General features: G+C 54.7%; 39 protein-coding genes and 1 pseudogene (1 of these 40 running past the window's edge). 21 read left to right on the top strand and 19 right to left on the bottom strand.

The features are described from left to right. The first annotated feature begins 108 nt into the window (after window positions 1-108). From HDF14_RS13165 to HDF14_RS13155, 3 genes are all read left to right on the top strand, one after another. A complete protein-coding gene (locus HDF14_RS13165) occupies window positions 109-2,742 on the top strand; it encodes a hypothetical protein (protein ID WP_183977354.1) in 2,634 nt (877 codons plus the stop codon). A 646-nt stretch (window positions 2,743-3,388) separates the two neighbouring features. Continuing rightward, entirely contained in the window at window positions 3,389-4,684 is a 1,296-nt protein-coding gene (locus HDF14_RS13160) for a cupin domain-containing protein (RefSeq protein ID WP_183977352.1), read from the top strand. Between the two features lie 131 nt (window positions 4,685-4,815). Next, window positions 4,816-5,568 carry a DinB family protein gene (locus tag HDF14_RS13155; RefSeq protein WP_260698224.1) on the top strand — a complete coding sequence of 251 codons (753 nt, stop codon included), beginning with the start codon at window positions 4,816-4,818 and terminating at the stop codon, window positions 5,566-5,568. A 23-nt stretch (window positions 5,569-5,591) separates the two neighbouring features. Here HDF14_RS13155 and HDF14_RS13150 read toward each other — a convergent pair whose 3' ends face one another. Then, on the bottom strand, window positions 5,592-6,134 hold the full coding sequence (locus HDF14_RS13150) for a PEP-CTERM sorting domain-containing protein (protein ID WP_183977350.1): 543 nt from the start codon (window positions 6,132-6,134) through the stop codon (window positions 5,592-5,594). A 215-nt stretch (window positions 6,135-6,349) separates the two neighbouring features. On the opposite strand from HDF14_RS13150, the gene HDF14_RS13145 reads away from it, so the two are divergent. The 3 genes from HDF14_RS13145 to HDF14_RS13135 all read left to right on the top strand — a co-directional run bounded on the left by HDF14_RS13145 (window position 6,350) and on the right by HDF14_RS13135 (window position 9,726). Then, on the top strand, window positions 6,350-6,685 hold the full coding sequence (locus HDF14_RS13145) for a bactofilin family protein (RefSeq protein WP_183977341.1): 336 nt from the start codon (window positions 6,350-6,352) through the stop codon (window positions 6,683-6,685). 171 nt (window positions 6,686-6,856) lie between these two features. Then, window positions 6,857-7,234, top strand: coding sequence for a response regulator (locus HDF14_RS13140; protein WP_183977339.1), 378 nt, complete (start codon window positions 6,857-6,859; stop codon window positions 7,232-7,234). A 218-nt stretch (window positions 7,235-7,452) separates the two neighbouring features. Then, on the top strand, window positions 7,453-9,726 hold the full coding sequence (locus tag HDF14_RS13135) for an MMPL family transporter (protein WP_183977337.1): 2,274 nt from the start codon (window positions 7,453-7,455) through the stop codon (window positions 9,724-9,726). Window positions 9,727-9,775: 49 nt separating this feature from the next. Here HDF14_RS13135 and HDF14_RS13130 read toward each other — a convergent pair whose 3' ends face one another. The 6 genes from HDF14_RS13130 to HDF14_RS13105 form a co-directional block, all read right to left on the bottom strand. Further along, window positions 9,776-10,576, bottom strand: coding sequence for an outer membrane lipoprotein-sorting protein (locus HDF14_RS13130; protein ID WP_183977335.1), 801 nt, complete (start codon window positions 10,574-10,576; stop codon window positions 9,776-9,778). A gap of 288 nt (window positions 10,577-10,864) precedes the next feature. Next, window positions 10,865-12,133 carry a tagaturonate epimerase family protein gene (locus HDF14_RS13125; protein WP_183977333.1) on the bottom strand — a complete coding sequence of 423 codons (1,269 nt, stop codon included), beginning with the start codon at window positions 12,131-12,133 and terminating at the stop codon, window positions 10,865-10,867. 146 nt (window positions 12,134-12,279) lie between these two features. Beyond that, entirely contained in the window at window positions 12,280-15,633 is a 3,354-nt protein-coding gene (locus HDF14_RS13120; RefSeq protein ID WP_183977331.1) for a TonB-dependent receptor, read from the bottom strand. A gap of 790 nt (window positions 15,634-16,423) precedes the next feature. Continuing rightward, complete coding sequence (locus HDF14_RS13115; RefSeq protein ID WP_183977330.1) at window positions 16,424-17,779, bottom strand: APC family permease; 1,356 nt, start codon at window positions 17,777-17,779, stop codon at window positions 16,424-16,426. Window positions 17,780-17,795: 16 nt separating this feature from the next. Then, window positions 17,796-20,228, bottom strand: coding sequence for a D-tagatose-bisphosphate aldolase, class II, non-catalytic subunit (locus HDF14_RS26585; RefSeq protein ID WP_183977328.1), 2,433 nt, complete (start codon window positions 20,226-20,228; stop codon window positions 17,796-17,798). A 142-nt stretch (window positions 20,229-20,370) separates the two neighbouring features. Then, window positions 20,371-22,803, bottom strand: a complete 2,433-nt coding sequence (locus tag HDF14_RS13105; protein ID WP_183977326.1) for a PKD domain-containing protein — start codon at window positions 22,801-22,803, stop codon at window positions 20,371-20,373. Between the two features lie 768 nt (window positions 22,804-23,571). Here HDF14_RS13105 and HDF14_RS13100 point away from each other — a divergent pair. Continuing rightward, window positions 23,572-24,690: an SIS domain-containing protein gene (locus HDF14_RS13100; RefSeq protein ID WP_183977324.1), complete on the top strand. Its 1,119-nt coding sequence runs from the start codon at window positions 23,572-23,574 to the stop codon at window positions 24,688-24,690. 403 nt (window positions 24,691-25,093) lie between these two features. Continuing rightward, window positions 25,094-25,894 (top strand): glucosamine-6-phosphate deaminase, encoded by an 801-nt coding sequence (locus HDF14_RS13095; RefSeq protein ID WP_183977322.1) that lies wholly within the window; start codon window positions 25,094-25,096, stop codon window positions 25,892-25,894. A 70-nt stretch (window positions 25,895-25,964) separates the two neighbouring features. On the opposite strand, the gene HDF14_RS13090 is transcribed toward HDF14_RS13095, so the two are convergent. Further along, window positions 25,965-27,041, bottom strand: a complete 1,077-nt coding sequence (locus HDF14_RS13090) for a LacI family DNA-binding transcriptional regulator (RefSeq protein ID WP_183977320.1) — start codon at window positions 27,039-27,041, stop codon at window positions 25,965-25,967. 484 nt (window positions 27,042-27,525) lie between these two features. Between HDF14_RS13090 and HDF14_RS13085 the strand changes: the two genes are divergently transcribed. The 3 genes from HDF14_RS13085 to HDF14_RS13075 all read left to right on the top strand — a co-directional run bounded on the left by HDF14_RS13085 (window position 27,526) and on the right by HDF14_RS13075 (window position 32,361). Next, window positions 27,526-28,968 (top strand): Gfo/Idh/MocA family protein, encoded by a 1,443-nt coding sequence (locus tag HDF14_RS13085; RefSeq protein ID WP_183977318.1) that lies wholly within the window; start codon window positions 27,526-27,528, stop codon window positions 28,966-28,968. 78 nt (window positions 28,969-29,046) lie between these two features. Continuing rightward, on the top strand, window positions 29,047-30,369 hold the full coding sequence (locus tag HDF14_RS13080) for an MFS transporter (RefSeq protein ID WP_183977316.1): 1,323 nt from the start codon (window positions 29,047-29,049) through the stop codon (window positions 30,367-30,369). 147 nt (window positions 30,370-30,516) lie between these two features. After that, entirely contained in the window at window positions 30,517-32,361 is a 1,845-nt protein-coding gene (locus HDF14_RS13075) for a hypothetical protein (RefSeq protein ID WP_183977314.1), read from the top strand. A gap of 37 nt (window positions 32,362-32,398) precedes the next feature. Here HDF14_RS13075 and HDF14_RS13070 read toward each other — a convergent pair whose 3' ends face one another. Then, window positions 32,399-33,769: a Gfo/Idh/MocA family protein gene (locus HDF14_RS13070; protein WP_183977312.1), complete on the bottom strand. Its 1,371-nt coding sequence runs from the start codon at window positions 33,767-33,769 to the stop codon at window positions 32,399-32,401. Between the two features lie 587 nt (window positions 33,770-34,356). Here HDF14_RS13070 and HDF14_RS13065 point away from each other — a divergent pair. Further along, window positions 34,357-35,556, top strand: a complete 1,200-nt coding sequence (locus HDF14_RS13065) for an acyltransferase family protein (RefSeq protein WP_183977310.1) — start codon at window positions 34,357-34,359, stop codon at window positions 35,554-35,556. Window positions 35,557-35,679: 123 nt separating this feature from the next. Here the strand turns inward: HDF14_RS13065 and agaR (HDF14_RS13060) are convergent, their stop codons facing one another. Together agaR (HDF14_RS13060) and HDF14_RS13055 are read right to left on the bottom strand one after the other, a co-directional pair. Beyond that, window positions 35,680-36,537 (bottom strand): transcriptional repressor AgaR, encoded by an 858-nt coding sequence (gene agaR, locus HDF14_RS13060; protein ID WP_260698223.1) that lies wholly within the window; start codon window positions 36,535-36,537, stop codon window positions 35,680-35,682. A 359-nt stretch (window positions 36,538-36,896) separates the two neighbouring features. Further along, window positions 36,897-37,136 (bottom strand): annotated as a pseudogene (locus HDF14_RS13055) (IS481 family transposase); the annotation flags it as partial. Between the two features lie 78 nt (window positions 37,137-37,214). On the opposite strand from HDF14_RS13055, the gene HDF14_RS13050 reads away from it, so the two are divergent. Beyond that, entirely contained in the window at window positions 37,215-38,348 is a 1,134-nt protein-coding gene (locus tag HDF14_RS13050) for an amidohydrolase family protein (protein ID WP_313899562.1), read from the top strand. A 107-nt stretch (window positions 38,349-38,455) separates the two neighbouring features. Here the strand turns inward: HDF14_RS13050 and HDF14_RS13045 are convergent, their stop codons facing one another. Then, on the bottom strand, window positions 38,456-40,609 hold the full coding sequence (locus HDF14_RS13045) for a choice-of-anchor Q domain-containing protein (protein ID WP_183977305.1): 2,154 nt from the start codon (window positions 40,607-40,609) through the stop codon (window positions 38,456-38,458). A gap of 132 nt (window positions 40,610-40,741) precedes the next feature. Between HDF14_RS13045 and HDF14_RS27545 the strand changes: the two genes are divergently transcribed. After that, window positions 40,742-41,077, top strand: a complete 336-nt coding sequence (locus HDF14_RS27545; protein WP_406707214.1) for a class II D-tagatose-bisphosphate aldolase non-catalytic subunit — start codon at window positions 40,742-40,744, stop codon at window positions 41,075-41,077. A gap of 259 nt (window positions 41,078-41,336) precedes the next feature. Continuing rightward, window positions 41,337-42,098, top strand: coding sequence for a transcriptional repressor AgaR (gene agaR, locus HDF14_RS13035; RefSeq protein ID WP_183977302.1), 762 nt, complete (start codon window positions 41,337-41,339; stop codon window positions 42,096-42,098). 71 nt (window positions 42,099-42,169) lie between these two features. Here agaR (HDF14_RS13035) and HDF14_RS13030 read toward each other — a convergent pair whose 3' ends face one another. Next, window positions 42,170-43,912: an enterotoxin gene (locus HDF14_RS13030; RefSeq protein ID WP_406707219.1), complete on the bottom strand. Its 1,743-nt coding sequence runs from the start codon at window positions 43,910-43,912 to the stop codon at window positions 42,170-42,172. Window positions 43,913-44,384: 472 nt separating this feature from the next. On the opposite strand from HDF14_RS13030, the gene HDF14_RS13025 reads away from it, so the two are divergent. After that, entirely contained in the window at window positions 44,385-45,446 is a 1,062-nt protein-coding gene (locus HDF14_RS13025; RefSeq protein WP_183977298.1) for an amidohydrolase family protein, read from the top strand. Window positions 45,447-45,500: 54 nt separating this feature from the next. Next, window positions 45,501-47,303, top strand: a complete 1,803-nt coding sequence (locus HDF14_RS13020; protein ID WP_183977290.1) for an MFS transporter — start codon at window positions 45,501-45,503, stop codon at window positions 47,301-47,303. Between the two features lie 50 nt (window positions 47,304-47,353). Here the strand turns inward: HDF14_RS13020 and HDF14_RS13015 are convergent, their stop codons facing one another. Together HDF14_RS13015 and HDF14_RS13010 are read right to left on the bottom strand one after the other, a co-directional pair. Then, the gene (locus tag HDF14_RS13015; RefSeq protein WP_183977288.1) at window positions 47,354-47,560 is read right to left on the bottom strand and encodes a hypothetical protein; all 207 of its coding nucleotides are present in this window, start codon (window positions 47,558-47,560) and stop codon (window positions 47,354-47,356) included. Between the two features lie 375 nt (window positions 47,561-47,935). Next, on the bottom strand, window positions 47,936-48,565 hold the full coding sequence (locus HDF14_RS13010; RefSeq protein WP_183977287.1) for a PEP-CTERM sorting domain-containing protein: 630 nt from the start codon (window positions 48,563-48,565) through the stop codon (window positions 47,936-47,938). A 251-nt stretch (window positions 48,566-48,816) separates the two neighbouring features. Between HDF14_RS13010 and HDF14_RS13005 the strand changes: the two genes are divergently transcribed. Further along, window positions 48,817-49,194, top strand: a complete 378-nt coding sequence (locus HDF14_RS13005; protein ID WP_183977284.1) for a tautomerase family protein — start codon at window positions 48,817-48,819, stop codon at window positions 49,192-49,194. Window positions 49,195-49,257: 63 nt separating this feature from the next. On the opposite strand, the gene HDF14_RS13000 is transcribed toward HDF14_RS13005, so the two are convergent. Continuing rightward, the gene (locus HDF14_RS13000; RefSeq protein WP_183977282.1) at window positions 49,258-49,704 is read right to left on the bottom strand and encodes a VOC family protein; all 447 of its coding nucleotides are present in this window, start codon (window positions 49,702-49,704) and stop codon (window positions 49,258-49,260) included. 212 nt (window positions 49,705-49,916) lie between these two features. Beyond that, window positions 49,917-50,336, bottom strand: coding sequence for an energy transducer TonB (locus HDF14_RS12995; RefSeq protein WP_183977280.1), 420 nt, complete (start codon window positions 50,334-50,336; stop codon window positions 49,917-49,919). Window positions 50,337-50,810: 474 nt separating this feature from the next. Here HDF14_RS12995 and HDF14_RS12990 point away from each other — a divergent pair, with 474 nt between their 5' ends. Next, entirely contained in the window at window positions 50,811-51,893 is a 1,083-nt protein-coding gene (locus HDF14_RS12990; protein WP_260698222.1) for an acyltransferase, read from the top strand. Between the two features lie 544 nt (window positions 51,894-52,437). On the opposite strand, the gene HDF14_RS12985 is transcribed toward HDF14_RS12990, so the two are convergent. Then, the gene (locus HDF14_RS12985; protein ID WP_183977278.1) at window positions 52,438-55,830 is read right to left on the bottom strand and encodes a carboxypeptidase regulatory-like domain-containing protein; all 3,393 of its coding nucleotides are present in this window, start codon (window positions 55,828-55,830) and stop codon (window positions 52,438-52,440) included. A gap of 310 nt (window positions 55,831-56,140) precedes the next feature. Beyond that, entirely contained in the window at window positions 56,141-56,203 is a 63-nt protein-coding gene (locus HDF14_RS26045) for a hypothetical protein (RefSeq protein WP_313899568.1), read from the bottom strand. Window positions 56,204-56,281: 78 nt separating this feature from the next. Here HDF14_RS26045 and HDF14_RS12975 point away from each other — a divergent pair, with 78 nt between their 5' ends. Continuing rightward, complete coding sequence (locus HDF14_RS12975) at window positions 56,282-56,635, top strand: SDR family NAD(P)-dependent oxidoreductase (RefSeq protein WP_221304669.1); 354 nt, start codon at window positions 56,282-56,284, stop codon at window positions 56,633-56,635. 738 nt (window positions 56,636-57,373) lie between these two features. Then, on the top strand, window positions 57,374-57,671 hold the 5' portion of the coding sequence (locus HDF14_RS12970; RefSeq protein ID WP_313899561.1) for an alpha-galactosidase D. The gene runs 1,805 nt beyond the window's last position; 298 of the gene's 2,103 nt are visible here — the first part of the coding sequence; it begins with the start codon at window positions 57,374-57,376; its stop codon lies off the right edge, out of view.

The raw sequence follows: 57,671 nt of genomic DNA, 5'->3' as shown, positions 1-57,671 counted from the left end.
TATGGCATCTGAAATGCTGGCGGCCTAAATCAGGCTATAAGCTCTTCCAATTGTCTTTGGTTCATTGCTACCGCAACCCGGTCTTGCCTCCTTCGCATCAACAAATAGATGAACATTCTGAAAGTCGCTGCATGCCTTTTTGTCATTTTCTTTGCAGCTGCTCTTCGAGCGGACGACAAAGCACGCTTCGACCTGGCCGGTCCTACGATCGACATTCGAGTTACACGCGGGACTTCGACGCTCCCCATCGCCCAGGTTCCCAATCTTCAGCCGGGCGACAGGATATGGATCAAAGCTGACCTCCCGCCGAGCCAGTCCAATCACCTGATACTGATCGTTGCATTTCTTCGCGGCACAACGAATGAACCTCCCGACGATTGGTTCACCGAGATCGATACCTGGAACAAGAAAACAGCTGAGGGGACGACCGTCACCGTTCCCAATGGGGCTGAGGATGCCCTTCTGTTTGTGGCGCCTGAAACGGGGGGCGACTTCAAAACGCTTCGCTCCGCTGTCAAAGGCAAGCCCGGTCTGTTTATTCGCGCTGACGCCGATTTAAATGAAGCATCCTTCGAGCAGCAGCGCATCGAACGTTACCTCTCAGCGATGAAGACCTTGCCGCAGGACGATCAGAAGGCTATTGAGGACCACTCGGCAAAGTTAGCAACCACGCTCGCGCTCAAACCGAACGCTGACTGCTTCAAGCAGCCCGTCGATCAACAGGTTATTTGCCTCACCCAGTCCAGTGCCCCTGTGCTCCTAGATGATGGACATGGGCAAAGCATTGCCGAAGCGATCTCCACTGGGCCTTCCTCTGATTTTATCAATGCTGCTTCCTATACACAGCCCGTCGGAGCGGGCCTTTACTCGGCTTACGTCGGGGCAGTTGTTGATCTCGTTCACCTTGTCGGCATGCTACGCACGGCGCAATATCAGTACATTCCCGGTCTAAGCTTTCCGCAAGGATCCGCGCTCAGTCTGAGGCTCAATGCACCGCCTTCCTTTCACAAACCCGAATCGGTCATCGTCATCGGTTTGCCTGCCATTCAAAAGGCCAAGCTACCGCCGCTTCATCCTCATGATCCCAACCAGGTCGCTTGTTTGTTGCAACCAAAGATGACTATCCCTCTGGAAGGCGCACCTCTGGTTTTCTCGAGCAGCTTCGCGCACGGTCTCGTTCTACACCTTAACCGGACCGGCACGCCTACGGATCTGCCATTGACTCCCGATGCGTTCGAAGGCGGACTCGTCGTGACTAAAGAGGAGAAAAGTGATCCGCTGCACGACGCAAACCCTGGAGGCGATAAAGCGCTATCGGTAAAGCCTGACACAAAGATCGGCGCGACGACCGATTTGACCATCACGGGAACGATCCGCGGCTATTGGGGCTTCGATTCCTTTGAAGGCCCGACAATTACGCTCCAGCAGATCAAAGGCAAGGATTGGAAGATCGTCGACAACGCCCAGTTGCTCGCGGGACAGGACAATCACCTAACGACTAAAGCTGACGGAAGTGCGTGCGTCGAGCACATTGCTCTCGCAAGCGATAAGGCGAAAGATGTAGATGTCTCCTTCAAGCCTGCCACAGGCAAGGACGCGAAAGACACGCTTGCTCTAGAGGTCTCGCTAAAAACCGTTCAGCCCGGCGGTTATTCGCTGGCTATCCAACAGTACGGCGACTCGGATAGAGATACCGTTCCGCTTACGGCGTACACCGCCGGTATTCACCTCGATGCTGTCAAAATCCACAGTGGCGATAAGACGGCGGTACTCACTGGCGGCGGTCTTAAGGATGTAGTCTCCGTCGAGATCGATAAACAGATCTTCACTCCAGGAGGCGAAGACAACGACGAGAATACGATGCATCTTCAGGCTGACGCTGGTGTTTCTCCCAGCGACGGTTCCGAAGCCAAAGCCAAGCTGAAGGACGGCCGCACGATGTCGGTCAAGATATCAACCGCAGCCGCGCGTCCAGGGCTGAAGCTGCTTTCATTCAAGGCCGCATCAGCTCCGAAGGATGGCACGTTGCCTGTCAGTTTTGGCAACAAGGATGACATCCTGCTCGAGGGTAAACTCACCTTCGTGGTGCAAACTACTGGCACCTTTCCACGCACACAGACCATCGAAGTCGCTACCGTCGACGGCTCGGTGCACACTACGCTCTCCCTTGCAACGAACAACCTCGTACTACAGGACGACCATACGGCCGTTGCTACGCTAGAGCCCTTGAAAGCGTTCGGTCAATCGGCATTTGGCAAATTACAGATGCGTCCGGTTGCGGAAGACGGTACGCCCGGGAACTGGACGCCTCTTGGTGTTCTTGTCCGCGCGCCGCAGATCACGGCGATCCACTGCACCACTGCAGACGCCCCAACCTGTACTGTAGACGGGAGTAATTTGTTCCTTGTGCAGTCCTTTGACGCAACAAAGGATTTTGCCAAGCCTACCGACGTACCCACTGGCTTCGCGGAAAATAACCTCACTGTTCCGACGCCGGCTGACGGAGCAACGCTTTACTTCAAACTGCGCGATGATCCAACCTCGGTCGCTACTGTCACGCTCCCCACACCCGTACAGAAACCAACCTCTTCTATCACGTCACCTTCTCAGGCTGGGGTACCAGGATCTGAGGCACCCGCGGCTCAGGATGAAACAACGCCACCTTCATCCGAACCTGCGCCCGCGCCCAAACCTAGTCCGTCGACAACTTCTCAGCCAACGACCGGTCCGCCTCAAATCTGAGGGTCAGTGAGGCTCGCTTTCGGTGAAATGGTCCTGGGAAAAAGCGTGGGATTGCAGATATTTTTTCTGGTGGGGATCTGTGGCGTTTTGTTGGGGGTTTTTGCGAAAAGCGGGTGTTTGATCGCGGTTTTTTGGTGGTGTAGATGTGGTGGTTCGGTGGTGAAACGTGGTGTTTTGGCAGTCGCTTTTTGGGCGGCGAAAAATGCGCCACGGTTTGTGACTTTATTTTTGGGGTGCCCGTTTTGGGAAGGCGGAGACTGCTCTCCTGCCGAGTTTGCAGGAATGGGATACCCAATTTAGTTGTGGGTACGTCCCCCTCGAAAGGATGATTGGTTCGCATCTCCTGGGGGGGATGTGGGATCGCGTGTTCTGCGGGACACTGCGGTTGCCGTCGCAAGGGCCATTGGCGCAAAGAAAACCAGATTTGTTAGAGACGAGTTTCACGTTCTATGGACTTGTTTTTGACATCGGAGCAAACTCGTTCGCGCAAGCAGCGAGGACATGGTTTTGTTAGCGCAGAAGTGACGGCCGGCCTGAGTACCACTCAACAAAGGACATATGTTTCGCAGATTTCAATAGATTTCGGAGCTTGCGATGCTCGCTCGTTATCGCCCCTTCACTCGATCACGAAACCCAAGGAGAAGAGATGAACCCAAAGACCGAACTCATTCCAGACGACTCACACGCCTCAACTGAGAACACCTTTGACTCCATCGCACACGTATCGCGGCGTGCCTTTATGACAACCGCGGCTTTAGCGGGAGCAGGGGTGGCAACACTGACGGCCACAGCGCAGACGCGTGAGGAACTACTGGCAGGGCGTCAGGGCGATTACGCCAGTGACGCCGGTCCGGCAAATCAGCCACTGATAGACGAGAACCCCAACTCCCACATGCCACCCTTTACCGACCACGGGAATATGGGCCCGATATGGTATTCCTTCGACCTCGCTTCGCGCCGGGTACAAAACGGTGGCTGGACGGATCAGGTGACGGTTCGTGAGTTGCCTACGAGCAAGAGTATTGCCGGGGTGAGTATGCGCCTCACTGCGAATTCGATTCGTGAGCTGCACTGGCACACGTCGGATGAATGGGCGATCGTACTTACCGGGACGACCCGCATCACCATTCTGCAACCGGACGGCAAGATGTATATCGATGACGTTGGGCCGGGTGATCTTTGGTACTTCCCTGCCGGATTTCCGCATTCGCTGCAGGGGATCGGGCCGCAGGGCACAGAGTTTCTGCTGGTGTTCAACGACGGCGCATTCTCGGAGGCGGATACTTTTCTCATCTCGGAGTCTCTGGTTCACCTTCCGCCGGAGGTGATTCAGAAGAACATGGGCTGGTCGCGCGAGAGCTTCAACATGCTGCCGCAGACGCAACTTTATATCTTTGAGGGTATCCAACCGCCGTCGCTGGAAGAGCAGAAGCGAGCTTTGGGCGATAAGCTCGAGACGGTCAACAAATATACGTACAAGCTGAGTGAGCAGCGCCCGGATCCTGTGAGGGCCGGAGGTAGTGTAAAGATCATCGATGTCGATAAGTTTCCGGTAGCCAAGAAGCTGTGCGCTGCGCAGGTGACGCTGAAGCCGGGTGGCATGCGGGAGGTTCATTGGCATCCCCACTCTGATGAGTGGCAGTACTACATTCATGGCAAAGGGCGCATGACGATTGCCACCACTGGAGCTGCTGCGCGGACGATGGATTTTTCTGCGAACGACGTGGGTTTCGTGCCGATTATGGCTACGCATTACATTGAGAATACGGGGACAGAAGATCTCGTCTTTCTTGAGATGTTAGCTGCCCCTCACTTCATTGATGTCTCGATGAACGCGTGGATCGCTGGCCTTCCGGACAACTTGGCTACAGCTCATACCAAACTACCGTTGAACGTCATACGGTCCGCTCCTCAAACAGCCCTTACAATTCTTCCGAAGTAGTTCTGTGTTTCAAGATGGCTGCTGATTCATTCGGATTGGCGGCCACTTTGTGTGGGTTCGAGGATCGGATTGAGTTTATATATGGCCATCCGCCGTGTAAGCTTGGTGTCTCGTAAAAACAGGAGGTTTCGATGCACTATGCTTCGACGCGCCGGACGTTTCTTGCCAACTCGGCTCTAGGTGCCCTTGCAGCAGGCGTGCCGCTGTTTGGGCAGACTGCTCAACCTGCGGCACCGCAGTCTACAACCACAACCCAATCGCCTGCTCCGACTCCTCCGCCAGCCAAGAGCTCGCCGATGCCGCGAATGGCTCCGCCGTACGATAAGGCGACGATCAACATGATCGGGCGACCGATCTCCGGGTATACGCCACAGATCGGGACGATGGTTTCGATGCTGACGTGGATGGAGACTGCCGTGTTGAGGCCGACTCGCGATCTTACGCAGGAGCAGCTTGATTATCTGTTCGATAAGAATGCCAATACGATTGGTGCGCTGATGCTTCATCTGGCGGCTACTGAGGTTCTCTACCAGAGGATTACGTTTGGAAATGAGAACTTCGATAAGCTTCCGGCGGATTATGAGGCTAAGTGGGGGGCGGCGATGAATCTTGGTGCGGCCGGACGCGCGCAGATCAAGGGGCATGATGTTGCTTACTATCAGGATGCGATTCGTGAGGCGCGGGAAAAGACGTTAGTCGAGTTTGCGAAGAAGGATGATGCGTGGTTCACTACTGCTCTAAAGGAGCCTGGGTGGGGTGGCGGGCCGATAAATAACTTTTGTCTGTGGTTTCACGTTTGCGAGCATATCTCGCACCACGCCGGACAAATTGACTTTTTGATCAAGCGTCTGCCTGGTGCGAAGAATGATGATTCGGCGGGCTGATCTGGGATTGTGAAGTAGAAGGTTCAGGAGGTGGGCGGGGTGACGCGGCTAGCGAGCAGAAGAGCCAGTGCGCCCGTGCTGAGAAGGAGGACGGTTGGGGGCTCGGGGACGGCGGGAGGAGTTGGCGGGGTTGTCTCTGGGGTGATGGTGAGGTAGTAGTAGTCGGGGCCTTTGATGGAGTTAGCGAAGTCGATCAGACGGTAGGAGCCGGTGTCGATGGCGGCGGTGTCGTAGGCGCCGGTGGATGAGACGAAGGAGATGAGTGTGGGACCGGCGAGGTTACCTACTGTGCCGAATTTCAGGCTCTCGCCTGTGCCGCCGATGCCGGTGTAGAAATCGACATCGAAGGTCTGGCCGCCGACTCCGTTGATGGTTCCAGTGGTGCGGGGAGCGGCAACGGTGACGAGGTGGTTTTCTACAGGAAAAGTGAACTCTTGCGGAAGGGTGAAGGTGTAGATGTTGGAGTCGCCGGTGAGGGTGAAGAGATCGGTGGTGTCGGCGCGGGCGGTGCGGGGGAGGATGAGGGCAGAGGCGAGGAGCGGGAGTGCGAAGAGAGCTTTGCGCATGGAGGGGTTCCCTTCTCGGATTGGTGTGAGGTAAGGGTGCGCTCGCTTTGGGGGGGCGTCAAGTGAATTTTGGGTTCGAGCTTGATTCGAATGTCCACTCATGCTTCGCGAACACGAAAGTGTTATGTCCAGCTGAATTTAGTCCGGATACTGTGGAGATCACTGGCGGTTCAGACACCAGAATCCAATCTCACCATTCGGGAAGGCAAATAGGCATGATGGAAGCAAATGTAAATCGCACCTTGATTGGCAAGTCTCTAATCATCAAAGGAGAGGTTACGGGACTGGAGGCTATGCACATCGAAGGCCGCGTTGAAGGTTCAATTGCTCTCCCCGGTCAGACAATTACCGTGGGACGAAACGGCCACACGGCAGCCATGCTGATAGCCAATGAAATTGTGGTGCTTGGACAGGTTTTCGGGAGCTGCGAGGCCAGCGATCACCTTGACATTCGGAGCGAGGGTTCGATGAGTGGGGATGCAATCGTAGCCAGGATCTCGATCGCGGATGGAGCCTTCGTCAAAGGAAATATCGACGTTCGCCGGTCTTGAAGACCTACAAACCAGGAGCCTGGACTATGGCCGCTTCATAGTGATCTGTCTTCTAACCTGATGTAGAGGACTGTTTTAGCGCGCCTTCCCATTCGATTGAGAGGGTCGAATTACTACCGCCTTTCGAGCGCGAGCAGCCGATCTCGCAGATCTGCATCATAGTGGGAAGCAATGGAGAATGCATTCGAAGAACAGCCCTGTGTCTTCGTAGTTGACGACGAAGAGGAGATCGCCAAGATGTTTGCGGTCGTTCTACAGATGAATCTATTCAACGCTATCGCATACTCCGACCCACGAGTGGCGTTCGAGGCGGCGAAGCAGAAGGCACCAGATTATTTGCTGACGGATGTCATGATGCCTGGGATGAATGGAGTGGAGCTTGCGATTGAGGTCAAGGCCGTTGCACCCAATTGTAAAATGTTGATCTTCTCGGGCCAGGAAGATTCAGAGAAGTTGATTGACAAAGCAAAGGAACGGGGGCACGATCTTACTCTCGTGTTAAAGCCAATCCATCCTACGAAGATGGTTGAGCTCATCCGTGGACTATAGTCGTGAAATCGGCGTATACGGGTTGTCCATGAAAAATATTCAAACGTTATCCAGTTGGCGATACACGACCTCTACGCCGGAGTCCGATAGTGGTCAGTGTGCTGGACTTGGATCGAGCTCCAGTGAAGAAATGGCTACCATCGCAGGTATCATGGGATTTGCCCGATCACGGAGTCGTATCATTGCTCGCGCACGACTAGGGATTGAGTAGTTCTTCTATGGAAACTCCAAGCAGGAAGATTGGCCGTGGTGCCGCTCGACGCCGATTCTGGCTGGCGATGGTGGGGTTTGCCATGGCGTTTGTTTTGCTGCCTTTTTCCTACAAAGTTGAGCGGCGGCTAGAGACTACGGTTCACATCGAGGGTGCAGAATCCCAAAAAGTCGAACGGGAACTGGCTCAGCGTTTCCAATCTCCGTATGCCAATCGCTTGGTTCTGGTGATTAGCGGTCTCCCCGATCCCGATTCCGCAAAGAGTGCGGAAGCCCTTGATTTCTTAACCACTTCATTGCGAAGTGTGGCCGGAGTGTCGGGTGCGGTCTCGAGTGTGGATTGGCCAGACCCTCTATTTACCGGAAACAATGGCGGGGCCTTGATCCTTGTGGGGTTGGACCCGCACGGTGAAACTGTCGAAGCGCTAGTTCCGAAGCTTAGGGCGAAGGCAGATTGGATGGAAGGTCAGCTTCGGTCACAGTATCCCGGTCTGAAGCTTCAGATTACGGGTGAGACGCCTATCAATTTCGATCTGCGCAAGGTGAGTGCAGATGACGTGAAGCATGCCGAAGAACGTGCGATGCCAGTGACTCTGCTGCTGCTGTTATTGGCCTTCGGCAGCATCGTGGCGGCGTTCTTGCCTCTGGGAGTTGGCCTTCTCTCTATTTCGATGGCACTAGGTGCGGCTGCGCTGATGGCGCCCCATTGGCACCTATCGATCCTGGTGCAGAATTTGGCGACGATGCTTGGTCTCGGCCTGGGTATCGATTATGCCTTGCTAATGGTGAGCCGGTTTCGCGAGGCATTGTGCGATGGATGTGATCCCGGCTGCGCCGCCGATATTGCCGCATGGCAGGCAGGATGCACATTGGCTATTTCGGCCACGACGGTTGCGATTGGATTTTCAGCGCTCCTCATGGTGCCGATCAGCGAGTTGCGATCGATTGGGATAGCCGGCCTACTCGTGACGGTTTTGAGTGTAATGCTGTGCACGTTCGTGCTGCCGTGGGTGCTTGGCCTGGTGGGGCATCGTATCAATTCAGCCAAGGTATGTCTTCCCTCCAGAGGGCGCAAGGTGTCTAAGGACGTCGCCGCGGCGGATGAGCGATGGGTGCGATGGGGCAGCATGGTAACGCGACGGCCGTGGACGGCTCTGCTTATCGCTGGGATTCCACTATTGATGCTTGCATTCCACGCGCGAAAAATCTCTACCGGGCTTCCAGACCATGACTCGTTCCCTGAGGCGGCCGAGTCGGTACAGGCTCTGCATACGCTGCAGCACATGGGCCGGTCGGGTATCGTGCAATCGCTGCGTGTGATCGTGGAGTTGCCACCGCAGACTCAGCCGATGTCTCCAACTGGGTGGCTTGCCATCAGCCGGTTGACGGCGCACTTCCAAAGCGATCCCAGGGCGCAGGAGGTTTTATCGCTTCCGTCGCTCTCAGGAATGGCTGAAACCGCGGATGCGGTTGAGCAGGTGCCGGAGCCCATCCGCAAGAGTTTTCTGCGCAGCGATGGTCACGCTACCTTGCTTGAGCTACTCCCGAAGGCCGATGTTACGCCCTCGGAGCAGATCCGGTGGGTGCGCGAGGTTCGTTCTTCTGATGTGGCGGCGATCACGGGTGTGCCGGGTGCCGTGTTGCGGGTTGGCGGCGTTCCCGGCCTCGATGCGGACTACGACTCCGTTGTGAAAGAGCGTCTGCCGAAGGTAGTGCTTAGCGTAGTGGTGGGAAGTCTGTTGGCTCTGCTGATCGGACTGCGATCTTTGTTCGCGGCAGTCAAAGCGATTCTGCTGAATTTACTCTCGGTGGGCGCGTCGTTCGGGATGTTGGTCCTTGTCTTTCAGGAGGGCCACGGCAGCAGACTCTTTGGACTGCATGGGCCGACCGGCACCGTGTTCCCGATCGTGCCGATTCTCGCGTTTGCCATCGTCTTCGGATTGAGCATGGATTATGAAGTTTTTCTGGTTGCACGCGTGCTTGAAGAGCGTCGGCGCGGCTTGTCTGAGCAGGCAGCCGTAGTCGAGGGGTTGGCGCGGACGGCTGGGCTGATCACGAGCGCCGGGGCGATCATGATTGCCGTCTTCACCGCGTTCACCATAGGGAGTTTTCTGGTGGTGCAGATGCTGGGCTTTACGCTTGCGGCGGCGGTGTTGATAGACGCTACCGTGGTGCGGATGGTGGTCGGGCCCGCACTGTTGCAGCTGGCCGGCGACTGGAACTGGTGGCCGCTAGGCTTGCATGGCGCTCAAGCTGTGGCTGAAAAGGAGCTTGTCCCCTGAGGGTGCAACATCTCACCCGCTAACTTGGCCTTGTTAGGTTCTGCTCCTGTTATTGAGCTGCGGGTGCCGGACTGGCCGACTGACCAAGATCGAAATCTTTGCTTTTGAGATTTGCCTTTCCTGTTCCCCCTTCGATGACCATCGTCGAAGAACCGGGCTTGCCCTGCAGTTTTGCCTCGACCTGCGACGCAGACCAAACACCGCCGACTTTCCGCAGGCCGAAGTAAGTGAACTCCTTCTGCTGTCCTGTCCCGCGAAGCGTCTTTGTGACGTGTACCGGGTACATGATGGTGCGGTCGATCCAGGACGTCATTGAACCGTAGTAGCTCCGGTCTTGAGGACCGGCGGTGCTCTTAAGGACGAAGCAGTCGCGTGCGCCGTACTTCTCGGCTGGCAAGAGTTCCTGATTCTTCCAGAAGAACTGGTTCTCTACCATGTCTTCATAGGTGAAGTCTGATCCCACGAGTGGGTCGTTCCAATGTTCGAAAGGCACCACGCTCGCGGATTTCTGGCCTGGAAGGAGTGCCTCAACGGTCATGTGCCCGTTCACTGTCATGTGCACAAGAAGGATCGTCTTCGCTGAAGCGGGCCCGGAGATCTCGCATAGCAGGCGCAGCCCATCGGGGAACCAGTGAGCTTTGGCGACAAATTTGTAATTCGTGCGTGTGCCATCGGCGCCCACCTTTGTGATTCGGCCGCTCACGCGGTAGTCCATTGTCTCAACACGCTGACGCGAAGCATTCAGCACCGTTTCCAGATCAGGATTCGCTCCGAAGGCCCGCGACGGATACGCTAAGGACAACAGTGCTAACAAAACTATGGATAGCTGAAAGCGGCGGAGGAAGGTCATGTCTATGTATACAACAAGGTTCCTATAGCGCCCCATCCGTTGCAGGAGCTTCAGCTGACCTTTGGGAAGCAGGAGGTGAGGAAGTCCTCTCTCTGCGCAGGACGTTCAAGGTCCGTTCCAATTCGGCCAACTTGTGTAAACAGTTAGTGATCGTTGAATCGAGCAGTTCGATTCTGCCCTCGATTCGCTCGCACGATAAACAGTCACCAACCCACGCATACAGGACAACCAAGTCTTTTAGACAAAGCGGTTGGAGAACGGCTATTGTCCATCAAAATCAAACCGGCCTTACGATGATTGCTGGCCGAGAAAGACTGGTGCGATGTGGCGCTTATACAGGTTTTCAGTCACGTTCCTGGCGACAACTGCTTCGTTGCTCTCCAATAGGTCGAGGTAACGAGTTCCCATCTTGGCCGCGACCTTGAAACCCACATGCAAAAGCTGACGAAAGCTGCTGTTGTATTGCGACTCGCTGGGGTTGTGACGGAGTGCCATGGTGTATTGCAGCGAGGTCCATCCATTCACTTCGACGGGAGAAGGCAATTTTGCCGGATCGATGTCGATCACCGATGCGTAGGGCGCGCATAGTTCCTCACGGTGGCCGTAAGCTTCGGCATAGACTTCCTTCGCGAGTGCGAGCCCATCGCCATCGGCTTCTGCGAGCCCGATCAGCTCTTCGAGCCAGGTGGTGCCAGCGGTCTTCAGGTGTACGCCTGCATTGAAGCGCTTCATCGTTGCATGGATGGCGGGATAGATCGAGAATTTATCGCTGCCGGAGTGTATGCTCGGCTTGAGATTCACGGGCAGGCGAAAGTGCTCGATGGCATAAGCGATGGCTGCGAAGTCGAGCGCGATCTCTCTCTCAAACTGCTCAACGTTTCCGACGTAATCTACGCCTTTGTTGAAGCGACCGCTGAACTTCGGAGCGATGGTCTGAATCGGAATCTGCTCGTCAGCTATCGCGGCGAGGATAATAAGTAGTTCGACCGGCGTTTGCGCGGAATCGGTCTCATCCATAGAGACTTCCGGGATGAAGTTGTCTGCCCCTTTTGCTTGCGCGATCTTGCGGTAGACCTCGCCGGCTTTTTTTACAGCGGAAAGAAATTTGCTTGCCGTGTTTCGAAGGAGATCCTGCGTAACTTCGAATGTCTCGTCGACGCCTTTCAGGCTAACCGTCCCCAGAAGGTCTGCGTGACGTTTCGCAAAATCTTCCGTGTCGGCGGCTGACGCTGGTTTGCCGATCTCGTCTGCCACGTCGATAGTGTAGAAGTCACACGGGGTGAGGAAACGATCTACAGTTTGAAGAGTGATGTGGTCGGCGTCGCAAAAATAGGGCTTGTCCCAATGGAGCGCCTTCACTGCGGCATCGGCAGCTGCGCGGGTCGCCGTCGGGTCTGAACCAATGATGGTGTGTTCGCGATTCGATTTGTTCCACACCGGAACTATCGCGACCCCGTGATGCGACGCCAAGATGCAGGCCTGCAGCTGCGCCTTTGCCTGGTGCGCAAAGCGGTCGCCCATACCAATCGAATATGGATCCAGCACTTGTCTTTTCATTGGCCTGTCTTACACTTCTTTATGTTACCGCCCACAGCCGACTTGTAAGTGGCTCAAAAGCCGCATGCAAGAAGGTGCCTGAGGAAATGCAGGAGTCATTGTCGCCAACCCACATTCTCTCAGACACCTGTTTCGTCAGAGGTTTGTTAGAACTTCAGTTTGAGCGCCATCTGCAGAATCCGAGGATCGCCAGCAGAGGAGATCTGACCGAAATTGCTGTCTGTTAGTCCGAAATCGGGATTCCCAAAATTCACATTGTTGAAAACGTTGTAGAACTCCGCTCGAAATTCGTAGTTGATCCGTTCCCCTACCTTTCCGGTTTTGAGCAGTGCTAAGTCCGTGGTGAAAAGTCTCGGACCGCGCATAGAATTCTTGCCTATATTTCCGTAGGAGCCGATGGCATTGGGGACAAAATCCGCAGTGTTGAACCACTCGTTGATCAACGCAGCATGGGAGCGCGTGGTACTCAACTTGGTCTGCGAAATGTTTGCCACGGTGATGTCAGGACGATCATTGCCCATGGCACTGAAGGAATTATCATCCTCTGCGAATGAGGTGAACGGAAAACCTGATTGCCAGTTTGTGATGAAGGTCAGGTTCCATCCGTTAACCACCTGGTTCGTGATGCCATTGACTGGAACATGGTGAAAGGCATAAATTCCCGACAATCTAAAGACGTTGCTAGCGTCACCGGCGTCTGGGCCGTAGTCAAGAGAACGGCCGCAGCCGCATGTATTGATGCCGCCGATCCCAAACAAATACTCCTGTCCATTGGGACCGAAGTTATTCAGTGCGTGCGACCACGTATAGTTGGTCTGGAATGAGAGGCCATAGCTCAAGCGCTTCTCCACTTCAATCTGGCCGGCATTGTAGTTACTGATCACTCCGGAGTTGATTGAACCGATAAAGCCAAAGTTCGGATAGAGACGACGTTGCTGAATATTATCCTCCGTCGACTGGCCTGGAATGTAGACCGAGGGATTCAGTTGCAGCAGCCCTGACTCCTGATCTCCGGTACCACCCAGATGAGTTCCTTTGTTTCCCACATATTCCATACGCATGAACCAGTTGGAGGCAAACTGACGTTCGAGCGTGAGGTTATACGAGAGGATCTGCGGAAGCCGGAAGTGCCGATCGAAGATCTCCGTGAAGGAGATGCCCTGAGGGAATGTTGCCGACGGGCCTGGATTGATTGGTCCGAATGATCCTGGAAAAGGATTTGCTATACCCGAGGCGGAGTAAGGATTCGTAAAATTCGTGTTGGTGATATTCACGATTGGCGCAAAAGGAGGAATGCCAACCACATCTTCAAAGGCTACGCCGTTCGGGGCCTGATAGTAATACCCTATTCCACCACGGAGACTGGTCTTGGCATCGGACGTCAACTGATAGGCAAAGCCAAATCGGGGGCCTACATTGCCGAAGTTGTTGTAGATCGAAGATTCCGGGCAGCCAGGATCGTGATTGCTTCCGCCGAAGATCAGACCTGCGGGTGAGTTGGGATAGCGCGACGATTGCGCTCCAGGGACGAAACATCCTACGCGTCCCTCGCTATCGGTGTAAGGAGAGAACGGATCCCAGCGAATACCGGCGCTCACGGTAAGCCGTGAAGTCGCATGCCAGGTGTCCTGAAAGAAGGCACTCCACTCGTTTCCACTGAAGTCCAAATACAGCCCGCCTGCCTGCGTAAAGCTGGATGCAGCTCCAAGCATAAAATCTGAAAGATTGTTTCCGCTCAGATTGCCACCAAAGCTGTAATTGCCGTCCGCCTGGTAGCTATTTCCCATGGGCATGTGAATATGCGACCATTCGCCGCCAACCTGGATCTCATTTTTGCCCCTGACGAAGCTGACGATTTCACGATCGGAAATCTGGCTGCTGTCCCACGTTCCTGTGGCGGGTTGATCTCCCACGATGAACCCGCCAGATACATCGACGTTGAGCGTTGCCGGGAAATTGGTGGGTTGGGCAATATTCGCACCCGCATCCGCAATGCTGAAAGGCGCGGCCGACTGGGTCAGACCGGTCTTGCTGCTCCATCCGAAATAGCTATTGAGAACAAGTGTGGGGGAGATCGTGTAGATGTCGACAACGCTGACGTTCTTCAGTCCCAGCTTCTGCGGGGTTTCTGAATTGCCTTCAAGAATGTTGCTTGTCGGCGGAAGGATGATGGGGATGTTGTAGTTGAGTTGAAAATAGTGTCCGCTGAGATGATGCTTGCCAATGTTGAAGTCGATTTTGGCAAGGTACTCGTCGGTATTCTGGATGGACGGGGCACCGTTGTAAACCAAAAAGTTCGGACCCAACTGCGGGGCGTTGGGAAGAGGAATGTGATTCAGCAAATAGAGCGCCGTCGGATCAAATGCCGCCGGATTGATCTGGTTGTTGCTGTTGAATTGGTAAGGCGAATTCGGGTTGGGGTTCGTCAACACCGTGCCCGGGAGAAGTGCCGAGAAGTCTCCGTTACGCTCAGCCTGGGTTGGTACCTGCGAATTGAGGCCATTGATCGCAGTGTTTTGGCGTGTGCCTTGATAGGAACCAAAATAAAATAGCTTCCCTTTCAAGATAGGTCCGCCGATGGTTCCTCCAAATTGATTTTGCTTCAACGGATTGGGAGAGTCCGCAAAGTAGTTCCTGGCATCCATTGCGTAATTGCGCAGGTACTCAAAGACATCGCCGTGAATCTGATCGGTTCCAGATTTGGTAACAACATTGGCAACTCCGCCGGTGGCGTTTCCGTAGGCGGCGCTCATGTTATCGGTTTGCACATTGAATTCCTGCAGCGCATCCGGACTGGGGAAGGGCAAATTGGCATTGATGTAAAAGTCGTTGTAGTCCACGCCGTCCAACAGGTAGTAAACGCCGTTGGCACCGCCACCATTGACCTTTGCATATTGCTCGCCGGGAAGAATGCCCCCTTCACAACCAACGCCGCAGTTCTGCCCTGTGACATCCACTGCGCCGGGAACAAGAAAGACAAGCTGCTGGGCCTGGCGACCATTCATCGGCAAGCTCTCTATGCTCTTCTGGCCGATAACCTGCGTGATCGCCGCATCGTCCGTGGTCACCTGATTGGAGTTGGCCTCCACAGTGACTTGCTGGGTTATCGCCCCAACCGTGAGGATCACCTTCTGGCTGGCGGCCTGCCCCACAGTCAAGCCAATTCCCTTTTGCACGTAGGTGTTGAAACCAGCAACGCTAACGGTCAACTGGTAATCGCCAATGGGCAAACTCGGAAATAGGTACTCTCCTGCGTCTCCAGTTTTCACTTGCTGCTGATATCCAGTTCCTGTTTGTTCCACAGTCACCGATGCCCCTGGGACTGCCGCGCCGGAGTTGTCCTGAACCGTGCCGCTCAGACGCGCCGTAGTGTATTGGCCAAAGGCCGTAGTGGCCGCTAGCAAAAGAAAGAATAGCGAAGAAAACAGAACAGCTGGTTTGAACCGCACGTCGTTAAAGAGTCGACGCCCTGTATTCGGGCTTTCATCAATGGGTCTCATCCCTGCTGTCCCTCACTCATCTGAAATATTTGGCCTGGTAAGAATGCTAACTAATGCTCGCCCTTGCGAGGATCTAGCCACACAATCTTTGTTTTCATTAGATTGTGAAATGTTTCGATCATGTCTGTTCTTTTACGTTTGATCGGCTGTTAATGTCAAGAAGAAAAACACATTAATCTCGGGTGATCCGTTCAGGGTATGATGCGTTGCCAATTACCCCTTTGTTTCGGCGCGGTGGAGAAGAAGCTGTCCCCCCTTACTTATTTGGCTGAGAGTAGCGCTGCTTAATCCTCCCGACAGCGGCAATGTACCTGCTGAGAAGTAGCGGGCATGCAGGCTTAGCGGTGGCTCCCCCATCCACACCTCCTACTCACGACAACGATATTTTCTGTATGTATTTCGTTTTGTTGCGCATACGTTGATTACTCCTTTGCATCCTCGAAAATGGAGCAATTCGAAAACATGCATCGTACGCTGCAACTTGAAGAGCATTCAATGAGCCTCAACGTTGCACGATGCACGCAAGCTCATTCGGCGCTTCGCGGGAACCTGAGGCAGCAGATCCAGGACTTGGCCCGAACAAATAACTTGGCAATTCCGCCAGGCGAGATGAAACGCCAGCACAGCAGGTGCTTCAGCGCTTCTGAAGGGACCATCGCGTGCGAGCTGAGAGACGCTCAGCGTGGGAGCTCCGTGGTCGAGAATCGTTCCCGGCGGGCCCGTTTTTGGACTGGGGTCGGTGAACGCGTGCCAGGACTGCTGAATCATGTGGCGCGCTGGTTAGTCGGAATTAGCTGGGATCCGACCATTCCACCGCTGCCAGCGGCTTGTTTCCCTTCATCACGAAGTAGAGAAGCAGCCCGACTCCAACCCATGCGGCTCCCAGGAGTTTGGCGTCAAGATTGAGATTCAGCCAAATGAACGTGCAAACAACAAGACCGCAGAGCGGCGACAATGCCGCGAAAGCTACCTTTTCGTGGGAGCGGAACTTGTAGTGAATAAGCGCCGCCGCGTTTACACCAATGAACGCGATGAATGCTCCGAAGTTAAGCAGTTCCGCGCCCTTTTCAAAGGTCAACAGAAACGTACCGACCAGCGTGATGGCGCCCAACAGCAGCACGTTGTTGCGCGGGATTCTCGTCTTCGCATCTAGTACGCCGAAGAATCGCTTTGGCAGCGCATCGGTGCGTCCCATTCCATAAAGCAGACGCGCGGCGCCGAATTGCGCAGCGATACCTGAGCCCATATTGGCGATCAAGAGCGTCGCATTCAGTAATTGGAAAAGAAACTTGCCACCGACGCGAAGGGCGACCTGCACGTAAGCGGTGTCGACCATGGAGGCCGGGAATGGAATGCGTGCCGGCCAAGCCAGCTGCGCAAGGTACACTTCGATCGCGGACAGGACGCCAATCGCGAAGCAGGTGATGACCGTGGCCAGCAAGATGTTACGCCGCGGGTTCTCGACTTCCTCTGACATCGTGGAGATACCATCGAAGCCGATGTAGGTCAGCACCGCAATCGATGCGCCATGAAACAGGAGCCCGGGAGCGAAGGTAGCTGGATCGTAAAACGGCAGCAGCCATTGCCCACCCACGGGACGCGCCACCAGCGCAATGTAGCGTATGGCATACGCGATGAAGACCACGACGACAATGCTCATGCCCAATGCCAGCAGAGCATTCACGCGGCTCGACGTTTGCACGCCACGCAGGTTCAGTCCGGTGAAGACAAGAACAAATGCGACGGCCCAGGCAGCATAAGGAATTTGGGGAAGAATATTCTGGGCCGCCGCGCTGCACCAAATGGCGCAGATGATGGGATTCAGCATGTAATCCATCAGCATGGACCAGCCCACCACATAGCCGGCCAGCGGGTGAATCTCCTTGCCAACATAGGTGTAGGCCGACCCGGCGCTGGGATACACGCGCGCCATTCTGCCGTAACTCACAGCGGTAAACAGCATGGCCACCATCGCAATGAGGATCGTCGTCACCACGTGTCCCCGCGCGGCATTGCTGACCACGCCGTAGATACTCATAGGCGCCGTGGGCTGAATGATGATGATGCCGTAAAGAATCAGGTGGCGAAGCTTGAGCGTGCGGCGGAGGCCAAGGGGCTCCACGGATCGATCAACAGTTGTGTCCATACGCGCGGATCCTCGGTCATCCACGAAGCGCTAACCCACAAGCATCTGCGTAGCGCGCCAGAGACTCCCGTACCTTATCATGAATGATAGAGACCGGATTGTTGCTGATCGTCCCAGCACGAATTGCCTCCGCCTGCCGAGGAAGATATTGGCTGAGCAAAGGCAAGGGCGCGGGGTGTTCGCGAAGGTTTTCGAGCAGAACTGCAAGGGCCTTGGATATCTCGGCGTTCGGCCAGTAGTAGCGGATCCGGTCGCTCAGGCTATAGGCCCTGGCAATGTGCTGCTGGTGCTCATCGCCGTGGTAGTAACCTTTCCAGTTTCCGGGATGGTCAAGCATCACCTGCTCGATGATTGCCCGCAGATTGGAGCGCCGTTTATCGGCAATCCACTCTTCCTCAATGCGTGCCAGGCCGAAGATTGCTTCCCGCATTACGAAGCTCAATTCAGGGCCGACTTTTAGAATGCCAAAGTGCCCACTCACAAGTTGGCGAAGTGACTCCGCCGTCTGATAGTCCGTCGAATGTGCCTCGAAGACAATTCCATCCTGCTGCAGAATGGATTCGCTGAGCTGCGAGGCCTTGTCTGGCTGGTAGTCCTCGACAGTGTCGTGGCCAAACTCAACGCCGGGCTGCACAACCACGCCGACGATCCGATCCCAGGCGGACAGAAGGTTCCTTCGTTCGAAGGCTCGCCGGTGGACTTCCAGAGTCTCCCGCAGGCTCTCCGTTGAGGTGACTTCGATTTCCATTTCGTCCACTGCGCCGCCGGGAGTAGGCACCTCCGTTCCGATCACGTAGACCGGGCGAGCCGCGGAGTTGCGCGTTGCAGTTTCGGCAACTTCGCATAACCGTGCGGCACGTTCTGCAATCTCCTGGGGGGCAAGAGGCGTCGCATCATCGGCGCAGGCCATGCTGGCGTCCAAGTGAATCTTGCTGAACCCCGCATCCGCATACGCGGCAACCATGATGCAAGCTTTCTCCATGGCAACGCTGGCAGGCTCGTCCTTCCACGGATTGGGGCCAAGATGGTCTCCACCCAGGACGACTCGCCCAATGGGGAAATGCATCTCCTCGGCAATGGCATGAATGTAGTCTCGAAACTGAGCGGGCACCATGCCGGTGTAGCCTCCCTCCTGATTGACCTGGTTGCATGTCGCTTCAATGAGCAGCAAACTTCCATCGTGTGCGGCCTGCGCAAATGCCGCCTCCAGCACCAGGCGATTCGCAGTGCACACCGAGTAGATGCCTCGGCGCTTCCCTTCCCGGTTCTCCCGCAGCAGCTGACGCATCTCATCCACTGAATTGCGTGACGCTGCGGATTTTTCAGACGCAGAGGTCATATTCGACGTTTGCGCAATGTCCCCCATTGAAGGTTCTACACGCGAAAACAACTTGTCGTTGGAGACGGCGGCCGGTCTCGGCTCAGTTGCAACCGTAACGCCGGATCGAATCCCCGAATTGTGCGGAACAAGCATTTCCTGCTGCCAATGTTGTTGGAAAAAACCTTCGCGGTATGTCCTGTCACAGAAGGCTTCCGTGCCGCCGGAACGCGTGACGGATAAGCCTCCGGCCAGATTTCCATAGGCGATACACGTTTCCAGCGGAGCCTTCCGAACCCATTTGTGCAGGAAGCCAGCGTCAAACGTGTCGCCGGCGCCCACTGAATCTTTCACTTCCACTCGAAGCGAAGGCACGTCAATGCGCCGCCCCTCGAAGTACGCAGAGGCCCCCGCCGCTCCTCGCTTCACAACCAGCAACGGCACCTTCGCAGACATGCGTTCGGCGGCGGGTTCAGCCTTGGCCATCTTGGCAAGCTCGCTCTCCGTGCACAACAGCACGTCCAACAGAGGCAGCACGTCCTCAAGCACACCGGCCCACTTGTCTTCAGGGTCATCGTTCGTATCGAGAGAAGTGGTCAACCCGCGCCTTTTCATCTCTCTGAATAACTCCGGGATATCGGGTGACAACTTGCGATGCAGAAAAAGAGAGGATAAGTGAAAATGTTTGGCCGTTGCCAGATAGTCCAGATCCAGATCGTCGATTCCCATCTCAAACATCGCACCTGGGTAAGTGAGTATCCGGCGAGTAGTTGCGAAAGGAAGTATCACGGTGATCCCAGTATTACTTCCAGAGGCCGACTGAACCACGTGATCCACCTGCACGCCAGCTTCCTGCAGCCAGCGGCAACACATCTCTCCCAACGCATCCCCACCCACGCGCGAACTGAACGTAACCTTGCTGCCTAACAGCGCCAGGTTATGCGCGAGGATGGCCGAGGAACTACCGAGGGTAAGCGTAAAGCCGCTGGCCAGCACTTCCCTTTCTTCCGGCAGCTCGCGCGGCGCTCCGTAGACAATCAGATCGGGATTCAGCTCTCCGACTATTGCAACGTCCGGTTGCTCCGAAGAGCCGTTCTGCAGGCTGCTTCCTACTACTTCGGTTGAGTTCATACTCTCCATCGTTTATGCCTTAGAACAGGCGTTGCTCTTTGCGGATGCAGACCACGTCGAGCGTGATGCCCCAGGTATTCTCGCCCATCGAGGATTCGATTGTTGGTGTTGTGGACCTCTGTCCAAGATTCCGCACGAATGCCTATTGTTCACTTGGGCGCTTTTTATTCGCCGGCACAAACCGTGTGGGGATGGTGCCAGAGACCGAAACCGCAACCGTCTTGGAGTTTGCGACGGCATCGATCCCCATCGCAGTCACCCGCACACTGTATGCTCCGGACTTGGTGTAGGTGTGTTTCACTTTCATCCCATCTAACGTAACTCCATCGCCGAAATCCCAGTGGTATGTCAGCACCGGCTCCTCCGCAGACGTTCCCTCGGCGCTGAAATCGATTGTTTCTCCTGCTTTTGCTGAGGCTGCCGCATGCACCTCAAACGCGGGCGCCGCAGGAGCAACAGCCTTGTCGATCAGTTTGTACATTCGAACCGAATGCGGAGGCTCGACAAGATTCATCTTTTCGGATGAAGCGTCGCAGCAGGGTTTATCGTCGAACACTTCCGTGATCTGATAGGCACTGGGCTCCTTCAAACCGAGAGCCTTGAAATCTATGGACCGCGTGCGCTCCTCTTCTGTCCAATTGAAAATGGTAAGAATGGACTGGCGCTTATCCTCCTTCAGCAGAAAGACGCTGGGCTGCTTGTCGGCCTGCTCATAAGTCATCAGGTCAGCGGGGATGGACGAATGGCCCAGGTGAGCCATATTGATCAGGTCAGTATTTTTTACCAGTGCCAATCTTTCCGGGGACGATCCGAGGGTAGGCAGGTCGTCACCAAGCTCAAACATGCCTCCTGACACAGCGGCCAGAGCGATCGATACCTTTGCCTCGTCGTGCGTGAGAGGATGCCGGCCTCCGTGCCATGAGTGATCATCGACCGTTTGAGAAGAGACCGTGAACGCATCCGGATCCGCGACAAAGAAATTGCGATTCATATAGTAGCGTGCTGCGATACCGGAAGCAGCATCACGGCTGGCATCGAATGTATGCCCGGTGTCCTGAGAGATGCGCCCCGCGTCCACGATCCCAACAGGATTGAGCATTGGACTGCCATCCTTATCCAGAACCGTGTCTTCTCCAACCGCGCTCCGGATGATCTCAAGGCCAATCCGCTGCGCTTCCAAGGCAGTTGTATTCGGACGATGGTAGGCCCCTTCGACCGCCGTGTCATCCATAAAGTCCATCTTGATAAAACGAACGCCCCAGTCGTGGAGCGTGCTATACGTCTGCTTGAGATAGTTCTGCGCTCCCGGGTTGGTCGTATCCAGCACATACAGGGGATCGTTGTGGTCGGTCACATAACCAATATGAATCAACTCGCCCGCGGCGTTGTGCAGCAGCCAGTCCTTGTGGTTCTGATAAACCCACGCGCGGTCGGAGACTTCGAACGGGGCGGTCCAGAGGCCAAAGATGAGGCCATTGCGCCGTACCTCTCCGCCAATATATTCCAATCCGTGCGGAAACAAGTTGACATCGGGTGTTGTGTACTCGCCGCGCGCGTATTGGTATCCTTCGTCGATCTGGTAGTAGATATACCCGCTGGGCTTCAGGTTCTCGCTGAGCCATTGCGCTGTTGTAACAGCGGCTCCCTGGTTGAGACCAAAGTAATACGCGGTCCAACTCCACCATCCGATCGGCGTCGGCGTATTCACTCGAGCCTTGTGCAGCAATCCCGCCGCACGCCCATACTGCTCCAACTGCGCGTGGTAGTCGGAGCCGACAGAGAACATGAGGCGCTCCGATGAAAGGCTATCTCCGGAGTGAACAGGAAGGCTCAGACTTACTTGCTGAGAGGCAGGCGATTGCCTGAGCGATTCACCTTTCATGATCTCCGTTGTGCCCGTTGCCACTGCTTCATACGAGAGAATCTTCGTGTCGCCGCCAGCCGGTTGCTCTTTGAGATGGAAGATGGTTAAGAGCCGGTCGGACGTCAGTGCGCCAAGGAACAGGCTCTCGCCGCTGTCCCGGTTAAAAATGAGCTGGCTTTGCACCGCTCTGTGCACTCCGTGCGGACCTTCAGCCAGGTCGCGAATCGCGAGTTGAGGCCGATCCTCACTATAACTGTCCGACAGGATGCGGTCCGCCGACGCGGGACCATTCAGATTGATGACCGGACCGCCTGCTGCGTGAAGAGTGCGAATTGCCTGAACAGAGATGGTTTGGCTGGCGGTGTTAACCACTTTGACTTCAATCTCGCCCCACGCCTGATCGTGATACAGCTTGAAAGTACACACCAGATCGGGCGCACCTGCAAGGCTGGTATGCGTAACCGTGAGTTTCGTTCCCGAACCAAATTCATCGTGAAAATCTGACCGCGCCGTCTTATGCTGCGGGTAGGCCGACGATTGCATCACACGGCCGTCTACGTCCGCTTCCACACCAGACCGCAGCACTGGATCGGGAATTCCGGGCCGCACGATAGAGTATGAACCGTCTGCGTTGATTCGTACCGACAACTCCTTCCCCTGGATCGAAGCCAATTCCCCTGGCCCGCTGTGATCGGTCGATTGTTCCTGCATGTTTGCATACGCTTGGCTTCCAAGAGCCATCGCGGCCACAACAAGCAGCACGCACGTTTTTCGGCTATTCCATTGGTTCACTTGAACTCCTTCGTTCTTCGCAGACAAATCACAAGGTGCGCCAGCATTGACGTTGCCGGCATTGCGAGCAGGGCTCCAAGGACGGGAAGCGGCGAGTTAAATGCCCAACATCCCCAGGGACTATTAAATAAATAGCCAAAGCTCCTCGGCCCTCAAAAGCTTTCATCGACAGTTGCAAGAATTGAACAGCTCTGACGCGCCTTGTCAGCCTGAGTCAAGCACGTCGTGTCAATTTTCGTACTGTTTCAATTCTGATCATATATACCAAATTGTGTCGTTTTCATGTTTCGCTATATTACGAATTGAATACTTTTGTGTCAATCGAGATTTTGCGCCCCCTGGTATGGTCGGCCGATTCGCCGTTCGGCAGGAAGGAGGAACGCCTGATGAATACTGTGACCTTCAACATATTTTTTGGACAAGCTCTTAGGGCACCCAAGATCTCCTCCAGCACGATTGCCTCTGCTGGCGGGAACGGGGTAGTTGAGCACGCGAACCTGTCGGATTTGCGATGGACCATTTCCGAGCTGGGAGTCGTAGTCGTGGTTTCGAAAAGCGCAAAGTGAAAGTATTGACGGTTGCGCAATGCCCATATATTCTTACGTAAGGCTTCGACTTCGATTTATTTGCGCCAAAACATAATTTTCGGTGCTTTTAAGTTGTCTGGGCCAAGGAATGGAGTTTTACATGGCAGAGCTTTCCAGCGTGCACGTAGAGAGCAACACCCACGGCACCCCCATATACACCCTCCCGGAGATTCTTCGACAGCCCCTCCTTTGGCCCACCACGCTTGAACGCGTTCTCTTAGCATCCGAAAAACTGCAACTGCCGGCCAAGCTTTGCAATGCAGGCATCCTTGTGACCGGAGCGGGAACATCTGCCTACGCGGCCAGCGCGGTTGCGGCGGCTTGGCATAACGCATCGGCCATTCCTACGACTGACTTTCTATTGGATTCGGATCGTCACCTGGCGAACGTGGGGGCAGTAATCTCATTGGCTCGGTCGGGCAACAGTCCAGAAAGCGTCGCTGTCGTGGAGCGAATTCGAGCGATGAGGCCAGACGTTCTACAGTTTGCAATTGTCTGCAATGAAGATGGAGCCTTGTCTTACTCGGGCCTGGATGGACTCATTGTGCTTGATCCGCGGACGAATGACCAAAGCCTCGTGATGACCAGCGCGTTTTCCAATCTCGTTCTTGCCGGACTAGCTCTGGCGCAACCTGATTCTGTACCGGCAGCAGTTGAAGCTTTCAGCAAACGCGCCGCCGCATTGCTGCCCGAGATCGATCGCGTCTGCCGGCTTGTGGCAGATCGCGTACAAGACCGGATCGTGATGTTGTCCTCCCCACCGTTGCTTGGCTGGGGCCGGGAAGCGGGACTCAAAACCCTGGAGATGACTGCCGGGGCCTTTCCTGTGGTCTCCGAAACATACCTTGGGCTTCGTCATGGTCCTATGTCCTTTGTGAAACGCGACACGTTGGTGATGTGCCTGCTATCCAGCGATCCGGTCCGGCGCCGCTACGAAGTGGACCTCATTCGTGAACTTCGCACAAAAAAGATTGGATACCTGGTCGGAATCGTCGATCCCCGCGATGGAGGGGATCTATTCGACGAAGTCATCCCCTCCATCGCTCCTGAAGCGAACGACGATTTGCGTACTCCGTTTGAGATACTTGGCCCACAACTTCTCGGCTATTATCTGAGTTTGCGTATCGGGTTAAATCCCGATAACCCCAGCCCGGACGGGGTCATCAACCGGGTGGTTCAAGGTGTGAATATTTATCACGAAGCATCCTCGACAAGATAGAAGTTCGCCGACCTCTGGACGTCGAGTAAATGCATAGCTTGCCGCGCAAGAACTGGACCATGAGTCCGTTGGGTTTGCGCGAGAGAACCGCCTAATTGATATCCAATCCAGGCAAGTCTGCTCTCCTACACGAATATCCCCCTAGTCCCTACAGATTGCTGTCTCGTCTTCATCGCCGATGACGGTTTCATCTCGGAAACACAGAATGTTGCAGTCTATAGATGACATTAGGCGAGAAAATCCAGCTTATTTTTGTGAAAATTTTCTTGACAAAATGCGCCGCTCAAACGTATTCATGGTGAAGAGTCTTTTGACGCTCCCTTCGTATCGGGGTTCAGTGCCGGTTTAAGCCCGTGCCGTTCCATGACATTTCCGCACTTACTCACTCACCAAGGAGTCAAGGTTGACTGAAGCAAGTATCCCGGCAAAGTATTACCAGGTTGGAACGGCAACGGTCGAAGTTCATCCCGACCGTTACGCAGCCGGTGCGGCTGCTGCGCGGGCTGCGAGCAAAGCGTTGATCGAGTTAGCGAAGGCTCATAACTCGATAGGAGTTATATTTGCGACCGGTGCCTCGCAGTTTGAGATTCTCAATGAGCTCACGCGCCTTCCAGATATACCCTGGGATCAGATTCGCGGCTTTCATATGGATGAATATGTGAATCTGTCCGCGGATCATCCTGCCTCTTTCCGCCGCTATCTCCGCGAAAGATTGACGGGCAAGGTGAGCATGAAAGAGTTTTTTGAAATTGATGGAAGCGCGCCGGATCCGGAGCAGACAAGCCGGAACTATGCCGCCAAGCTTCGGCTCGCCGACCCGCAGGTATGCTTTCTTGGTATTGGAGAAAATGGCCACCTTGCCTTCAACGATCCCCCGGTGGCAGATTTCACCGATCCTCTCGATGCCAAGATTGTTCTGCTCGACGCCCTCTGCCGCCAGCAGCAGATGGCAGAGGGATGGTTTTCCAGTGTGGAGCAGGTTCCGGACCACGCGATAACACTTACGATTCCAACGCTGCTGCGCGTCCCAAAGCTGATCGTATCGGTTCCTGGTTTACGCAAAGCAATGATTGTGCGCCGCGCCTTGGAAGAAGCCATCTCCACGGAGTGCCCCGCCACGATCCTCCGCACTCATCCGGATGCGACAATATATTTAGACTTGGAATCGGCCAGCGAACTGGACGACGTACTTTTCTCCCGATAACAACAGCGAACAATACAATCAGGCTTGTTCCACCGCTCTCAACTTATTCGCAGTCACGCCGATCGAGGTTCTAGCTCCTCGATTTGCGTGACGCGGCTACTACTGAAATATTTGCGGAAGCGGAAATCGCCCGGCATGAGTCTCTCTTGATAAGTTCGGTGGGCAGAGTTGCCTGCTGGCGGTGTTGACCGGGATTGGCAATCCTGTTCAGCAGCAACTCCACCATCTGTTTGCCCAACTGCTCAGGAAACTCGCGGATCGTCGTCAAGGCGGGGTACAACCAGGAACCAACGGTATCATCGCAACCCACCACACTGATGTCGCCCGGAATCTCCAGGCCGCTATCGCGCAGCCCCTTATATACACCATGTGCTGTTGGGTCATTCCCCGCAAAGATAGCAGTTACCTGTTCGCCTTTAGCTAATAATGACTTTGTCCCGAGATAGCCAATATCCGTCTCGTCTTCTGAATCGATAGTGCTGTGGCGAGGCTGCAAGCGCGCTTCTTCCATTGCGCGCCGATAGCCCTCGTAGCACCGGGCGAACCAGGGAAGACGAAGATTGCCCACGAACCAGATATGGCGGTGCCCCAGGCTTATGAGATAGCGGGTAGCATCCGACCCACCCTGAATATCATCCGAGAAGACTACGTCGTAATTGGAATGTTCGACCTCTTCCATCAAGTTATTGCCGAAAACCACGAAAGGAACACCTTTTGAGGTGAGTAACTCGAGAAGGTTTGCGGAGTTTGTGCCCGCCAGAATCACTCCACGAACAATGTCGCGCCGTTGAACGACGTTCGGCAAGTGGAGATCCTTACCGGGGACATTTGCCGGGTAATTCAGCGATTGGAAGATCAGTTCCCAGTTATGCGAAGCACAGATCGCCTCAGCTCCAAGAATGACGCTGGAGTGAAATGCGTGGTGCTTGACCCGATTACTGAGAAGAATTGCCAGAGCCTTGGTTTTATTTCGCTGAGAAAAGTCGACATCAAGATCGGCCGCGGCCGCAAGCACGCTTTTGCGGATGCCAGCATCAACGGTGTGGCTCCCATTCAGAACCCGGGAAACGGTGGAAATACTTACCTGCGCTGCAGAAGCAATCTCTCGCAGGCCGAATTTTCTCTTCCTTGAAACCGCATCGGTCATGCGACTCTACGCCCCACGTCCCGGTGCTTCCCTATCTCGTTCATGACTAGATGGTCCTTTCCCAATTGCGCGAGAAACCCGGACTCGCCGACGTGAGGCCACAATACCAGATAATTTTCACGAAAAGCAAAAGACCGGCAATTCTTACGTATACAGGCTCTATTTAAGAAACAACATATGCAGGAATGGTGCGCTCTTTAAAAGGCTTCTTGCGCAAGCCTTAGCTATTGTTGTAGGTTCTGAACCTTCTCCTCAGATGGAAAGAAGTGGCCTCTTGTATTTTCTTCGGTCAGAGAAGTTTCGGCAATATTCGGAAATTTCCCTTGCTTTCGAATATTTTCATGTGCTAATGTCCGTTCATAATGCGGTTGCACCGTGTACACAAGTGGCTGCGCTGATGAGATTGCACAGCACGATTGAGACCTTCCCTTTCCTTTGAGATTTTCCACACGACTCAGAGATCAAAAACCGGGAGTTGATTGCAATGGTTGAAAACGCAAGAAACGAAATCGATCGGCGCACATTTGTGAAGCAGGCTGGAGTCACAATGCTGGCTGCCGGCATGAGTGCTCAATCCTATGCGCGCATTCTCGGCGCCAACGATCGCATTCGCCTGGGCCAACTCGGCTGCGGCGACCGGAGCCAGGGCCATGTGCACATGGTGACCCTTGCCTCCAAGCAGATGCCCGTTGAAGTGGTTGCAGTTTGCGATCTGTGGAGCATGGCACGGGAGCACCGCGCGGCCCAGGTGAAAAAAGCGTTCAATATTGAACCGCGAACCTTCAAGTACTCCGAAGAGATGCTGTCGTTGAAGGACCTTGACGGAGTGATGATTGCCACGGGCGACTTCCAGCACGCCAAGCTGTGTGCCGAAGTGGTGAAGGCCGGAAAGGATTGCTACGTTGAAAAGCCTTTTGCGAACGTACTCTCCGAGGCCATTGAGACGCGCAACATTGTCAAGCAATCCAAACAAATTGTACAGATGGGAACGCAGCATCGCAGCCAGCCCTATCCGCTTGCAGTAAGGGACATCATTCGTTCGGGGCGCATCGGAAAGATCGTACACGTTGAGCAGGAGTGGAATGTCAACGAAGAGCGGTGGAGATTCACTCGGTCGGACACTGGCTATTCCAAAGAGATGCTGATGGACGTCAACATGGAGTGGAAGCAATGGCTCAATGGCCGGACATCTCATCTGAAAGAAGACGATACGGATTGGAAGCGGTGGCTGCTGGGTAAGCCTGATCGTCCATTTGATCCCCACGTCTATCTTGAATTCAGGCTGTATAAAGACTTTTCGTCCGGAATCTTCGATCAGTGGCTTAGCCATGGTTGCGACCTGGTGCATCTGTGGACGGACGAGGCCTATCCGGAGAGCGTGGTTGCCAACGGCGGAATCTTCGCATGGAACGATGGACGGGAAAATCCGGATACTGCCGTGACGGCAATCGTCTATCCGAAGGGCTTTCTGTACACCTACAAGACGATCTTCGGAAACAGCTATCGCAGCTTTTCGCGAATTGATGGACGAGATGGCACGATCGAGAATTACGGCGGAGAGGGCGCGTCCCTGTTTATGGTTACGCGCGAAGGGGGCAGGCAGGAGTTCGATCCATTCGACAGTGGGCCGACGTACAAGAATCTTCCCATCGTTGGGCCCGCGAAAGACGGCGGACATGTTGTCCAGGTTCCCGGGGCGCCGGCGCCGACCTCACTGGGTCCGGACGATGATGACGTAGTTCATCTGGTGAACTGGCTCCAGTCGATGCAGACGCGGAGCCAGCCCAACGCCACCGTCGAACATGGATTCTCGCATTCGCTTGTTTGCATCATGGCGACGCAATCTTACTGGAGCGGCAAGAAGCTGTATTGGGATTCGCAGAACGAGCAAATTGTCGATCGTCCGGTTGGAGCTTCCACTGCCTGATCGACGAATGCTGGTTTACATAGCAACGAGGCGGCGTCCACCTGGATTCTTGAGTGAGGTGTGGGATAGCGAGATGCAATGAATGCTGAAAATGTGATAGTGGAGGTTGACGCGTCGCAGAAGCCGCGCGGCAAAGGGAACGTACGATGGTGGATTGTTTGGACGCTGTTCTTTTCCACGGTAACCAATTACATCAGCCGGCAAACGTTCTCCGTGCTGGCACCGCTGATCACGGCGCAATACCACTTGACGCATACAGACCTATCCAAGATTCTTGGCGCGTTTCAGATCTCGTATGCTCTTACGTGGCTGCTTGGCGGCATCTTTCTTGACGCTGTGGGCACGCGCCTCGGGCTTGCTCTTGCCGTCGTCTTCTGGTCGGTGATCAACATCCTCACTGGCTTCGCCAGCTCCGTCTTCGGGTTTGCGGCTTTTCGATTTCTACTCGGCATCGGCGAAGGATTCAACTGGCCCGGAGCCAGCAAAACCGTTGCGGAGTGGTTTCCTAGCCAGGAGCGCAGCCTTGCCGTGGCCATCTTTGATAGCGGCTCCAGTGTCGGGGGAGCCGTGGCTGCGCTGGCGATTCCTCTCATCGCATTGGCCTTTGGTTGGCGCTCCGCATTCCTTGTCTCCGGCGCTCTGGGCTTTGTCTGGCTGGCGGTCTGGTTGCGCGTCTACCATCCGTTAGACCGCCATCCAAGGGTCACGAAGGAGGAAGTGGCGCTCATCCGCGCGGGCCAGGACGCGCCTTCCACTTCTACGGAACGCGGAGTGCAACGGTGGCTCACGTTAGCGCGCAATCGCAACGTCTGGGGCATTGTGTTGGGGCGTGCGCTCACTGATCCTATCTGGTGGTTCTATGTCTTTTGGCTTCCGCAATATCTCAGTGATGCACGCGGATTCAGCCTGCAGCGCATCGCCCTTTTTGCGTGGATACCTTTTATCGCCGCCGATCTTGGCAACTTCACGGGAGGCTGGATTTCAGGCTACTGCATTCGCCGCGGCGTCTCGGTGCTGCGTGCCCGCACCTGGGTATGCGTCGTCAGTTGCCTGCCGATTCTTGCCGGGATTCCTGCTGCCTCTGTACACAGCGTCTATTTTGCATTGGGGTTGATCTGTTTCGCACTGTGGGGCTACGCCAGTTGGTCGACCATGGGTCTCACTCTACCCTCCGATCTGTTTCCCCAGGACGTGGTGGCCACGGTCACCGGTGTAAGCGGGCTGGCAGCTGGGCTGGTGGGCGCGGCCTTCACATTTGCCGTCGGCATCCTGGTAGATCGCTTTTCTTATGCGCCAGCGTTTCTGGTTGCCGGTTTGATGCCGCTTCTGGCAACTGCGTGTTTGTTGCTGCTGGTTCGCGCTCCAGCCAGCGCTTCTGGTCCGGTTGCGATGAAGAGCTGACCGGCTGCTGTGGCGAAATGCGCTGCGTGTAGGCGCTCCTCTACGCGCCGCCTCTATGATCATGACCTGTGACATGAGATTGGGGGAAGCGCAAGAGAATCGAAAAACTGATGGATTCATCCGAAAATGACCTATGGGAGTGGCGTTATGGAACGAAATGATCTGACCCGCATGCATTGGTGCGCACGAGCTGTACTTTGCCTCACTTGTTTTGCGTTGCCCTCTGTGGCTTCCGCCCAGGTGGATGTTCTTACCAATCACAATAACCGCGAGCGAACGGGCACGAATCTGCACGAGACGGTTCTTACGCCTGCCGACGTCAACGCGGCAAAGTTCGGCATGCTTTTCAAGCGGGTGGTGGACGATCAGCTGTACGCACAGCCGTTGTTGGTGACCAACGTGAAGATAGGTGGCGGATGGCACGACGTAGTCTATGTAACGACCGTCAATAACAGCGTGTATGCTTTCGACGCTAACGATCCGAAAGCCACCGTCCCCTTCTGGCATGTTAACTTCGGAACGCCGGCCAACTTGAACGACGCGGACTTCGGCTGCACGGACATCAACGGCAGCATGGGCGTCATCGGCACCCCGGTGATCGATGAGAAAAAGACAACCCTGTATGTCGTCGCGTTGACGAAAGCAGGCGGCAAGTTCAGCCAACGTCTCCATGCCCTGGACCTTGCCACCGGAGCTGATCTCGCCCATAGCCCTGTACCCATCGCAGCTCACGGGTTTGATCCGCTGCTGCAAAACCAGCGGCCCGCACTTTTCCTTTCCAGCGGCAATGTGCTCATTGGCTACGCGTCGCACTGCGACAAGGACCCGTATCATGGATTCCTGATGAGCTACGACGCGGCCTCGCTCACCCAGAACGGCGTGTTCAACACATCGCCCGGAGGGAGCGAAGCGAGCATCTGGCAATCCGGCCAGGCGCCCGCCGTCGATGACAAGGGGAACATCTATTTCATTACCGGAAACGGCAGCTGGAACGGCACTACACAGTTCAGCGAGAGCTTCATCAAGCTTGATCCGCACCTGCGTCTGCTGGACTGGTTCACACCCACCAACCATTTTCAATTGGACAAGATCGACGCCGATCTCAACTCCTCGGGAGCTGTCTTGATTCCCGGAACGCACCTGGTGATTGGCGGCGGAAAAGAGGGCGTGCTCTATGTCATCGACACCGAGCACTTTGGCCATTTGGGCGATGAGCACGCCGTGCAGCACTTTCCCGCAACGAGTTCCCATCTGCATAGCATGGTCTATTGGAAGAGCGCCAAGAACGGCAACGTGCTTTACCTCTGGGGCCAGCGGGACCGGGCTCGTGCCTATCGCTTCAGCGGCAACAAGTTTGACGAAACGCCGTTCATGATTCGGCCGGACAAGAACGATGGCCATCCCGGAGCCATGCTTTCCCTGTCTGCCAACGGCGACAAGGATGGCATTCTGTGGGCCGCCATTCATGCCACCGGCGATTCATGGAACGAGTCACGCCCCGGCATTCTGCATGCCTACGACGCGGACGACATCAATCATGAGCTTTGGAATTCTCTCGAGAACCCGGCACGCGACGACTGCAACAACTACTCCAAGATGTCTCCGCCCACCGTGGCCAATGGGAAAGTGTACCTAGCCAGCTTTGGTACGGCGAATGTTGGAACAGGACAGCTGTGCGTGTACGGATTGCTCCCCAACGGCCCTGCGCCGGATGCGCCGGCCAACGTGCACGCCGCGCTCCAAAGCAGGTTCATCAGCCTCACATGGAGCCCAGTAGCACAGGCCAGAACGTACATCGTTGAAAGCTCGCAGGCAGGAGCAGCGCACATCATTGCGTCCGGATTAACACGGCCGGAGTTTACTGAGCCGGCTGAAGATTTGGGAACAAAAACTTATTGGGTTCGCGCAGTCAACGCCAATGGCGAAAGCGTGCCTTCGGCAACTGCTACCGTTGACGTTGAGCACGCGCCCCATCCACGACACAAGCATTGAGAAAAGCGCAGGCGAATCACCGGCGCTCTCCATCCGGTTACGCCTGGCTGGCGATGGGAGATATGTTTCGCTGCATCCACTTACCTTGCGTGAAGTCCGGGAAATCAACCGGCGCACTGCCACGGCTCACGGAACTCACACTGAGCGGTCCCACGGCAGACCAGGAAGCGGCATCATACACATCCATATCCGGCGGAAGACCCTCGCGCGCGCATTGCAGCAGTCGGTAGAGCATGATGAAGTCCATACCGCCATGCCCGCCCAGCTTTGCGGCGAGCTGGCCCTCTTTCACCCAAAGCGGATGCGCATATTGCTTCCATGATTCAAGCGGCATATACGACTCGTCCTTGTTTTGGCCGTCAAGGTAAATGCGTGGTGGGTAGTCTTGAAAGATGCCTTTCGATCCGGCAATCAGGTTGATGCGGTCGTAGGGGTGCGGCGTGGCGACAGCGTGCTTAACGGTGATGGTGAGGCCCTTGGCGGTCTTGATGAGCGACGTGTTCATGTCGCCAGCCACGTAGCGCTCTTCCATGCGCGGATCGCCCGGATGCAGATGCTCCTTGCGGTATTGATCGAGCCCTCGCTGCGGCGAGCTCATCGAAACGATGTAGCCAAAACGATCGCCGCGCTGCATATTCATGTAATTCGCTACCGGCCCAAGACCGTGGCTGGGATACAGGTTGCCGTCGCGCATGGTATGTTCGGCTCGACGCCACAGGCCCTCCCCTTTATCGGAAAATAGCTCTTCTCGAAGATCGTGTAGGTATGCGCCTTCTCCGTAGAGAAGATCGCCAAACTTGCCATCGTGGATCATGCGCAAAATCAGCGTCTCGTTATAGCCGTAGCAGCAGTTCTCCAACATCGTGCAGTGTTTGCGGGTCTGTTCCGATGTTTCGACGATCTTCCAGCATTCCGCGAGCGTCACCACGCCCGGCACTTCAATGCACACGTCCTTGCCATGCTTCATGGCCGCAATCGCCATCTCCGCATGCCAGCTCCAGGGAGTTGCAACCAGCACCAGGTCGATGTCGTCTTTGGCGAGCATGGCTTCGAAGGCATACGGATCATCCGCAAAAATCTGTGGCTTGGCCTGCCCGGCCTTGACCACCAACGACGCGGCATGTTCGGCATGGTCGCGGACCAGGTCACACAACGCAACCACCTGGCCATCGGCTGCAAGCAGATTCTCCAGCAAATTTGTGCCGCGCCCGCCGGTACCGATAAAGGCGACCCGGGGGTTTCGCTTGTCAAACGGTACGTCGATCATGGTCCCGGACGTGGTAGCTTCGTCCGCATTGGCATGAGCTGAATTCATTGCGCCGAGCACAACCGCGCTGGCCGCGCCCATCTGCACGAACCTGCGTCTGCTCCACGATCCCAATCCAGTGTTCTGCTCGTCAGAATTCATTCTCATCCTCGGTCCTGATTTTGGCAGGCTCGTCTTCATGAGCTCTGCGTGATTCGGTGTTGACACTGCGTAGCGCAGTGCGAAGGCAACAACCAGGGAGTGCAAACAGAATACGGATCTGCGGAAACGCGGAATTATTCAGTCTGCGTGTTCAATGCGTCAATCGTAAGTATCCGGAAATACCGTAAGAATTCGCAACGTCTGAGCTTGGACATGAGATTAGGGGAGGAAGCTACCGATGTCAAGACATTCATTCATCCGCTGGCAATTGTTTGTGGGGCTGCTGCGGCCGCGTGTCCCCTTCTTCATGGTCTCTTCATAACAATAATATAATTAGTAACTTACATAGATTATCGCCCATGTGGGGGGCTGACATAGCATCCTGAATAATGACGGTTCGAAAGGCGGGATACCGAGTTCTGGTGAAAGGTGGATGGCTAGGCATTCCGCAGTTGCAGAGAGAGTTCAACCCGGCAGGTTCATGAGAGAGCGCAAAAATAGAAATTGAATAGACCGCATTCGAAAGATACTGATACTTTTATATAGCTTCCCATATCGACAGACATCATCTTTCTGAGGATTTGGCCATGGGGGAAACTTTCGTGACTCAAGAGCAAAAAGGGCAGCGAAATATTGCGGTGGACGCCTACCGCGGCTTCGTCATGCTGCTGATGATGGCGGAAGTCCTTCAGTTTGCCCACGTAGCTCCGTCGTTCCCCAACAGCCGGTTGTGGCGAATCCTGGCCTTCAACCAATCCCACGTCGAGTGGGTGGGCATGAGTCTCCATGACACGATCCAGCCTTCCTTTACCTTTCTGGTCGGAGTTGCCCTTCCCTACTCACTGCGAAGCCGTCAGAAGAAAGGCACCTCTTTCGCGCACATGCTCGGCCATACTATCTGGCGTAGTTTCCTGCTTATCGCGCTGGGAATTTTCTTGCGGTCCACACATAGCCCCATCACTTATTTCACCTTCGAAGACACCCTGACGCAGATTGGCCTCGGTTACACTTTTGCTTTTCTGTTGACGTTCGCTCGTCCGCGCTGGCAATGGACAGCTTTGGCAGCGATCCTGTTCGGCTACTGGCTGGCATGGGCTCTTTATCCGGCGCCGGGTCCGAATTTCAACTACGCGGCGGTGGGTGTGCCGGACAACTGGCATCAACACCTGCTCACCGGTTTTGCAGCGCACTGGAATATAAACAGCAACTTCGGCCAGGCCTTCGATATCTGGTTCCTGAACCTGTTTCCCCGCACCAGTCCGTTTCTGTACAACGACGGCGGCTATCTTACCCTGAGCTTCATTCCGACGCTGGCCACGATGCTGCTCGGGGTTGCCGCGGGACGCTGGTCGTTGGCGGCATCGCCGGCGATTCCGATGCGGAAGTTCCTGGTGGCGGGCGCCGCTCTCATAGCTGCCGGCCTATTGTTCCACTTTACCGGGGTTTGCCCCATCGTGAAGCGCGTCTGGACGCCTTCATGGACGCTGTTCAGCGGCGGCGTGTGCTTCTTCTATCTGGCAGCCTTTTCGTGGGTCATCGAAATCAAGAAACAGCGTGGCCTGGCATTCCCGCTCGTCGTGATCGGCATAAACTCCATCGCCGCGTATCTGATTGCTCACCTCTGTGAGGAATTTGTTGAGAGCAGCATCCGCACCAATCTAGGGTCAGGCTTTTTGAATATGCTGGGAAGCGCCTTAGAGCCGATCGTTCTCGGAACTCTCACCCTAGGAATCTACTGGCTCATGCTGTTCTGGATGTATCGCAAGAAGCTTTTTATTCGAATATAGCTCGATGTCGACACGAGCAAACGGGCAGTCTGATTCAGCAGCAGCAATACACGCTGAGTACAGACTGCCCGCTTCGGCGCTGCGGACACGCGACTGCGTTTAGCTAGTCTCCCGGGAGCCCAGCTAGACCAGGATGAGATTGCAGCCGATAGCCCGTAATTTTTCCTGGACCTCTTCATCGAGGCTGGTGTTACTGATAACCGTGTCAATCTGTGAAAACAGCGCAATGCGCGACATGCTGCGCTTGGAAAATTTGCTGGAATCGGCCACCAGAATGATTTCACGCGCAATGCGAATCATGGCCCGGTTCACCATCGTCTCTTCCAAATTCGCTCCGCTTACACCGAAGTTGAGATCGCATCCTGCTCCGCTCAGAAAAAGCTTGTCGGCGGAGAACTGCTCGAACATTTGTTCCGCGAAGTGACCGCTGATGGACGCCGACTCACCGCGCACCGTTCCGCCCACAATGAAGACCTGCACATCGCGCGCATCCAGCAGTTCAGCGGCGATATTAACTCCATTGGTAATCACCTGCAGGCCCGGCTTCTTCTTGATCTGCCGAGCGATTTCCAGGGTCGTTGTGCCCGAATCCAGGATAATGGTCTCGCCGTTATCAATCAGCGTGGCCGCCATCGCGCCGATGCGCCGCTTTTCGTCCGAGTGGGTCTTTAGGCGCTCGTGTACGGGCGACTCCCGCAGGATTGTTTCCGGAAGGACCGCTCCCCCGTGGGAGCGCAGCACCAAGCCACGCTGATGCAATTCGTTCAGATCGCTGCGGATGGTGACAGCCGACGTATTAAACCGGGTGGCCAGTCCATTCACCCGCACCCGGCCGGCGCTGCGGATGATCTGCAGGATCTGCGTCCGCCGCTCCTCGGCCATCATTCCGTCTAGCGGCATTTCAGCCGCCGATCCGGCGGTTGCCGGCTCCAGCGCCGATCCCTCGTCGGGATCATCCACTATCGAGCTATCTTTCATCATTGAACAACTCCGTATTTTCGTACAATCGCGCCTTAAGACTAACCTAACTCGACAGCAAAAGAATAAGAGGATGCTACCTGCAAAGCAGGCGAGTAGGGAACTCGTCGGGGGATTGTGAGGCTCTCATACTTTCCGCGATCATCAATGTTGGATCTTTGACATGGGCGCGGACACTATCTGGTAGTCTCCAAAGTGATCGAGTTTGATCACCCTAACCAGGTATTTAGTCCCGGCATTTGATGGGCTGGTCGAGGGTAAATCGATTAGTTTTTTTTGCCTGCATGTGCAGATGTATTCGTATGGAGTCCCCCCTTGACGGTCTTGAGTCGGCGTGCGAAGTTGTAGGCACCGATGAAGTCGAAGAGATAGAGTCTGCCTTCCGCCGTACGCACCTCGGCCAGGTCGATATGGAAAAAGCCAATCGGATAGGTGTCGAACTTCTTCCTCTTCGCTGGTCCCTTCCACTTCGGGCGGGCGGCTGATTCCCTGGACTCGAGACAACGGTGCAGCGAGCAGCGGGTCAACGCCGGGATTGTAGTCTGCATCGCGTAGAGATAGTCATCGAGCGGTAAGAAGGTGTGCTTGCGAAAAGACACGATTAGAGTTTGCACCGCGTCAGACGAATCAAATCAGCATTGGCAAATTGTTATGCGACCTAACTCAATGAGGTAAGTTTTGTGAAAACACTCGCGCTACCGTTGGCCTTGATGTTAATTGCTGGAGGGCCTGGGAGACAGACATCCACGAAAAGCACTCCTGAGGTTAAACCTGCGTCCACGCCGGTAATGGGTGCTTTCAATGATCAGGAGTTGTTGCAGTTCACAGCGCTCGAACCCATCGATACCCACACTCATATCTACGAGAGCGATCCAGTGTTCTTTGCGATGCTACAGAAGCTTCACCTACATATTTTGGATATTATCGTCGTGGCCGATAACAACACCCCTGAGAGGAAAGATTTATCAAAGGAAAGCAAGGATGTCTTTGAAGTCGTTCGCAACAGTAACGGCCATGCGGCCGCGTGTACAACGTTCGATGCATACCGCTTCAATCAACGTGACTTCGTCGCCGATGCAATTCGCCAGCTTAACCAAAGTTTCGATGAGGGTGCCATCGCAGTAAAACTATGGAAGAACGTCGGTATGGAAATCAAGGATGCCAAAGGCAACTACATCCTTCCGGATGATCCCTCCCTTGAGCCCATCTATAAGGACATCGCTGCTCGCGGCAAGACATTGGTTACACATGTTGCAGATCCTGACACGGCGTGGTCCCCTCCAAATCCTACTGACCCTGACTTCTCCTACTTTGCGGACCATCCAGAGTGGTACATGTACAAGATCCCCCATTCCCCATCCAAGGAGACAATCCTTCTGGCACGCGATCATGTGCTTGAAAAAAATCCAGATCTTCGCATGGTTGGAGCCCACTTTGGCAGTATGGAAGGAGATTTTAGCCAAGTAGCTCGGCATTTGGATCGCTATCCAAACTTTGCCGTAGATCTTGCCTCTCGCATACCTTATCTAATGATGCAACCCCGTGCCGATATGATCGCTTTCATAACTAAATATCAAGATCGATTGATCTACGGTACCGACGACACACTCAACCCACAGGACAATGTTCATCAAATGGTAAGAAGATCCGAATCCTCCTACGCGCGGGAATGGCGTTTCCTTGCAACCGATGATACGTTGGATTTCCGTGGCCACAAGGTTCAAGGTTTAGCATTGCCTGAGCCGGTGTTGCGGAAGCTATATCACGATAATGCGGTCCATTGGTTTCCCGGCATTCTTGGTAGCTCCCACTGAGTTCCAATAGCCTCTCGACCGTTAGCGGACACATAGATAGCCCCATCCACCATCAAGAAACAGCACCAGTGGGCAGTGCGGTTCAGTGGCGTGCGACCCTTCGTACATTACTCACTGCGGCGGGCTGCGATGCATGGATTGGTCATTTCTCCTTTGCCATCGCTGTCATCATCCTCTCGGCACACAGTGATGGGCGCCGAGGTTGCGCTGGGGTACACCGGAAGCGGCGTTTGTGTTTCTCCGGGCGGTTCTGCTGGACTGCAGCACCTCGCGATCGAATTTCCCGAGTACACTGCTGTTATCGTGTTGGCGCCTCGCACAAGCTGCGACACACTGATCGGCATACTTGCCTCAGACGTCGTAGCGCTGGTCGGCAGCAGGGTTTGCGTTGCCAGCAAAGTCGAGCCAAGCATGTAGCTCACCGTACCGCTCGGCACACCGGCGCCCCCGGGAATGGCTGAGACCGTAGCAGTCAGAGTGGTCGAACGACCCGGTTTGAGAGTATCCGTCGCCGCAGTCAAATCCACTCTCAATTTGTTATGAATGCTGGTTCCGGTGTTTTGGTAGGCACCCATGTCAATGCTCGAGCCTTTCGTCCGACGATTGCCAAGGAAGTCGGTGCTGCCATAAATGGAGTTGGGAGAGCTGCCATGGAGATCACACCAGCCAACGCTGCACGACAGGCTGGTGCTGCCAGCGCCGATGGCCGGCGAAGTCGGGTGGATGTCAAAATTTGAAGGCGTGTCTCCCAGATCCACAAACTGCGGATCCCTGTTCACGGAGTTTGCATCTTCCCCGCTCGTGCTCTGCCAATTTGCAAAACTCGTGTAGGTGCTCACATCAGCCCACAAGATTGACGTTCCTTCTACATATCCCGCCTCTGAGTGGTACAGGTTCCAATTAAGAGTGGCGGGCGGGGCAGGGTATTCCGTCGAAGCTGGGTTGTAACTATTGATCCAGATATTGGGTGAGCCGGAGTAGATAATGTTGTTTTCGAAATAGTCTCCTTGAGAACTGCCTACCTGGTTTTGAATCTGGTAGTCGCCGCTTGGCGTGCCTTCATCTGAGTTGCCTGGTTGGGCACCGTTGTCATAAAGAGTGTTGTTGATGAAGACATCGTGGTAACTGCTGCCTCCTCCGTTACTCCCGCCGCCTTTTTTGGTCGCGGTCGCGTAACCGCCGATGGACATTCCGCAGGAATTTGCCTTGTAGAATAGGTTGTTGCGTACTGTAGCGAACATGCCGTAGCACGGAAGCTTGCCTCTGGCAGCGGTTCCAGTGTTGTTTGGGCCAGACCACTCAGTGCCAGTCGCCTGGCAAACCTGATTCTCGCTGGTTGTCTCAATGCCGTAGTCGACCTGGAAGATCACGTTTCTTTCGAACGTAACGTACGCGCACCCGTCACAATAGAGTCCGTCCGCGTCATATTCAAGGCCTTCGCTTGGATTCGCTATTCCGCTGATGTTATAGACCGTATTCCCGCTGACCAGCCCATAACTAGCCTGGTCGTAGCCGACTGGACCAGTGCCTTCGTATCCAATGATGTCGATGCCGATATTGTTATTGTCGTGAACGAGGTTGTTGGTGACCTTAAAATGGGTCACGTTCCCGTTTAGGGTCATCGACTCGCTATTGCCGGTCTTCAGGTTGTAGAGCTCGTTGCCACTGACAACCAACTCGGTGATGGGAGTCTGCGATGTGCCGTATGCAAACAACCCGCAAGCGTTGCCGCGCTTTGTCGTGGTCACGATGTTGTGGATCAAATTGTTCAGAATATGGATCCCCGTGCCCGAGCCCGTAATCCAGACACCACACGGAACCCCATCACCGCTCGTAGACAAATTGCGGAGTTCAAACCCACTGATGGTGATGTAGCTCAGGGCTCCCGAGATCGTGATGAGACCTTGCGTGCCCGATACGGTTAAGCCGGTCCCGTCGATTATCGCCGTCTGTCCGGGATAGCTCTGGAATGTAATTGGCGCCTTCGCCGTTCCAGAATTCGGGAAGCTTACAATCTCGGTGTAAACTCCCCCGAAGACGTACACTGTGGCGCCTGCCGTAGCTGTATTTGCTGCTTTCTGGATGGTCAACCAAGGGGCGGCGAGAGTTCCGGGATTGCTGTCACTCCCGCTCGCGGACACATAGTAGGTGGCCCCAGTTTGTGCGCCAAGCGAGATCGAAGCGAATAGAAACAGGATAAGAGAAGAGAGTATCCAATACGCAGAGTGCTGGTGAGATCGGGAAGCTGCTGGGAATGCCATTTTGAATATCCTTCTCCTCTACCTTTTATCTTGGGCGCATCTTACACCTAACTTCCGAATGGTTGTCAATAGCGTTTTTATCTTTCACATATCGGCTTTGGCTTATTGCACTTAATTGCGCTTAATTTCGCAATGTATCACTCGCCGGACCAGAACGATGTAGCCCAAAAACTAAGGGTGCCTCGCGATTCGCATCACGACTCGATTGAGAAGACCATGCTGCCTGAGCCCGCGAACTGGAAGCCCTACTATGACGGCACTCCCGCAGAGCAAAAACCATTGCCCCTCTACAGCTATGGCGACCGAATTCGTAACTATTGTCATCGGTCCAAAATTCCTGAAGCAGTTGACACATTGATCTCGAATCTATCTGCGGTCACCACACCCGAGAGCCTGTACAGCGGCAATCTGTCGTCGCAATACGTACGGCTACGGAGCAAACAAATAGAGGTGATCCAGTGTCATTGATCGCAGACCCATACGGGACGTGCTGCGCGTCTATGCCGATGGCTGAACCAGGGCGCTCCTCTGCAATCCGACCCACCGAATCTTTATCTCGAAGATCAATGCGACTTTGCTTTCCTATTAATTCGGGAATTGCCTACTCGAAAGCTCCGTGGTACTGTTCGAAGGTTGTCACCTTGGTAAATTCAACTCTATGCAGCGAAAAGTCGCTTCGAAAGCCTCTTCAAAAGTGCTTCCAGTGGACTTCGAGAGTGGCACACAAATGCTCATCGAAGAACGTCGCCAGCATATCCTTTCGGTGGCACAGCAACACGGTCGGGTTCTGGTCGAGGACCTTTCGGAATCCCTAGGAATATCCCGAATCACAATCCGTAAGGATCTTGACTATCTTCAACGCAGGGGCGTGTTGCAGAGGACTCATGGGGGTGCCTTGCTTCCGCAGTCGGGGACGCTCTTCGATCCGTCGCTCAAGGAAAAGGAAGGGCGTCACTTGCAGGAAAAGCAGCGGATAGCGGTCGCTGCCGTGAACCTTATCCGGGAAGGCCAGTGCGTTCTGCTCGACTCAGGGACGACTACTACGGCCATCGCCAGGACGCTGAAGAAGTTTTCGCATCTGACCATCATCACCAACGCGGTAAATATCGCCGCTGAGCTAAGCGGGACTGACTTCGAGGTGCTCCTTACCGGAGGTTCCCTGCGCAAGAACTCTTTCTCCCTGGTCGGCCCGCTCGCAGAGGAGATGCTTCACGACATGCATGCTGACATCCTATTTCTAGGGGTCGACGGATTTGATCTCGAGGTGGGGCTTACGACGCCGAATGTAATGGAATCCAGAGTTAATCGTGCGATGGTCAAAGCGGCAAAGACGATCGTTGCGGTTTGCGATTCGACTAAATTCAATCGCCGGAGCTTGTCGAAGATCGTGGACGCAACTTCGATTCATCACGTCATTACCGACAACAATCTTCCGAAAGAGACAGCGGACGCCCTTCGTAATCTCAACATTAAGCTCACTCTCGTTTAGGCTGAACCTGTGAACAGGGACAACCGCTTATGCGGCCTTCGTATTCCAGGCTGATTCTTCTTTCGGTTTGCCTAATCGGCGGGTAGGGCCTCGAGAGTAACAACCTCGAATGGGGCGAGATGAATCGGGAGTCTCTGATCTCTGCGCATCTCCGTGGGGAATTTCTGGTTCCTGTTTCTTTTGTCCTTCCACACACTGCGCACCTTGTAGGTCCCTGGGTCTGACGGCTGAAGTTCAAAGACTTTGGCTATATCTATGCTGAATTCCTGCGGACCGTTCGACGGATTTCTCAGGGTAATCAGACCCTCTCGCGGGCTCCATGCTGCCCATCCGTAGATCTGCAGCTGGTCCGGATCACCGCCAATCCAGTGAACGTCTTTGAGCGTATCGGCATTGGAACGACTCCATCGAGCCGCCTCGGCAAGCGTGTCCCAGTCCGTTGACGATAAAAGCGAAGGCGTGATGTACATCTCCTGCAGTTGCGTTCCTGTGCCGAAGTAGGAGTGAACTTCGTCAGCGAAGTCGTTACCTGGATCGGTGGTTAGATCCTTCGCCTGTTTGGCGTAGACGATGCCATGGAGCATGAGCGAGTTGAGCGGAAAGAGCGGGCCTCTTCGCACAATATTTTTGTAGGTTTGTGCATCGCGATAAGTGATCCACCGCTGGCGAGGTGTGCCGACCCCTGAGAAGTCGTGATCCTCTCCACCGCGCCAGATGGAATCAGCATAAAAAAGCCAGAACGGAGAGGCTGTCGTACCCGTCGTGAGATTGATAAAGATGGCTGGCTTCTTTTTGCGGAGTTGTTCGATGAGGTGAATGGCGGCGTCGAAGTCACTGTCAAAGGCGCTTCCCGGAAAGACATTGTCCGCGTTGCCAGTCCCGTCAAACTTAAACTGATTGACGTTGTACTGGTCGATCATTGTGAGACAGGTGTCCTCGAACTTCTTGAAATACTTCGGCCCGGATAGCGCATAGCCATCGTGAAGAATCTCGTATCCATGTTCGCGGCCGTACGCGATGCGTTGCTTTTTTTGGTCGGAATAACCACCCCATGGTGAGAGCCAGACGCCTATACCGGCCTTGTATTGAGCCGCGACCGCCCCGGCCTTCGTGAACCCGCTCGGGAATCCTGAGTTAAAATCCCAGAGTGTAGTCGGATCGTCCCATCCGTCATCGAAGAGGAAAGAGTCAAGCTGGACCTGCCGCGCCACTGTCAACTGCTGGCCGAAGGCGTTGATCCGATCAAGTGCTCCGTTTTCGTCGAACCGGTTTTCATAGCCTAGATCAAACCAGGAGTTGTAATGCAAAAACGGTTGATAAGCCCGCGGACGTTCACTCTCTATATAGCTAAGGAAGGCGCGGCGGAGTTGACCGGGTCGCGAGGTCCCAATCACGGAGGAATATGTAATGCTTTGGCCAGCGCGAAGAGGTAGATCGCGAAAGAGAGAAGTCGTCACCTCTCGGTCTCGCACTGTGCTGACTGAGAGCGGGTTTTCAAATCCGAAAAACATGTTTTCGCTCACCACCGGGGAGCCTTTGACCATGCCTTCGACGTGCGCCGCAGGATCGGAAAAGTGAAGCAACCGGACCTCCGCGATGGGCAAATCCTGAGTGGTGGCGGTGATGCTAAGCAACTGTCGGGCATAAGCCAATCCCGGACGCACGCTAACGCACCATTGAAGACGAGCGGAGAATCGCGGCGCAGCAAAGCTCCAGCAAGCGCTGCTTGAAGCTGTCCTATCTTCACGCGACATTCGCAGGGACTGATGCGGGTCCGTTGCCAGCATTGAGTCCGATGCCCGAGTCACCTGCATCTCCGTTGAACGAACTACACTCTTGTCTTTCAACACAAGGACAAAGGATTCTGGCAGATCAATTGTTCTATTGGAAAAGCCATCATGGACGTTAAGACCGCCAAAATGATGGTTGAGGACCTCGATGTTGAGGGACATATCCCCGGCGTGTAGTAAGGTGTTGTCTTTGGCAGGGAGGCTCTGATCCTGAGCAAAGCCGATCGGACCACTACAAAGCAGAATAGGAAGCAACGGGCCTAACAGTTTGCGTCTAAATCGACAGGAGAGGAAGTTGAACATAGCGCCGTTAGCCCCGAATTCGATGATTGAAGTGATTATCTTCTAGCATAAAACGAAACATATAGAAATAGTGATATGTTTCGTTTTATAGTTCACTTATCGTACTCTTCCACATACTGGAGCTTTATTTAGAAGCTAGCGGCGACGAAAGAGACCTCGAATCGAAAAAGCACTGCCTCAAGAACGAGGAATGATGTCGGAACAGAAAGCACAAGACAAGTTTATCGCCATGGTATCGGCAACGGCCGACGTCACGCTTCCACTCAGCGACTTTCATCCACGTTGTATGCTGACCACGCCACGCCATGAAGTGTCGCTTCCACGCTTTCCGGTCATTGACTATCACAATCATCTGGATGCACAAGATCCAAAATACGTACTGGATATCATGGACGCTTGTGGAATCGAGCACATCGTCAACATCACGATGAAGGTGGGGGAACAGGCGATCCGAATGATGGATCGTTATCGGTTGGCGGATGCTGCACGCTTCTCGACCATCGGCTGGATGGATTGGGCCGGTGTCGAGCGCGACGATTTTGTTAGCGTAAGCGTCGACAGGCTTGAGCGTCTGGTAGAGCATGGGGCCGTCGGATTTAAGTTCTGGAAAGATCTCGGCTTGTCGGTGCGCGATGCAAGCGGACAGCTTCTACACGTTGACGACGAACGTCTTGCTCCGATCTTTGATAAGGCCGGGCAGCTTGGTATTCCAGTGATGATGCATATCGGAGATCCAGAGGCTTTTTTCCTTCCAATTGATGCGAACAACGAGCGCTTTGAGGAGTTGGCTGCTCATCCGGATTGGAGCTTCTTTGGCGCCGAGTTCAGCAAACATGAGTTGCTCGACCAGCGGGATCGCGTCTTTAAGAGACATCCGGGGACAACTTTCGTCGCCGCTCACATTGCCGAGAATGCAGAAGATCTTCGGCGCGTATCGGCGATGCTGGATGCAAATCCAAATGTGCTGGTGGATATCAGTGCAAGGGCCTCCGAACTGGGACGGCAACCCTACTCGGCGCGGAAGTTCTTTCTACGTTTTGCAGACCGGATTTTGTTCGGCGCCGATCTTGTTCCGGAAGTCGAAATGTATCGTCTCTATTATCGGTTCCTGGAGACGGCGGACGAATATTTCGAATACCCCACCCACGCATCTCGCCAAGGACGCTGGAACATCTATGGAATGGACTTGCCGGAGGATGTTCTGCGGAAGGTCTATCGAGACAATGCACTGCGTTTGTTGCCAAATCTAAAGTGAAATTGGGAGCAGAAATGACCCCTGAGATACTGCTGGCGGGAGCAAATACGACCTATGATCTCTGGAGCTAATTCCTCGTCCGCATCAGCCTCAGGTCAACGCAGCTATAACACTTTGCTCTTATGTGTGGCCGGACTCGGCGGCCTGCTATATGGGGTGGACATCGGAATCATCGGGGGAGCGCTGCCCTATCTGGAGGCGACCTCAGGGTTGAATGCCGGACAACTTTCGGTGATTGTGGCGGCTGTCTTGCTGGGTAGTGTTATCTCGACCATCTTTGCCGGGCTGCTCGCCGACTGGATGGGTCGCAAACCCATGATGACCTTGAGCGGACTCATCTTTGTGGTGAGCATTCCCGTCATCGCGCTGTCCCATGGCTACGGTCCTCTCTTTGTCGGACGACTGCTGCAGGGCATCAGCGGCGGATTTATCGGCGTGGTGGTTCCGCTTTATCTCGCGGAATGCCTCGCTTCAACCAATCGCGGCAAAGGAACCGGAATATTTCAATGGCTGCTTACCCTTGGTATCGTTGCCGCAGCATTGATCGGAATCTACTACAGCTATCGCGTTGAGGCTGTGGCGCATGCGTCCGATGCCGCAGCGTTGTTTCAAGTCAAAGATCGCGCGTGGCGACATATCTTCTGGATTTCGTTGCCGCCCGGAGTTCTATTCGTTCTCGGTAGCATCTTCGTCACAGAATCGCCGCGCCATCTATTTCGCGCGGGCCACCGTGAACGCGCAATGGCGGCCCTGCTTCGCTCGCGAACACCGGCAATAGCTGAGCTCGAATTCGGCGAGATGGAAGAGCGTTCGCTGAACGCCGGGATGCCGGATGGATCAGGCCAGAAGAACACGGAGAGCCTCTTTCGCAGAAAGTTTGTTATTCCCTTTGTACTTGCTTGCGTGATTCTCTTCTGTAACACTGCGACCGGCGTCAACTCGATCATCGGCTACAACACAAGCATCCTACTGCAAAGCGGTCTCTCCGATTTAGCAGCGCACTGGGGCTATGTCGTCTTTACTAGCGTGAACTTCCTGATGACGATCGTAGGAATGACACTCGTCGATCGCAAGGGGCGCAGATTTTTGCTCATCCTTGGTAGCACAGGCCTGATGGCGACACTGATCCTAATCGGAACGCTATTCTGGCAAACGGAAAGGTCTAATCTGGAGTGTCGCGGTGCTGTCCAATCTCTCGTAGGGCCGAAACAGGAGTTGATCCTTAAGTTCGATCAGCCGGAAGCTGATCGTCTATTGGCGGCGAGCGGTCACGAAGATACGAACTCGCTCGGGGCCCATGCATCACTGGCGGTAATCTACTCCTATGGAGGCTTTACCGGGGCGACTACTTTCGTCCGTTCTGACGACTCTGCGGCAAAACCCATCCGAATTACTCGGGCAAGCTCCATTCCCGCAACCCGGATCGAAGCCTTCTTCAAGAATCCCTTCTCTGATCTCGACGCTGCTCGGACTGCGCCGTTGACAATTGAACGAGCGCGAATCGGTCGAATTCCTGACCGGGCTCACGGATACCTCGTGGCGCTCGCGCTGTTTACGTTCATCGCTTTCTTTGCAGTAGGGCCCGGAGTCTGCGTCTGGCTTGCGCTTTCGGAGTTAATGCCGACGCGAATTCGTTCCATCGGAATGAGTGTTGCGCTAGTGATCAATCAGCTCGTATCGACCACGCTGGCGGTTCTGTTTCTCCCAGTCGTAAGTAAATACGGCTACTCGACCATGTTCTTTCTCTTTGCCGGGTTCACAGTGATTTACTTCATCACCGCGACCTTCTTCCTGCCGGAGACCAAAGGAAAGACTCTGGAACAGATTGAGCAACACTTCGAAGCATTGGGAAGCTAACGGCGCTGCGCTGCATGAAGCGGCTGCTCAGGTAGCGACGCGAAGCTCATTCATGCGATGGAACGTGAGTTTTCCAACGCAATGGCCTGCTTGATACTTGCGGCGATGCCGCGATAGGTCCGCTGGATCTCTCGCAGGCGGAGCAGTTCGCCAGAGGTGTCGGGAGGATCGTTTGCGATCTGGTCCTCGATCGTCTGGATATCTCGCACGACGGCCTCCAACTCTTTTTCGAGTAGTTCACGCGGTGATTGAGGCATGGTCTCCTGCGTCTTGTTTCCATTTCAGGGTACTGCTGTTTTCATCGTCCTGGCGAACCGTGCGGAATTCGTCCTGAATTTGTTGTGGGAAGGCGGATATTTTTTTCTGGGTGGGGTTTGTGGTGTTTTACGGGGGTTTTTGCGAAAAATGGGTGTTTTGATCGTGGTCTTTTGGTGGTGTAGACGTGGTGGTTGGGTGGTGAAACGTGGTGTTTTTGCGGTCAGTTTTTTGGCTTCGAAAAATGCGCCATGGTTTCTGAGTTTATTTTTGGGGCCTCCCCGTTTTGGGAATTAAGCTTGGATCGAAGCGCCCACATCTCAGATCGAGATGTGGGCGCTCAGTCCAGGTTTTGATGGGTCTAAGCTTTGATGGGTCTAGGCTTTGATGGATCTGCGGCGGCGCAGGAGACAGCCAACTCCGAGAGTTCCCGTGGCGAGCAGAACGAAGGTGGATGGCTCGGGAGTTGGGGAGGTGACGATGAGCGCTGCGATTCCGGTATCCGGGTCGATGGAGGTGAAGGTCACGCCAGCAAAGTCTGGTGGGCACGGCTGGTTTACCTCAGGATCGCAGGAGTCGCCGAAGTTAGAGGCGGCTATGCCGGGAAGGGGTCCTACCGAAGATTGAAAGGTATCGAAGGCAAGAGGAACATCGATGGAGAGTCCATCGTTCCCATCGCCGATCAGGTACGAGCCGTTAGTAAAGTTGTGAAAGACGCAGGTGAGTATTGGACCAGCCCCGGTGCCGAGGCTCTGGATCGTTACGGTTGATCCGGAGTCGAAGCAGACACCAAAGCTGTATGGGGTGCCACCACCGGAGTCCATCACCACCTCATTTACAACGTCTGCTGGTTGGGTTTCGGCGAAGGTCACTCGTTCGTTTGTAAATGGAGTGAATCCGGCGAAGCCTGATGCGACGACGGAGACACTGAATGTAATTGTGTCTGCGTGGGCAGCGGCTGGATAGGCCAAGGCGAGAGCGAAGAGGAGGAAGAGAGTTTTGCGCATGCGGGGTTCCCTTCTCGAATTTTGAGTGGAATAAGGGTGCGCTCGCTTTTGGAGGACGTCAAGTGAATTCTGAGTGGAGGAAGAGGGTTCGAGCTTCGCTCGAATGCGCCACATCTCAGAATCGATATGTGGGGCACCCGGCTATCATAAGTTGGAACCATCAGTCAGGCACGAAGTCTTATCGTCTGCTTCGGCTTGAAAGAGAAATCTGAACGTTCTTTCAACCAATTCTGCACCTAGAGGAGACTATTATGCCGTTTGCTCGTATCGATCTGCTTAAAGGAAAGACTGCCGAGTATCGCGCCATTGTGGCCGACGTCGTGTACCGGGGGATCGTCGATGTCCTGAAGGCGCCGGACGGCGACCGCTTCATCGTCATCGGCGAGCATACAACCGACAATTTAATTTACGACCCCAAATTCCTCGGCTGGGATCGATCGCCTGACTTCATGTTGATACAAGTGACCAGCACTGTCGGAAATGACAAGGATTCGAAGCTTGCATTCTTCCGATTTATAGCCGACGAACTGAAGAGCAAGCTATCCGTGCGCCCTGATGACATCATGATCAACATGGTCTTCGTTGACCGCTCGGATTGGTCATTCGGCAATGGCGAGCCGTGGGTTTAGCGGCTCATTACCCCGACACGGCTCGATGGAAAGTAGACATTGCCCCTCCTTGGGCACCAGGCGTCAACCGTACTGGAGATCTGTGCTTTGACCGACCTCGATGATGTAGCCGTCAGGATCGCGGATGTAGCAGCGGATCTCGCCGTATTTGGTGAGCGGCTCCGTGATGAACTCGGCTCCTCGACTTTTCCATAACTCATAGCATGCTTGAATGTCCGCGACGCGAAAGTTCAAAAAGCTGCTGATGTGATTCGGGTCGGGGACGCTGAGCGATACCGTCGGCTTGTCCACCGTCGGGCCGCCTCCTACGTTCACAATCATCCAGATATTCGCGAGTTGAAGGTACCCGGGCGCGTTGCCGTCGCCCAGGCTCAGAATGCGAGCGCCGAAGACCTTTTCGTAGTAGCGAGCCGATCGCTCGATGTCCTTCACGGTGAGAAAATGCGCGATGCTCATCCCGTCCTTCGGGGGCATCTCATAGCTCTTTTGTTCGATTTGTACGCTGCCCATTGGCGACTCCAATTCCGATAACCGTGCTCACTTGCTGATTCCGGTACATCCGTGTCGATTACCCAGCCACAATTAAGCCTGACGAGGAAAGGCGAATCAATTGGACCAAGGTATTGGGCGACGCTTGGATTTAGCAGCGGTTCGAGCTTCGCTCGAATGCCCACATCTCAGAATCGAGATATGGGGTACCCCGTCACCCACTATCAGTATTCTCACTGTGCCTTCTTGATCTGAATCGGGGGTCCGCATTCGGATGGCAATGGGAGGAATTTACCTCCCTTACTCCCACCTTTCCCATCTGGAACAAAGAGCGAACCGGCCGGTCCGACGTTTGGATAGAAAACCAGTACTGTCGTCTCTACGGCAGTGGGTTTTTCGTCTTCCATATAGGGTTTGTAAGTCCACTGTCGGACCGCCTCTATTGCCGATTCTCTGAACTCTTCGAGCCCGCCGATAACTTTAATTGAGGCGACTGTTCCATCCTCTCGGACAACCACGTCTAAAGTCACCATTCGATCGAAACACTTAGGCATCGCCGGTGATTGAGGCGTCACCGTGGTTAGAAGCCGCGCAGCCATTATCTGCATTGAAACTTTGAGCGGCTTTCGCGGCTCAGGTGCTTCTTGACCCACACTTTCCCCTACGGTTAATGCGCTCCAGAAGCAGAAAAATAGAAAAGAACGCGGAGAGTTGCCGGGCAAACGCATGCCGGAGATTCTTACGTAGAAGGAGGGCATGGCGAAAGTTTATACCCTGCTCACACGGTCTTTTGTTCCCCCAAACTACGCAATTGTGCATTACGCATGATGCGTAGTTAGCAGTTCCTGCTTGTCTCTGAATTTGCGGCTTGGGATGTTGTGCGCGCATTGTCGGGCAAATCGGAAGTCACCAGGCTACCCGATCAAAAAGAAGACTAGTTTCCGGATTGTCCGTTAATCACCAATAAAGCCACAATCGGGTTCGCTGAGTGCTTTGGCGATTTATCATCAACTGGTTTAACACTGGGGCACAATGCGGTCTGTCAACCTCTCTCGCAGCTTCCCATTACACCGTTTTCGCCAACGAGGCTTTCACTATCATCTTCAAATGACTGGAACCCGCATATCTTGAAAATCTCAGCTTCTCCCGTCCACACGCGGCATCGCGGCTTCGATCTCTTGCGCGTTATTGCGATTTACATGGTCATGCAGATCCACACCGGCGAGTTCGAGTACATATCACCAGGCGGAACCGTATTGCACACAGCGGGGTCTTGGGCCGTGGGATGGACAAACTCTCTCCTACGCGTCTGCGTGCCGCTGTTCGTCATGATTACCGGATTCTTCCTTTTTCCCATCGAAGATGAGCGTAAATTCTTCCGGAAGCGCTTCACCCGCGTATTGATTCCCTTCGTGATCTGGTGCGCAGTCTACGCCTTCTATTACTACGCGCAAGGAGCGATCACCTTTCGGACCGCCTTGCTCAACATCGCCAAAATCCCCGTCAACTACGGCACCGAAGTCGGCCATCTATGGTTCGTCTACATGCTGATGGCGATCTACCTTATCGCCCCCGTGTTCTCGCCGTGGATCGTATCGGCAAGCCGCAAGAGCATGGAACTCTTCCTGGTGCTGTGGGGCGTGACCTTGACGCTGCCCTTCATTCACCTCTTCTTCGCAGAGGTGTGGGGCGAGTGTTATTGGAATGCAACGCCAACCCTCTACTACTTCTCAGGCTTCATTGGTTATGCCGTACTGGCCGCCTACATCAAGCGATTCTGGATGGCGCCTTCGTGGCGTATCGACTGGCTCGCAATTGGCATGATTGTGGTGGGTTACTCCGCTACTGCCGGAGGATTTCTCTACAGACTAGGTTACGAGCACGAAGTAAAGAGCCTCGAGCTGACGTGGAACTTCACCACGCTGAACGTTGCGATCATGACAGCAGGACTCTTCCTGCTCTTCCGAAACATTCATGCGAATCGCGGCAACAGCCTCCTATGGAGATTGATAGACGATCTCTCGCGCATGAGCTATGGCATGTACCTGGCGCACATCATCGTACTCAACGCCGTTCATACCCGCATGGCGCCCATAATCGGGAATGCGTTCGTGCGCATTCCCGCAATCGCATTCACTACTTTCGTTATTACCTATCTCGGGCTCAAGCTGCTCTCGCTGTTGCCGGGGAGCAAATACCTCATCGGCTAGGCCCCCAAACATCGGTCGTTCGGCCAGTTTGAGAAGCACCGCAAAGATTCTGCTCCCAAGCCGGTCTTCACCATTTCCCTGCGTCAAAAGCGCTCTCCCCCACCAGAACAGATGATCAATCTCAGGGCTAATGGCACTCAGAGAACTTGGACTTTCTACGGACCGTCTGCACTTCGAGATTCTCGATTTACGCCAACAGTCAGTATGGAGTGACCGGTGCCGAAGCGCTCATCGAGGAGTCATTGGTTCGTGTTCCACGCTCGGGTACTTCCTCATGCAGCTTGCGAGGACCTATCGCGAGATGCAGTGCAACCCATTTTCCACGGATCAGTTGCTGGTGACCAGGCAGAAAGCGCGTCGATTTGATTCATTGACACCAGTTTCTGGAATCGCCAGCTCGAATCACTCGGGCTTGCAGACGGTTCGCCTGGAAGATGAGGAAGAAAGTATCCCATCACCAGTCGCGGCGCGGTCTCGATTTCACGTGGACTGTCTACACCCCGGACGTCGGCTATGGTCTGTGCCAACTGCGGAGTGTCTCTGCTTAGAACGAGATGCGAGCACTCAATTGAATTTGGCGAGCTGGATCCATCGCATCTGTGATCGTTCCGAATCCTGCAGTATTCACGAACCGGTTCGGCGTATCCAAGTTCACTTTATTCAGAGCGTTATAGACTTCGCCGCGGAGTTCGAAGTTCGCCTTCTCGGTGATCGGAAAGCTCCGCACCAGGGCGAAGTCCAAGCTCTGCATACCCGGTCCATAGACTGAGTTCCGACCCACGTTGCCGAAGGTATAGGCGGAAGGAGCGGCGAACGCTGCTGTATTGAACCACTCGTTCGCGTTGCGGGTGCCCTGGCCGAACATCGGTTTGCCGGTATAGTTTGCCCGGATCGGATTCTCGCCGAGTGCCGTTCCCGCATTGGCAGTGTCGCCGAAGACAGAGATTGTCAGCGGATAGCCGGTCTGTATCTGATAGATCAGGGACAAACGCCAGCCCTCTGTCGCGACTTCTGCAAACCGTGATTCCTTCCATGTAGGGATGTCGTAGACGCCGGTCAGCGCAAAGCGATGACGTATATCGCAGGCCGCCCCCTTCTCAGCGTCCAGATTGTTGTTGTTCTGCGGAATTGCAGATTCATACATAGGTGACCTGAAGTCTGGTGCATTCGAAAGATTTTTCGCGTAGGTGTAGTTTGCGACGAGCGATAGCCCGCGTCCATATCTATGCCTTAATGTGACGTAGCCAGCGTCGTACCAGCTTTGCGCCGAGTTCTCGAGGAGGTTAATAGTGCTGACCGGCGTGACGAGTGGGCTTGCCGGGTTCAACACCTGAATGTTCGAAGGCAAAACGGTTCCCGGGACAAAGCTCATGGATTTAACGGGACGCCGCGGCTGAATAAGACCAGGACCGGGCTGAGCATTGTTGATCAGGTGGGCGCGTTGCAGATGCCATCCGCCTGAACCAATGTAGCCGATCTCAATGGTTGTCTTCTGGCCGAGGGTCTTCTCGAGTGAGGTGCTCCATTGCTGGATGTATTGCGGAGAGGGATGGAGGCTCATTGCCGTGAAACTGACGACTGTTTTGCCGAGCACTGGTTGTCCGAAGTTATAGTTCGCGATTGCGGCGGTTGGGGTGTAGTTGTCGCTCTGTGCCGTCTCCGGGAAGACGTATGGAATGTTGTGACGCTGATTGCACCAGGTGTTCATATCGACGGGAGTGAAGAAGACGCCGTAGGCCGCATGCCAGACCAATCCAAGGGAGCCGAAGGTCTGCGCTAGGCCGAACCTTGGTGCAAAGTTCTTTCCGTTGGGGTACATCAGTCCCCTCGGGTATCCGTTCTGTCCGCCGATAAATGGTTGCGGCACGCCCGTGCTGAGATCGAGGTTACTGTTCGTATAGGTCACGTCCCAGAGCGCGCTCATGTACTCGTAACGAACGCCATAATTGATGGTCGTCGACGGGGTGATTCTCCAGGTGTCCTGCGCGAAGCCATCTGCGTACCACTGACGCAGATTCATTTGGGGAATGCCCGCCTGCCGCTGCCTGACTACGGGCATGCCCAGCAGGAAGCTCGCCAGCGCGGAGCCGGTGCCGTCATTGGTCAACGTCTCGGTGGTGAAGCCGCTGGTGAACTGGTAGTAGCCGCGATTCTGAAAGAAGCCCCACATCGGCCAGATGTACCACTGGTAAACGCCGCCGAATTTGAGGGTGTGCTTACCGGTTTGGAAAGTGAGCGAATCACGCCCCTCGATGATCGTGTCCCACGCATGCATCGGCGTGGCCGAGTAGCTGTCGCCAAAGGGCGAGTATCCCTGCACCGTGAAGTAAGGAGCACCCCAGGCCCCAGGGCCGCCGAATCCTACGCCCTGAATTCCTAACTGATCGACGATATCGTTTTTGTTCGCGCTCTCGGTTGTGTGATCCATGCTGAGCCGCGAGATGGCCAGCGTAGAGGTGTTTATCATGCGTGACGACAGGACGGTGCTGAGACCGAGCACTCCCTGCTGCGCGAGATTGTCGTGAGAATAGCCGAAACCGGGAAGGTTCTCAGGCATGAATCCATGTTCACCCTGAGCACTGTACCGGACAAAGACTGTGCTGCCCCTGTTGAAGTCGTGGTCGACGCGCACGGCGCCCTGGTCGGTGTAGTGGAGCTCGTTGCGCAGGTCGAGGTAATTGTTGGAATCGTTTCCACCTCCCACGACTGTGGGCTGCCCATTCATGGTCATGCCCATCATGCCGCTCATCTGGTTGGGCTGGGGCACGTATTGCCGCAGCATGATCAACGATGCCGAATTTAGCTCGCCGGGCGGAATCACATTCAGTTTGCCGTTGTATTCAAACTGCTTTCGCAGAGACTGCGGGTTTGAAGCACTGATGGGAAGCGCAGGGTTGTAGGCAGAATTCGCATACGTCGAGTTCGGATCATAGATGTTCACTCCACTGTCGCTGAAGTCTCCCGAAGCCTCTTCTGCGGTGGGGACTGTATCGGTCATGGGATCTGCCGCGGACCTGCGCAAACCTTCATAGTTCACGAAGAAGAACGTGTGTTTATAGATCGGGCCGCCGACGGCTCCTCCAAAGTTGTTCTGAACCAGGTGCTTGGTCATGCCCATCGAGCCAAAGGTGAAGGCATCCATCGCTCCATTGCGCAGAAACTCATACGCTGTGCCGTGAAATGCGTTCGTTCCGGAGCGCGTAGCGATGTTGATCTGGCCACCGCCCGCGCCGCCCATATCGGCTGAATAACTTCCAACTTGAACCTGAAACTCTTGCACCGTGTCCGGATTCGGATTCAGGTTCTGTGTGTTAAACGTGGGATCGGTATTGGTCGCTCCATCCAGCAAAAAGTAGTTCGCATTGGGCCGAGCCCCCGCAATGCTCACGGCAGAAAACTGTCCGGGACGCCAATACAAGGGATTCACATTGCCTTGCTGAGCGCCCATGCTCACGTGGGCTCCGGGCACGGTGGCGACGAGATCGATAAGCTGCCTTCCATTCAAGGGTAACTGTTGCACGGAGTCGCGATCGACAACTGCACCGACGGTGGCATCGGCAGTACGAAGTAACTCGCCGTTGACACCGACATTGACCGCCAGTGCCACAGGCCCAAGAGAGAGAGGAATATCGAGCGTGGCCTTTTGTCCCACTTCCAGCTGCAGCGACTGCTTGGCTGTGGCGAACCCGTTCTTGTCGATCTCTACCTGATATCCGCCTGGCTGCAGACCTCCCTCCACATAGAGGCCCGCGTTGTCGGTCGTCACATCGCGTGCCGCGCCAGTGAGGTCGGAAGTGATGCGCACTTTCGCTCCGGGCACGGGTAGATGTTGCGGATCGGTGACCTCTCCCCGCAATGTCGCGTAGTTGCTTTGAGCCTGTGACGCCATGGTAATCAGTGCGAGGAAAAGGGACAACGGCGCCAACCGCTTGAGCATGGTGATTCCTCTTAGAATCCAAAGAATGTGGTGAAATGAGCTGCCAGCACGATAACAACCGCCGACCTTGTTTCGCGACCACCTCATGGACGGTTCCAAGTTCAATCTTTCGATCTAGCCCGAAGCTCTAATCACGGTTCGATCAGTAATGAGAAACGCGTTTTGTGTTGACTGATCGCCAGCCGCCTAGTTCCCACGAAGTCGGGTTTTCATCAACTTCGGAGGGCGAACGGCAGCTTCAGTTGAACCGGTGTTCCCTGGGAATGTCTATCAGCTTTGACACGTCATCATACGTATTGAGGTTTAGGGTCTAGAGTCGGGGGTCGATTGGTTCGCTCTCTAACGCGAGAATCCCGAAGACACACTCATGGATGAGGCGCAGCGTTTCCTTGCGAACGAATCTCTAGTGCCTCGATACCGAGGGGCAAACTCTCTGCTTGCAAGAGATCGCTTGGCTATTCTCATCAACATCATCAATCTGTTGACGAAAACCTGGGCTGCCGAATATGGATCAAAAGGTGTCCGCGTGAACGCGGTGAGTCCCCGGCCCACGCGCACGGAGGTACGGATGCGATGGGTGAGAGCTCGAACAACTCCGGCCCAGGTGCCTGCGGGTCGTCCGGCAACCGCCGAGGAAATTGCTGAAGCAATTGTCTTCCTGGCGGCAGACCGTTCCAGCTTCATTCACGGCGCAAAACTTGCCGTGGATGGAGGGCGCACTGCCATCGGACAGCAATTGAACGACCCTCAAATGCGTGCATTAGCTATCGGCGGATTATCCTGTTTCGCCAACGGCTCCCGGTAATAGATCAGCATCACGAGCCAAGCCTCTCGGGAGCCAGCGCGCTAAAAACGGACGAACACTTGATCATTTCGTCATGGGAAACAAACCGTGGAGAAACGTGAACCCTATTTTCTAAATTACTGGCCTTCCTGGTGGTCGGCGAACAGCGCATCTATAGCGGCGAAAGCTCGAAGCTTTTCTCCGCGGTTAAACGAATCAATGCATCACGAAGAACCGACGCAACCTCTCAATTCCAACTTAAGCCACAAACCAGGTTTGCGCTTATTGGGAAATCCGATGCTGAGGAGTGATCTGTAAGAACTGAGGCATCTCTGGCGCATAAATATAGCGCTTTACTTCCACAGGCTTCAGAGCAAAGCTGAGCACACCTGCTTCTCGACCTCACTATCGGCTTAGGCAAGGCGATGCCGTAGCGAGAGAAAGCAGAGTCTCAGTGGAGAGCTTTGATCGGGTTCGCTGCAAGACCATCGCGCCCGGCACTGCGCCTCTTGCTTAGCTCTCTTGCCGCCGTTTTCCACGTCATCGGGTCAAGAACATTAGTGCCGGAAAGTCGGCTTGTCGTCAACAATCCATCTTTATCGAAAAGTTACTTGCCAAATCTTTCGCTATAGGAGTATTTTTCATTGGCGCAAGTTAACTCTCACTATTGAAAACTAAAACGTGAGGGCTGGCGCATGCAAATATTCGCAATGGGAGACCCGAATGCTGAGAAAACCGCTTTCCTGGATGCAAACTATCGTGAAATCTCGCCTCTTACTTGCCACAACGCTCATAGCCTGCGTAACCGGAAGTCACGCGCAGGTGAATGGGGTGGGCCAACGACCGTATCTCGGCTGGAGCACCTTCAGCCAGCAGACAATCAGTCCCACCCAGACCTTCCTCACCCAGGAGAGCATCATCGCGCAGTCCGACGCTCTGCGGAACTCTGGCCTGCAGCCGCACGGATATATTTACATCAACGTTGATGCCGGCTGGACCGGCGCCTCCGATGCCTATGGCCGTACGCTGTTCGACACCACACGCTTCCCCGACGTCG

The sequence above is a fragment of the Tunturiibacter gelidiferens genome (assembly GCF_014201335.1).
In the GTDB taxonomy this organism is placed as follows: Bacteria; Acidobacteriota; Terriglobia; order Terriglobales; family Acidobacteriaceae; genus Edaphobacter; species Edaphobacter lichenicola_E.
Note: the sequence above shows the minus strand (reverse complement) of the source record. Positions and strands in the feature narration are given on the sequence as shown.

Coding starts and splice junctions, on each gene's coding strand:
- HDF14_RS13165 (WP_183977354.1), top strand. CDS start 109: ATGAACATTCTGAAAGTCGCTGCATGCCTTTTTGTCATTTTCTTTGCA.
- HDF14_RS13160 (WP_183977352.1), top strand. CDS start 3,389: ATGAACCCAAAGACCGAACTCATTCCAGACGACTCACACGCCTCAACT.
- HDF14_RS13155 (WP_260698224.1), top strand. CDS start 4,816: ATGCACTATGCTTCGACGCGCCGGACGTTTCTTGCCAACTCGGCTCTA.
- HDF14_RS13150 (WP_183977350.1), bottom strand. CDS start 6,134: ATGCGCAAAGCTCTCTTCGCACTCCCGCTCCTCGCCTCTGCCCTCATC.
- HDF14_RS13145 (WP_183977341.1), top strand. CDS start 6,350: ATGATGGAAGCAAATGTAAATCGCACCTTGATTGGCAAGTCTCTAATC.
- HDF14_RS13140 (WP_183977339.1), top strand. CDS start 6,857: ATGGAGAATGCATTCGAAGAACAGCCCTGTGTCTTCGTAGTTGACGAC.
- HDF14_RS13135 (WP_183977337.1), top strand. CDS start 7,453: ATGGAAACTCCAAGCAGGAAGATTGGCCGTGGTGCCGCTCGACGCCGA.
- HDF14_RS13130 (WP_183977335.1), bottom strand. CDS start 10,576: ATGACCTTCCTCCGCCGCTTTCAGCTATCCATAGTTTTGTTAGCACTG.
- HDF14_RS13125 (WP_183977333.1), bottom strand. CDS start 12,133: ATGAAAAGACAAGTGCTGGATCCATATTCGATTGGTATGGGCGACCGC.
- HDF14_RS13120 (WP_183977331.1), bottom strand. CDS start 15,633: ATGAGACCCATTGATGAAAGCCCGAATACAGGGCGTCGACTCTTTAAC.
- HDF14_RS13115 (WP_183977330.1), bottom strand. CDS start 17,779: ATGGACACAACTGTTGATCGATCCGTGGAGCCCCTTGGCCTCCGCCGC.
- HDF14_RS26585 (WP_183977328.1), bottom strand. CDS start 20,228: ATGAACTCAACCGAAGTAGTAGGAAGCAGCCTGCAGAACGGCTCTTCG.
- HDF14_RS13105 (WP_183977326.1), bottom strand. CDS start 22,803: ATGCAGGAACAATCGACCGATCACAGCGGGCCAGGGGAATTGGCTTCG.
- HDF14_RS13100 (WP_183977324.1), top strand. CDS start 23,572: ATGGCAGAGCTTTCCAGCGTGCACGTAGAGAGCAACACCCACGGCACC.
- HDF14_RS13090 (WP_183977320.1), bottom strand. CDS start 27,041: ATGACCGATGCGGTTTCAAGGAAGAGAAAATTCGGCCTGCGAGAGATT.
- HDF14_RS13085 (WP_183977318.1), top strand. CDS start 27,526: ATGGTTGAAAACGCAAGAAACGAAATCGATCGGCGCACATTTGTGAAG.
- HDF14_RS13080 (WP_183977316.1), top strand. CDS start 29,047: ATGAATGCTGAAAATGTGATAGTGGAGGTTGACGCGTCGCAGAAGCCG.
- HDF14_RS13075 (WP_183977314.1), top strand. CDS start 30,517: ATGGAACGAAATGATCTGACCCGCATGCATTGGTGCGCACGAGCTGTA.
- HDF14_RS13070 (WP_183977312.1), bottom strand. CDS start 33,769: ATGAATTCTGACGAGCAGAACACTGGATTGGGATCGTGGAGCAGACGC.
- HDF14_RS13065 (WP_183977310.1), top strand. CDS start 34,357: ATGGGGGAAACTTTCGTGACTCAAGAGCAAAAAGGGCAGCGAAATATT.
- agaR (WP_260698223.1), bottom strand. CDS start 36,537: ATGATGAAAGATAGCTCGATAGTGGATGATCCCGACGAGGGATCGGCG.
- HDF14_RS13045 (WP_183977305.1), bottom strand. CDS start 40,609: ATGGCATTCCCAGCAGCTTCCCGATCTCACCAGCACTCTGCGTATTGG.
- HDF14_RS27545 (WP_406707214.1), top strand. CDS start 40,742: ATGTATCACTCGCCGGACCAGAACGATGTAGCCCAAAAACTAAGGGTG.
- agaR (WP_183977302.1), top strand. CDS start 41,337: ATGCTCATCGAAGAACGTCGCCAGCATATCCTTTCGGTGGCACAGCAA.
- HDF14_RS13030 (WP_406707219.1), bottom strand. CDS start 43,912: ATGCAGGTGACTCGGGCATCGGACTCAATGCTGGCAACGGACCCGCAT.
- HDF14_RS13025 (WP_183977298.1), top strand. CDS start 44,385: ATGTCGGAACAGAAAGCACAAGACAAGTTTATCGCCATGGTATCGGCA.
- HDF14_RS13020 (WP_183977290.1), top strand. CDS start 45,501: ATGATCTCTGGAGCTAATTCCTCGTCCGCATCAGCCTCAGGTCAACGC.
- HDF14_RS13015 (WP_183977288.1), bottom strand. CDS start 47,560: ATGCCTCAATCACCGCGTGAACTACTCGAAAAAGAGTTGGAGGCCGTC.
- HDF14_RS13010 (WP_183977287.1), bottom strand. CDS start 48,565: ATGCGCAAAACTCTCTTCCTCCTCTTCGCTCTCGCCTTGGCCTATCCA.
- HDF14_RS13005 (WP_183977284.1), top strand. CDS start 48,817: ATGCCGTTTGCTCGTATCGATCTGCTTAAAGGAAAGACTGCCGAGTAT.
- HDF14_RS13000 (WP_183977282.1), bottom strand. CDS start 49,704: ATGGGCAGCGTACAAATCGAACAAAAGAGCTATGAGATGCCCCCGAAG.
- HDF14_RS12985 (WP_183977278.1), bottom strand. CDS start 55,830: ATGCTCAAGCGGTTGGCGCCGTTGTCCCTTTTCCTCGCACTGATTACC.